Genomic DNA, 55,207 nt, shown 5'->3' with positions numbered 1-55,207 from the left:
TTTAGCGTTGGTAACCGTAGGCTTGGATGATGGCGGCGGCTTTCGGACCCTTGAGGTAATCCACCAGCGCGGCGGCGGCGGGGTTATCCCGGCCCTTGCTGAGGATTACGGCGTCCTGTTTGATCGGGTCGTGCAGCTCGGCCGGGACGATCCACGCCGAACCGCCGGTCACCTTGCCATCCTTGTAGATCTGCGACAAGGCCACGAAGCCGAGTTCGGCGTTGCCGGTGGAGACGAACTGATAGGCCTGGGTGATGTTCTGGCCTTCGACGATCTTGCCCTTGACCTGGGCGGTCAGCCCCAGCTTGTCCAGCACCTGGGTGGCAGCCAGCCCGTAGGGCGCGGCTTTCGGGTTGGCGATCGACAGGTGTTGGAACGCGTTGTCCTTGAGCACTTGCCCCTTGGCGTCGACGTAGCCGTCCTTGGCCGACCACAGCGCCAGGGTGCCGATGGCGTAGGTGAAGCGCGAGCCCTTGACGGTATCGCCTTCGCTCTCGAGTTTGGCCGGAGTGGTGTCGTCGGCGGCAAGAAAGACTTCGAACGGCGCACCGTTCTTGATCTGCGTGTAGAACTGGCCGGTTGCGCCATAGGCCGCCACCAGTTTGTGGCCGGTGTCTTTTTCGAAGTCGGCGGCCATGGCCTGGATCGGCGCGGTGAAGTTGGCGGCGACCGCCACTTGTACTTCATCGGCCTGGACGGTGCCGACGGCCAGGAAGGTGCTCAGCAACAACGGCAGTAAAGGGGTGGGACGCATTGAAGACTCCAAGGGGTGGGGTGAGTTCGCTGTATACGGAAATATATAGCGAATGCCCGACAAACGGAATGCGACTTTTTGCGACAGGTTCGCAAGCGGCGGCGCAGCTTTCGCGAGCAATCTCGCTCCCACAGGGAGGGTGTTGGATTCAACCGGTCCCTTGTGGGAGCGAGCTCGCTCGCGAAGCCGCTCTACCTGGCGGCGCTCATCCCAAGGCGCGACCCGGGCCGTGGAGCCGCGCCAGCGTCTCGTCGGCCAGCCGCCGGGTCAGTTCGCCCGCTGGCAATTCGCGGCCCAGGGGAAACGCCTGGCCGGCCCAGAGGTTGCTGAAATCGGCCTCATCCTTGGCGCGCAGCGGCATCAGTGCGCCACCGGCGAGGGGGAAGGCCGGGGCCAGCGGGCTCATCGAGCCCACTTCGCGCATCACCCGATTGACGATGCCCCGGGCCGGGCGGCCGGTGAACAGGTTGGTCACAGCGGTCTGGCTTTCCTTGGCCGTACGCAACGCGCGGTGATGGGACGGGCTGACCTTGGCTTCCGGCGTGAACAGGTAGGCGCTGCCCAGTTGCACCGCCGAGGCGCCCAGGGCAAACGCCGCGACGATCCCACGCGCATCGCCAATGCCACCGGTGGCGATCACCGGCACCTTGACCGCGTCCACCACCTGCGGCAGCAAGGCGAACAGGCCAACCTGGGTGTTGAGGTCATCGCTGAGGAACATGCCGCGATGGCCGCCGGCCTCGTAGCCCATGGCGATGATCGCGTCGCAACCTTGCTGTTCCAGCCAGACCGCCTCTTCGACGGTGGTGGCCGAAGAGAGGATTTTCGCGCCGGTGGCTTTGACCCGCGCCAACAGGGATTTTTCCGGCAGGCCGAAGTGAAAGCTGACCACCTTGGGCCGCATCTGCTCCAGCACGCGGCAGGCCGCGTCGTCGAATGGCGTGCGGTTGGACACCGGCGTCGGCGCGTCGAAATCGGCACCCAGTTCCTGGTAGTAAGGTTTGAGCCGCTGCTTCCAGGCCTCGGCGCGTTGTGCGTCGAACGCCGGCGGCTGGTGACAGAAGAAATTCACGTTGAACGGTTTGTCGGTCTGTTCGCCGATGCTCGTCAGCGCCTGGCGCAGTTGCTCGACGTCGAGCATCGCCGCCGGCATCGAGCCCAGGCCGCCGGCATTGCAGGTGGCGACCACCATGGCCGGCCCGGTGACCCCGGCCAGTGGGCCCTGGATGATCGGCAGCTCGATACCGAGCAGGTCAAGGATACGGGTGTCTGGCCACTGGCTCATGGTGCGGGTCTCCGACGGCAGAAGGAAACAGCGGTTTTAACAGGTGTGAGCGGGCCAGGGCCAGTCGAGTTTTTCAATCCGGCCCTGGTACTTGATCCCGATGGCGAGCGGGTTACCATGCAGGTCCACTTTCAAGGAGCCCGAGGCATGGACGTAAAACTCAAGACTGTCGAACCCTTCAGCGTCGCCGGCCTGCAGGTGCGCACCCGCAACGCCGACGAGCAGCAGCCCGACACCGCCAGGATCGGCCCGATGTGGCAGCGGTTCTTCACCGAAGGCTTGTTCGACGCGATCCCGGCCAGGCAGTCGGAGTCGTTCGTCTACGGCGTGTATTCCAATTACGAGTCCGACGCCACCGGACACTTCGATGTGACGGCGGGCGTGCAGGTCGATGCGACGAGCGCCGGCTACCCCGCCGTGGACATCGAGGGCGGGGATTACCTGGTGTTCTCGGCCAAGGGGCCGATGCCCGACTGCGTGATCCAGACCTGGGGCCTGATCTGGGCGTATTTCGCCGACAACCCGCAAGCGGTACGCCGTTTCACCACCGATTTCGAGGTCTACAGCGGTCCTGAATCGGTGGCGATCTACATCGGCGTTCAATCCCCCGACGAGCGTTCGCGCGCCAGCAACTGACGCTTGCGCTCCACGCCCCAGCGATAGCCCGACAGGTTGCCGTCGCTGCGCACCACCCGGTGGCAAGGGATCGCCACCGCCAGGCTGTTGGCACCGCAGGCCTGGGCCACCGCCCGCACGGCCTTGGGCAGGCCGATGCGCTGGGCGATCTCGGCGTAGCTGGCGGTGCTGCCGGGTGGAATGTCCCGCAGGGCTTGCCAGACCCGCTCCTGGAACGCCGTGCCGCGCAGATCCAGGGGCAGGTCCAGGCCCAGCGCCGGCGCTTCGACGAAGCCCACGACCTGGGCGATCAACTGCTCGAACGCCCGGTCGGCGCCGATGAGGTTGGCGCGGCGGAATTTGTCTTGCAGGTCCCGCACCAGGGCATCCGGGTCATCGCCCAGGAGGATCGCGCACACGCCACGCTCGCTCTGTGCCACCAGGATCGCGCCAAGGGAGCATTGGCCGACGGCAAAGCGAATGTCGGTGTTCTGGCCGGCGGCGCGGTAGTCGGTGGGTTTCATGCCGAGGAGTTTGTCGGCCGCCTCATAGAAGCGGCTGTTGGAATTGAACCCGGCGTCGTACAGCGCGTCGGTGACGCTGCTGCCGTCGGCCAGGCGTTCACGCAGCTTGCGTGAGCGGTGGGCGGCGGCATACGCCTTGGGTGTCAGGCCGGTGACCGCCTTGAAGACTCGATGAAAATGAAATGGGCTCAGGCCCGCGTGCTGCGCCAGTTCGCTCAGGCTCGGCAGCGTCTCGGCCGTCTCGATCTGCCGGCACGCGCCGGCGATGCGCGCGGCGTGCTGGGCGGCGACCTGGGTCTGGTCCCGGGCGGTGCGCTTGCTCGGACGGTAGCCCGCGGCCTCGGCCTGTTGCGCGGTGTCGAAGAACTCGACGTTGCGCGGGTTGGGCCGGCGCGACAGGCTGCTGGGGTGGCAATAGATCCCGGTGGTCTTCACGCCATAGACGAATTGCCCATCGGCGCGAGGGTCGCGGGCGAGCACGGCGGCCCAGCGTGGATCCTGTTCGGCGGCGAGGTGTTTCGAAGTGCTGTTCATGGTCGTTCTGTCCATTGGCCCGTTTTGCCTACAGTAGCGAGCCTGCGAGGCGACGACACTCCGGGTCTTGCGGTCGAATTCTGCAGCCTCAACCGGCGGTGCGGAAGGTCAGGTTGATCCGCTGGGCGCCCAGGGCCGGGTGCAGGCCTTCCTTGAGCGCCAGCACGCCGTGATAGCGCAACCGGTCGACGCCGCCCCAGACCACGATGTCGCCATGAAGCAGGGCGATGCGCTGACACTTGTCGCCACGCTCGAACCCGCCGAACTGAAACACCGCCGGCAAGCCCAGGGAGACCGAGACGATGGGGGCATCGAGGGCGCGTTCGTCCTTGTCCTGGTGCAAGGACATCCGCGCGCCGGGTACGTAGCGGTTGATCAGGCAGGCGTCCGGCTCGAAGCCTTCGAACCGGGCGTGGCGGGCGGCCGCTTGGGCCAGCTCGCGGAACACCCCCGGCATCTCGGGCCAGGGCTGGCCGCTCTGCGGGTCGTGGGCGGTGTAGCGATAGCCCCTGCGGTCGGTGGTCCAGCCCAAGGCACCGCAACTGGTCAAGGCCACCGACATGGTAAAGCCACCGGGAGTGACCATCTGCCGGAAGGGCGCAGCCTGCAATACCTTTTCCAGTGCGGGTAGCAGACGCTCCAGCCATGGCAGGGCGAACCCGCGCAACACGAACGATTGCTGGCCGATCGGCTCGATCCGCCCGGACGTGGTGGTGGCCTGGTCCGCGAACAGGTCCAGGGTGACCGGCGTGTCGTTACTGCGCATCATGAAAGATGATTCCCAAGGTGTGGCGGCGGCCGCTGTGCACGCGGCTGACGCCATGGCGCATGTTCACCCGATAATACCCGCGAACGCCCTGGACCGGTCGCTGGTGCACGGCAAACACCAGTGCATCGCCCTGTTTCAGATCGACGACCTGGGGCCGTGACTGTTGGCGCGGGCGCTGTTCGGTCAGGACGAACTCACCGCCGGTGAAGTCGCGGCCCGGTTCCGACAGCAGGATCGCCACTTGCAAAGGGAACACGTGCTCGCCGTACAGATCCTGGTGCAGGCAGTTGTAGTCCTGGGGGCCGTATTGCAATAACAGCGGTGTAGGGCGCTGCTGCCCGGCGGCATGGCAACGCTGGATGAAGTCGCCGTGGGCGATGGGGTAGCGCACCGTCAGGCCCATGTGTTCATTCCAGCGATTCGCCAGCGGCACCAGCAGCGGGTACAACGATTCGCGCAGTGGCTGGACGATGTCGGGCAGCGGGTAACGGAAATACTGGTACTCACCGCGGCCGAACCCGTGACGGGCCATGATCACCCGGGAGCGGAACAGCGCGGGCTGCGCGTACAAGTTGCTGAGTTGTCGACATTGCGTTACGGATAACAGATTGCGCACGACAGCGCTGCCGTCCTGATCGAGACTGTCTGTCAGGGTTGGCCAGTCGATTGCGGCGAGGGAGTGGGCGAGCGAGTGGGGGAGAGGGTGCATGATGACCAACTTGAACGCGTAGGATGGGCCAGTTTGCCGAGTGTTCCATCGCCCGCCACCCCGGATCTTGCGTTGACAATCCTCGCCACACCTCTCTCCCGGACCACTGAACTGCACAGGCGCCTACAGCGCCTTGCTGACCTTGACGTCGGTGATCACATCGTCGGTCTTGTCGTGCAGCGCCTGCAGGGCGGCCAGGGCTTCTTCTTGGGTGCCGGTTTCCAGTTGCGCGAATTCGAAACGACGTTCGTCGTTGAGCTTGTACTTGATGACGTATTTGGTCGTCTGGGCCACGGTTTTGCCTGTCATGAAGGTGGGGGATGCTTCAGCTCAGCTCAGCTTGGAGCTGGAGCGCCGGATGATCTTGATCTTGTGGGTCAGGTTCGGCTTGCGCGTGACGCTGATGGCCCGGCGGCTGACGGTGTCGATGGTAATGTTCCAGAAACCGGTGCTCGGGGCGGTAATCCGCGCCGGGAAGGTATCGAACGCGCCGCCGTGGTAGGTGTGCCGGCCGCCGTTCTTGAAGCTGCGGAAGTTGGCGTCGTTCATCAGCCGGATGTTGCACATTTGGGAGCATTCGATGACGACAATGTCGTCTTCGTTCAGGTGCTCGCGCTGGTGGATGAATTTCATGGGCGCCTCCAGAAGGGCTTTTTCTACAAAATCAAACGATAGCAAGGACAATGGTGTGCAGTTTATCAGCCTCAAGGGGTAATATCCGGCCCGCGTCCCAGGCTTTGGTCATTTATTGCAGGAAGCGCAAAAAAAGACGGTGGGCGCTGGAGAAAAACAGCGTTTGCACTGTCCGACGATCTTTATCGGAGGAAACATATGAAGCGCAGCGTGTGGGTGTTGGCATTGGCCTTGGGTGGATGTGCGTCCGTATCGGACATCAACCAGACGCCGCCCACCATGAGCGTCATCTCCGGCAAGAAACCCCACGAATACGCCAAGTGCGTTGCCGACCACCTGGCCAACAGCCGTGGCCCGTTGCAGATGGAACCGCACAAGAACGGCATGCGCCTGATCGTTCCTGGCAAGCTGTCGTCCCTGCCGGCCGCGGTGTTCGACATCGACGAGCGTTCCAGCGGCAGCAGCATCAAGTTGCACGAAAGCATGTCCAACGTGCCGGTGCGTCCTGGTGATGTGCAGGACGCCGCCAACGCCTGTATTTCCGGCTGAGTTACTTACACACCACCACGACACTGCGGCTGGTGTAGTTGCCGACGTCGACCCCCAGGGTCTTTTCGCTTTCCTTTGCCTGTGGTGTGCCATCGGTGCCGACGATGCGGTAACCGGTGCCCGCGCACGACGCATCGGCTTTTTCATAGCACGTGGCCCAGGAATTGGCTTCGCCCGAGCAGTCGATGCTCAGGCCTTGCTCGCCGTTGGCCAGGTAGGTTTTTTCCGCCGAGGCACAGCCCGCCAGGGCCAGGACTGTAAACAGCGCCAGAAGTGTTTTCATCGGGATCGTCATCGAGAGGGAAAGGGCAGTCGCGAGGTTATAGCGAATGGCCATTTCGGTACAGCTAAACCAGCCTCGTTCGATGCCCGGTAGGCATCTACTTGAGGCTGGGCTGCTTATTTCTTGCGGCGAGGGCGGGCCGGGGCGCTCTCACGCTCCTTGGCCGCGGGAGCAGGGCGCTCGTCCTGGAACACCGCGGCCACTTCCACGGCCATCGTCTTGGTCGGCAAGGGGCCGGCGACCTGTTCACCGTGGTAGTTGATAATCCACCACTGGCCGTCCTTGCCCTGGCTGACCGAATAACCGTTTGCGTTTCTTGTTGCCGACATCTAGCTGCCTCATTGGCGGGATCAAGGTCGCCATGATACTTCAAATGCTCGCAAACAGGGCTCATGAGCGTAGAGTGGAGCCCCGCAGCCATCGAAATGAAAGACGATTGAACTATCCGCCGTTTTTTATTTCTCTATGATGGCATCGGTTGGCCAGCGTGGGCATTGTAAGGTTCCCGCCGCCTGATTAGACTGCGCCGAAACTCGTACACACCGCCTTTTCAAGGACTTATATGATCAAGAAATGCTTGTTCCCAGCAGCCGGTTACGGTACTCGCTTCCTGCCAGCGACTAAAGCCATGCCTAAAGAAATGCTGCCGGTGGTGAACAAGCCACTGATCCAGTACGGCGTCGAAGAGGCCCTCGATGCGGGCCTGACGGAAATCTCCATCGTGACTGGCCGTGGCAAGCGTGCGCTGGAAGACCATTTCGACATCAGCTACGAGCTGGAAAACCAGATCAAGGGCACCGACAAGGAAAAGTACCTGGTCGGTATCCGCAAACTGTTGGACGAGTGCTCGTTCTCCTACACCCGCCAGACCGAAATGAAAGGCCTGGGCCACGCGATCCTGACCGGTCGCCCGCTGATCGGTGACGAACCGTTCGCCGTGGTCCTGGCGGACGACCTGTGCGTCAACCTCGAAGGCGACGGCGTGCTGACCCAGATGGTCAAGCTGTACAAGCAGTTCCGCTGCTCCATCGTTGCAATCCAGGAAGTCGACCCGCAGGAAACCAACAAGTACGGCGTCATCGCCGGCGAAATGATCCGCGACGACATCTACCGCGTACACAGCATGGTTGAAAAACCAAAGCCAGAAGACGCCCCGTCGAACCTGGCGATCATCGGCCGCTACATCCTGACCCCGGACATCTTCGACCTGATCGAACAGACCGAGCCAGGCAAGGGCGGCGAAATCCAGATCACCGACGCTCTGATGAAGCAGGCCCAGAACGGCTGCGTCATGGCCTACAAGTTCAAGGGCAAGCGTTTCGACTGCGGCGGCGCCGAAGGCTACATCGACGCGACCAACTTCTGCTTCGAGAACTTCTACAAGACGGGCAAGGCTTACTGATCGCCTGCACGCCTTGAAAAAACGCCCCGACTGGTTCGGGGCGTTTTTTTTGGGCGCCGATATTCGCTCTGGGATAAACCCGTGGCGAGGGAGCTTGCTCCCGCTTGGGTGCGCAGCGCCCACAAAGACAGGGCCGCTACGCAGCCCAGCGGGAGCAAGCTCCCTCGCCACGGTAAATCGCCGCTAACAGGGCTTTTTCATTTTCCGTTCCCGTTCCCGTTCCCGTTCCCGTTCCCAACGCAACGCAACGCAACGCTGACCTCTATGGAAACAGCAGGTATGCTGATGGCCTGCCGAAGGAGATAGAAAATGGCCTACGATTTTGACTTGTACGTGATTGGCGCCGGTTCCGGTGGGGTGCGAGCCGCGCGGTTCGCCGCCGGTTTTGGCGCCAAGGTGGCCGTGGCGGAGAGCCGTTACCTGGGCGGGACCTGTGTGAACGTCGGCTGTGTGCCGAAGAAGCTGCTGGTCTACGGCGCACACTTTGCCGAAGACTTCGAACAGGCTTCGGCCTACGGCTGGACCGCCGGCGAGGCAAGCTTCGATTGGGCCACGTTGATCGCCAACAAGAACCGCGAAATCAGCCGCCTGAACGGCATCTACCGCAATTTGCTGGTCAACAGCGGCGTGGTACTGCACGAAGGCCATGCACGGCTGACCGGGCCCAATGAAGTCGAGATCAATGGCCAGCGCTACACCGCCAGGCACATCCTGATTGCCACGGGCGGCTGGCCGATGATTCCGGACATTCCGGGGCGCGAGCATGCCATCAGTTCCAACGAGGCTTTCTTCCTCAAGGAACTGCCCAAGCGGGTCATCGTGGTCGGCGGTGGCTACATTGCGGTGGAGTTCGCCGGGATTTTCCATGGCATGGGCGCGCAGGCGTCGCTGCTCTATCGCGGCGAGCTGTTCTTGCGCGGCTTTGACGGCGCGGTGCGCAAGCACCTGGCCGAAGAGCTGACGCGCCGCGGCCTGGACCTGCAGTTCAACGCCGACATCGAGCGCATCGACAAGCTGGATGACGGCAGCCTCAAGGTCACGCTCAAGGACGGTCGTACCTTGCTCACCGATTGCGTGTTCTACGCCACCGGTCGACGTCCGATGCTCGACAACCTCGGCCTGGAACACACCGGCGTGACCCTCGACGACAAAGGCTTCGTGCAGGTGAACGAACAGTACGAAACCGCCGAGCCTTCGATTCTGGCCATTGGCGATGTGATCGGTCGCGTCCAGCTCACGCCGGTCGCCCTGGCCGAGGGCATGGCCGTGGCGCGGCGGCTGTTCAAGCCTGAGCAGTATCGCCGGGTGGACTACCGGATGATCCCCACGGCCGTGTTCAGCCTGCCGAACATCGGCACGGTGGGCCTGACCGAGGAGCAGGCCCGGGAGGCAGGCCACCCGGTGCAGATTTTCGAAAGCCGTTTCCGGCCGATGAAGCTGACCCTGACCGACTGCCAGGAACGCACCCTGATGAAACTGGTGGTCGATGCCCACACCGACAAGGTGCTGGGCTGCCACATGGTCGGCCCGGATGCTGGCGAGATCGTCCAGGGCCTGGCCATCGCGCTCAAGGCCGGCGCCACCAAGCGTGATTTTGACGAGACCATTGGCGTGCACCCCACGGCCGCCGAAGAGTTCGTCACCCTGCGTACGCCCACCGCCTGATGCGCCAATAAGGCTGCGATCCTTCGTGCAAGCACGTCGGATCGCAGCCTTCGCCTTCGCCCACAGATTTCTTCTATCTATAGCGTTTCCTGATAGCCAAAACCAATCATTCGCATGAGCTTTGCCAATGAGCCAGGTTGGGAATGAGTGGGTAAGATTCTCTCCATCAACTTTTCAACCCTGACGGAGAAACATCGATGCCTATCATCAACAGCCAAGTTAAACCGTTCAAAGCTACCGCCTTCAAAAACGGCGCATTCGTTGAAGTCTCGGACGCTGACCTGAAAGGCAAGTGGTCTGTCGTATTCTTCTACCCAGCCGACTTCACCTTCGTTTGCCCAACCGAACTGGAAGACCTGGCCGACAACTACGCCGAGTTCCAGAAACTGGGCGTCGAGATCTACAGCGTGTCCACCGACACTCACTTTGCCCACGCAGCCTGGCACAACACTTCGCCAGCCATCGGCAAGATCCAGTACACCATGATCGGCGACCCGACCCTGGCCATCTCCCGCAACTTCGACGTGCTGATCGAAGAAGCTGGCCTGGCTGACCGCGGTACTTTCGTGATCAACCCGGAAGGCCAGATCAAGATCGTTGAAATCAACGACGGCGGCGTAGGCCGTGACGCTTCCGAGCTGCTGCGCAAGATCAAGGCTGCCCAATACGTTGCCGCTCACCCGGGCGAAGTCTGCCCAGCCAAGTGGAAAGAAGGCGAGGCCACCCTGGCTCCTTCCCTGGACCTGGTCGGCAAGATCTAAGTCCATGCATCATCCGAGGGCGAACCAGCTCTTGATCTAAGTAAGCCGCTTCGCCCCCAAAAACGCCCGGGCGAGATTCGCTCGGGCGTTGTTTTTTCTGAATTCAAAACATGGAAATCGCCCGTATGTTGGACGCCAATCTTAAAGCTCAGTTGAAGTCATACCTGGAACGGGTCACCCAGCCGATCGAGATCGTTGCATCCCTCGACGACGGTGCGAAATCCCAGGAAATGCTCGCGTTACTCAAAGACGTTGCCAGTCTTTCCGACAAGATTACCTTGCTCGACAACGGCACCGATGCGCGCAAGCCATCGTTCTCGTTGAACCGCCCAGGGGCCGAGATCAGCCTGCGCTTTGCCGGTATCCCCATGGGCCATGAATTCACTTCGCTGGTACTGGCCTTGCTGCAAGTCGGCGGCCACCCGTCGAAGGCCAGTGTTGAAGTCATCGAACAGATTCGCGCACTCAAGGGCGAATTCAATTTCGAGACGTATTTCTCGCTTTCGTGCCAGAACTGCCCGGACGTGGTCCAGGCACTGAACCTGATGGCGGTGCTGAACCCGAATATCCGCCACGTTGCCATCGACGGTGCGCTGTTCCAGGCCGAGGTCGATGAGCGTCAGATCATGGCCGTGCCGAGCGTGTACCTCAATGGCGTGAACTTCGGCCAGGGCCGCATGGGCCTGGAGGAAATCCTGGCCAAGATCGACACCAGCGGCATCGAACGCCAGGCTGAGAAAATCAGCGCCAAGGACGCTTTCGATGTACTGGTGGTCGGCGGTGGGCCGGCTGGCGCTTCGGCGGCGATCTACGCGGCTCGCAAAGGCATCCGCACGGGTGTGGCGGCCGAGCGCTTCGGCGGCCAGGTGCTCGACACCATGGCGATCGAGAACTTCATCTCGGTCCAGGAAACCGAAGGGCCGAAACTGGCTGTCGCCCTGGAGGAGCACGTCAAGCAATACGACGTGGACATCATGAACCTGCAACGCGCCGAGGCGCTGGTGCCGGGCCAGGACGGTGCGCTGCACGAAGTCAGGTTCGCCAGTGGCGCGAGCCTCAAGGCCAAGACGGTGATTTTGGCGACCGGTGCTCGCTGGCGCGAAATGAACGTGCCGGGCGAGCAGCAGTACCGCAACAAGGGCGTGGCGTACTGCCCGCATTGCGACGGTCCGCTGTTCAAGGGCAAGCGCGTGGCGGTGATCGGCGGCGGTAACTCCGGTGTCGAAGCGGCCATCGACCTGGCCGGTATCGTCGCCCACGTCACCTTGCTGGAGTTCGATGTGCAATTGCGGGCCGACGCGGTGTTGCAGCGTAAACTGCACAGCCTGCCGAACGTGACCGTGATCACCAACGCCCAGACCACTGAAGTGACGGGCGATGGCCAGAAGGTCAACGGCCTGCGCTACAAAGATCGTCCAAGTGGTGAAGTGCTGGACGTGGCGCTGGAAGGGATCTTCGTGCAGATCGGCCTGTTGCCTAACACCGACTGGCTCAAAGGCACCGTGGAGCTGTCCCCGCGTGGCGAGATCATCGTCGATGCCCGAGGGGAAACCTCGATCCCGGGCGTGTTCGCCGCCGGTGACGTGACCACTGTGCCGTACAAGCAGATCGTGATCGCGGTGGGCGAGGGCGCCAAGGCCTCGCTGAGTGCCTTCGACCACCTGATCCGTACCTCTGCGCCGGCGTAGGTTGTCGCTGGAAAAAACAAAACCCCATGGGCCTGGCCCATGGGGTTTTGTTTTGGATCATGCATCACCCAGTGGGAGCGGTGGTGAGGTTCACAGCGGCGCCGGCTGGATGATTTCGACCCAGTAGCCATCCGGATCCTTGATGAACGCAAGGCTTTTCATGCGACCATCGCTCAGGCGCTTCTGGAAGTCGCAGCCCAGTGCTTCAAAACGCTCGCAAGCCGCGACGACGTCCGGCACCGAGATGCAGATATGGCCGAATCCGCGAGGGTCGGTGTTGCCATTGTGGTAGGCGAACGCCGGGTCGTTTTCGGTGCCATGGTTGTGGGTCAGTTCGAGGATACCAGGGATCGACTTCATCCATTCGGTGCGCGCCGCGGCATCTGCCGGGATCTGTTTCTTGTCCACCAGGGCCAGGAAGTACAGGCTGAATTCGGCCTCCGGGAAGTCGCGTTTTTCCACCAGGGAAAAACCCAGCACACGGGTGTAGAAGTCCAGGGACTTGGTGATGTCCTTGACCCGCAGCATGGTGTGGTTGAAGACGAATCGGGCCGTGGCGGCGTCCGGTTGGGCGGTGACGCCAGGGAAAGTATCGAGTTCGTGCAGGCTCATGGGCCCTCCGGAAAATAAGTGGGGCAAACGCCGTCGCAGCAGGGCGCGACGGTTCCTGGGCTTGCGTAAAACGGCTTCCTTGCAGGCGTGCCCATGATACGCAAGGGGCGCGGCATCGCCAAACCGTGGGTGGCTATTGCCTGGTCCGCCGACGGGCTTCAGACTTTACGCTTCGTCCTTGAGTGCCAACGCAATGATTCGACCGTTCCTTTCGCTGTTTGTCCTGCTCATTGCCACCGTTGCGGGCACCGGCGTCCAGGCGGACGAGCCGCAGGTGGCGTGGCCCCAGGGCTGGGTCGTCGAACCGCTGCCCGCCGCCACCGATGCTCCGGCAGCAGTGGGCACCCTGCGCCAGCGAGCCACTAAAAACGATTCGGCCGGCAATGCAGTGATGGTTATGGAACTGACCACGACCCCCGTCGAGCCTGATCATCAGGTCAACTTGCAAGGCGTGTTGCTGGAAATGCGCAAGTCCATCCAGAAGGATTTTTTCCAGGGCGGTTACCAAAGTGTCTGCAATAAGATCCATGCCGCCATGTTGGGTGGAGTAACAGCATTGGAAACCACTTGCACCATCACCCAGAACGGACGACACGTATTGTCCCAGGCTCTCGTTGCGGCACTAAATGGGGGTAAGGCTTATGTGCTGTCCTATGCGGGACAGGCACAGGTATTTGTTGAAAGCCAGGATGAAGTGCAGTCGGTACGAAACAGCCTGAAACTATAAGGCGTTCAGCGCAATGTGCCGGTGTTAAACAAAAGTGTGCTCCATAAAAAAGCCCTGAATGATTCAGGGCTTTCTTGCAGGCGGTTTGCTGTCAGCCACGCAACCAGGAATCGACAGTGGCCGCGCCATACTGTTCTTTCCAGGCTTTCAGGCCGCGGTGGTTGCCGCCCTTGGTCTCGATGAATTCGCCCGTGTGCGGGTTCTGGTAGACCTTCACCACTCGCGCACGGCGGGTCTTGGTGGGTTTGTTCGATTGCAGGCTGGCCTTGGACGGGTTCGGGTCGAGGATCGCGACGATGTCGCGCAGGCTCTTGCCGTAGGTTTTCATCAGTCCCTGGAGCTTTTCTTCGAATTCGATTTCTTTCTTGAGCCCGGCGTCGTTCTTCAGTGATTCCAGCTGCTTGAGCTGTTCTTGAAGGGCCTTTTCGGCTGCACGAAATTCAGCGAGTCTGGACAAAATCGTTACTCCAATCAGAATGTTTGGCTGATATCAACCGCAAACAAAGCCACAAGCCAAGCGCTTGAAGCGACTCGGTGATAAATGACTCTCCTGCTATCTAGCACAGGTAAAAAAATTGTAGTAGTTAATCCCGAAAGTGTAAATCGTAACTTTTTCTCCATGTAACAATAGCGTCGGTATTTATGAATGAAACGTTGGCGTCAATGTCTCGACGGTGGGGCAGTTAGCCTTATGTCGGGTGCTTCAAGTAGTCTTGATGGCTAATCAATTGCAAGTAGTTAAGGTTGTGGAAGTTACCCGCGCGGGCCGCGCAATGATTGCCTCGCCAGTTCGATGAACGCCAGGGTGGCCGGTGACGCCTGGCGACTGTCCAGGACCGCCAGGCCAACCTGGCGGGGGATCGGCGGTGCCAGGGGGCGAGCGACAAAACCCGGGTTTTCGCTCGCCGGCAACGAGCCTTCGGATACCACGCTCAGCGCTTCGCCCCGTCTTACCACGTCCAGGGTGCTGAGCAATTGCGAGCAGCGAAAGCGCACGTTCGGCGTGAGCCGGGCGGCATTGAACAGCCGCATGACCAGTTCCGACGAGCCGGCCTCGGTGAGCACGAACGGGTCGTTGCACAAATCCTTGAGGCTCAGGCTGGCACGGGCGGCCAAGGGATGCTGCGTGGGCAGCAGCGCGACCATCTGGTCTTCCAGCAATTGAACGGTGTCGAAGCGGTCTTCGGGAAGCACCACGAAGCCGACGTCGATCCGCCGCTCGTCCAGCCATTGGATGACCTGGCGGTCCGGGCCTTCGTCGATGTGTACTTCGATCCCCGGATGCAAGGCACGGTAGCGCTGCAGGAGGGCGGGCAGCAGTTTCATGGACGACGTCGGCCCGAACGAGCCGATGCGCAACGTGCCACGACGCATGCCCCGGGCATCGGCGGCTTCCTGGCGCAATGTGTTGGCCAACCCGAGCATGGCCCGCGCCCGCGCCAGTAGCTGCTGGCCGATGTCGCTGAGCTCCACCTGGGCCTGGTGACGTCGGAGCAGTTCCACCCCCAACTCCTGCTCCAGCGCCTTGATGGCGTGGGATACCGCCGACTGGCTGATGCCCAAGCGGGTAGCCGCAGCGGTGAACCCCCTCAGCTCGGCGACCACGGAGAAGATTTCCAGTTGGGTGAGGGTCATGAGTGAATGCTCATTTTACGATGATCAGGCATGAGGCAAACAATACGGCATCCCAGCCCCGTCCGATACCGTGGCGAGGACGCAAGCACCCTCGACACGGGGTCGATTGACCTCCAGGTGAACCATGAACGCTTTCGAACAAACCGTCTCAACTCCCTCCGACCTGTCGGTCTACCTCAAGCTCGCCATGGTCACCATAATCTGGGGCGGCACGTTCGTGGCTGGCCGGATCCTCTCTGATGCATTGGCACCGCTGTTCGCGGCCAGCTTGCGTTTCCTGCTCGCCAGCCTCGCGCTGCTGTCGTTTCTCGCCTTGGCGCGGATTCCCCTGGCCAGACCCAGCTTCAAGCAAGGGCTGCAATTGGCCGCGCTGGGCTTTTTTGGCATCTTCTTCTACAACCTGTGTTTCTTCTACGGCTTGCAGTCCATCAGCGCATCGCGGGCCTCGTTGATCGTCGCCCTGAACCCGGCGGTGATCGGGTTGGCGTCCTGGGGCCTGTTCAAGGAACGCCTTGGGGCGCTGAAAGTCGCGGGCATCGTGCTGTGCATCGGTGGGGCGGGGCTGGTGATCGTCAGCCGTGACCCCGCCCTGTTGCACGGGGCGACGCAAAGCTGGCTCGGCGACGGACTGATTTTTGGCTGCGTGCTGGGGTGGGGCATCTACTCGCTGTTTTCCAGGGGCTTGAATGAGCGCCTGGGGCCGTTGCAGACCGTGACCTGGTCGATTCTGCTGGGCACGTTGATGCTGTGGCTGGCCTGCGCCATCGGCGGGGAGATTCGCCTCGACACCCTGCGCGCTCTGGACCTGAAGCAGTGGCTGAGCCTGTTGTACCTGGGCGTGTTGGGCTCGGCCCTGGCCTACATTGCCTGGTACGACGGCATCCGGCGGATTGGTGCGACCCGTTCCGGGGTGTTCATCGCCCTCAATCCGCTGACGGCGGTGCTGCTCGGAGCACTGCTACTGGACGAACGGTTCACCGCCATGATGAGCCTGGGCGGCGGGTTGATCCTGGGCGGCATTTTCCTTTGCAACAAACCCCTTGCGCGGTCGAGGAAAAAGGCGATTTGATACGGAAGGCGGACAAATCTGGTTACGCTGTGTAGAATCGATTTACGCATATAAGAATAACGTCTTCTGGCAGCAGAAGCCTCGCCCGCAAAAGCCTTGGGTCGACAATGAAGATACTTGGGTTTCAACTGATCTACGGCGATTTCCTCGCCCGCAGCGTTCGCGGCATTTCCTGCGCGCCACCGCGTGCCCTCGCATGACTGGCAACTAACGTTTGTTAATTGATAAGCATGATGAGGCGCCGACATGGCAGATCTATACGAAAACCCAATGGGCCTGATGGGCTTTGAGTTCATCGAGTTCGCATCACCGACTCCCAACACCCTGGAGCCGATCTTCGAGATCATGGGCTTCACCAAGGTGGCGACCCACCGGTCCAAGGATGTGCACCTGTATCGCCAGGGCGCGATCAACCTGATCCTCAACAATGAGCCCCACAGCGTGGCCTCGTACTTCGCGGCCGAGCATGGCCCGTCGGTGTGCGGCATGGCGTTCCGGGTCAAGGATTCGCAGCAGGCGTACAAGCGAGCCCTGTCGCTCGGCGCCCAGCCGATCCACATCGAGACCGGTCCGATGGAGTTGAACCTGCCGGCGATCAAGGGCATTGGCGGTGCGCCGCTGTACCTGATCGACCGTTTCGGCGAAGGCAGCTCGATCTATGACATCGACTTCGTGTTTCTCGAAGGCGTCGACCGCAATCCGGTGGGCGCCGGCCTGAAGATCATCGATCACCTGACCCACAACGTGTATCGCGGGCGCATGGCTTATTGGGCCGGCTTCTACGAGAAGCTGTTCAACTTCCGCGAGATCCGTTACTTCGACATCAAGGGCGAGTACACCGGCCTGACCTCCAAGGCCATGACGGCCCCGGACGGCATGATCCGCATCCCGCTGAACGAAGAGTCGTCCAAGGGCGCCGGGCAGATCGAAGAGTTCCTGATGCAGTTCAACGGCGAAGGCATCCAGCACGTGGCGTTCCTGACCGATGACCTGGTCAAGACCTGGGACCGGCTCAAGGCCATCGGCATGCGCTTCATGACCGCGCCGCCAGACACCTACTACGAGATGCTCGAAGGCCGCCTGCCCAACCATGGTGAGCCGGTCGAGGCGCTGCAATCGCGGGGCATCCTGCTGGACGGCGCGTCCGAGCAGGGCGACAAGCGCCTGCTGCTGCAGATCTTCTCGGAAACCCTGATGGGGCCGGTGTTCTTCGAGTTCATCCAGCGCAAGGGCGATGATGGCTTCGGCGAGGGCAACTTCAAGGCGCTGTTCGAGTCCATCGAGCGTGACCAGGTGCGGCGTGGGGTGTTGGCCACGGAATAATCCGCGAGCCACACGGTTGTGGGCGCGAGCTTGCTCGCGATGGCGGCCCGTCATTCAATGCCTGTTGACTGACACACCGCTATCGCGAGCAAGCTCGCTCCCACAAGGTCCTGCTTGTACTTCAAGCTTTACGCCGATGATGTCGCATCAGGTGCTTGAAGCCTTCGAACACCAGCACTGCCACGGCCATCCAGATCGAGAGGTAGGTCAGCCATTCGCCGGCCTTGATGCTCTCGCCCAGCAACAGCGCGACGCCCAGCAACAGTACCGGCTCTACGTAGCTCAACAGCCCGAACAGGCTGAACGGCAGCAGCCGGCTGGCAATGATGTAGGACACCAGCGCCGAGGCGCTGATCACCCCAAGCACCGGGATCAGCAGCGACAACCAGGGGTGTTGGTCGAACACGTTGAAACCTTGCTCGCCGCTCTGCACGAACCAGAGCGCCACCGGCAGCATCAGTGTCATGTCCAGCCAGAGTCCACCCAGGTTGTCGGTCTTGATGCGCTTGCGCAGGATGAAGTAGATCGGATAGCCGATCACCACCAGCAAGGTCGCCCAGGAAAAACCACCGGCCTGGTACAGCTCGTTGAACACCCCGAGCGTGGCGAAGAACACGGCGATTTTCTGCAGGTACGACAGGCGTTCGCCATAGACGATGCGCCCAGTCAGGACCATCGACAGCGGCAGCAGGAAATACCCCAGCGACACATCCAGGCTGTAGCCGTTGAGCGGCGCCCACATGAACAGCCACAACTGCGCGCCCATCAGGGCCGAAGACGCGATCGACCCGATCAACAGCCGAGGGGTGTCGACCAGGCGCCGCAGCAGCGCCGTGACCAGTTTCCATTCCCGTGCCACCAGCATGAACACGGTCATGCAGGGCATGGTCAGCAACATGCGCCAACCAAAAATCTCCACGCCGGTCAGTGGCGTGAGCAGCGAGGTGTAGTAGTACATGACGGCGAACAGCGCGGACGCCGAGACCGATAGAGCGATACCTTTGGACACGGAGGCCTCTTGTTAGCGGGGTGGCGGCGTGTGTGACGGACCCTTGTCGTGGCGAGGGAGCGAACTCCCGCCCGGCCGCGCAGCGGTGGGATCCGTTGCGCGGCCGGGCGGGAGCACGCTCCCTCGCCGCAAGGGCTTGTTGCGTAGCAGGCCTATGACGTCAGCGGTACGCGCCCCGACACGAAATGCCCGACGTCGTTGAACCCCGGCGTCGAGGCATGCCCCGGCGTCACCAGCGAATCGATGAAAGCTTCGTCATCCGCCGTGATCCTGACCGCCTGCGCCTTGGCATAGGCGTCCCATTGGGCTTCGGTGCGAGGCCCGACGATGGCCGAGGTGACCGCGCGGTTGTTCAGCACCCAGGCGATGGCGAACTCGACGATGCCCACGCCCCGGCCCTGGGTGTACTGCTGGATCTGCTGGGCGATGCGCAGGGACTCGACCCGCCACTCGGTCTCCAGGATGCGTTTGTCCTGGCGACCGGCGCGGCTGTTGGCATCCGGCGCGGCGTCCGGCGCGTACTTGCCGCTGAGCACGCCACGGGCGAGGGGGCTGAAGGGCACCACGCCGAGGCCGTAGTTCTGCGCGGCGGTGATCTGCTCGGTTTCCGCCTGGCGGTTGACGATGTTGTACAGCGGTTGGCTGATCACCGGCCGGTCGATGCCCAGGCTGTCGGCAATCCGGATCACCTCGGCGATACGCCAGCCGCGGTAGTTCGACAGGCCCCAGTAACGGATCTTGCCCTGGCGAATCAGGTCGCCGATGGCCGACACGGTGACGTGCAACGGGGTGTTGTGGTCTTCACGGTGCAGGTAGTAGATGTCCAGGTAGTCGGTGCCCAGGCGGTTCAGGCTGGCCTCGATGCCGTTGAACAGATGCTTGCGGCTCAGGCCGCTGCGGTTGGGCACGCCGTCCGCCGGGCCGAAGCCGACCTTGGTGGCGAGCACCCACTCGTGGCGGTGGCGGGCGATCGCCTCGCCGACGATCTCTTCGGAGCGGCCGTTGGTGTAGACGTCCGCCGTGTCGATGAAGTTGATGCCCTGGTCCCAGGCCTTGTCGATGATCCGCAGCGAGTCTTCGGTGCTGGTCTGTTCGCCGAACATCATGGTGCCCAGGGTCAGCGTGGACACTTGCAACCCGGAATGGCCTAGCGTGCGGTAGCTCATGACAAGATCCTTCATCCATGGGAAAGGCCCAATCAAACCCCAGAACAGGCGCATGGATCAAACAGATTTATCGAACACCACCCATCCACTGCGGGAGCGGGCTTGCTCGCGAAGAGGGCGTGCCAGTTGACATAGCTGCCATTGATCCACCGCTTTCGCGATCAAGCCGGCTCCCACAGAGGCAATGCTCAGGCCCTGAGCGTACGCGTCATGCGCAACGCCAGCAGGCTGCCGGCCACGATCACCCCGGCCAACACGTACAGTGCGGCATCGGTGGAGCCGGTGGCATCCTTGACCCAACCCACCAGGTAAGGGCTCAGGAAACCGGCCATCTGGCCCATGGAGTTGATCAGCGCCAGGCCGCCCGCCGCCGCGCCGGCGCTGAGCAGGGCGGTAGGCACCGGCCAGAACATCGGCAGGCCGGTGAGGGCGCCCATGGTGGCGATGGACAGGCCGAGGATGGCGATGGCCGGCGTGGTAGCGAAGTTGACGGCGATCAGCAGCCCGGCCGCGCCCATCAGCATCGGCACCACCAGGTGCCAGCGACGTTCCTTGCGCAGGTCCGCCGAGCGGCCCACCAGCAGCATGAACACCGCCGCCAGCAGATAGGGGATCGCGCTCAACCAGCCGATCACCAGGTTATCGCTGAAACCCAGGCTCTTGATGATCGACGGCAGCCAGAAGTTGATCGCATACACACCGCTCTGGATGCAGAAGTACACCAGGCCAAAGGCCCAGATCGCCGGGTTCTTGAACACGGCCAGCAGGGAGTCGCTGCTGGTGTTCGGTTTGTTCGCCAGGTCCTGGGCATGGTCGGCGGTGAGCACGGCGCGCTCCTGGTCGGTCAGCCACTTGGCGTTGGCGAAGGTGTCGCTGAGCAAAAAGAACGCCAGTGCACCGAGGATCACCGTCGGGATGCCTTGCAAAAGGAACATCCACTGCCAGCCGGCCAGGCCGCCTTGGCCGGCGGCGAAGTGATTGAGGATCCAGCCGGAAAACGGGCTGCCCAACAGGCCGGACACCGGAATGGCGGACATGAACAACGCCATAATCCGGCCGCGTCGGAAGGTCGGGAACCACTGCGAGAGGTACAGCACCACACCTGGGAAGAACCCGGCTTCGGCCGCGCCGGTGAACAGCCGCAAGGTGTAGAAACCGGTGGGCGTGGTGACGAACAGCAGGCAGGTCGACAACGTGCCCCAGGTGATCATCATCAACGCGATCCAGCGCCTGGGGCCGAACTTGCTCAGGGCCAGGTTGCTGGGTACGCCGCACAGGACGTAGCCGATGAAGAAGATCCCGGCACCGAGGCCGTAGACGGTTTCGCTGAACTTCAGCGCATCGAGCATCTGCAACTTGGCGAAGCCAACGTTGACCCGGTCGAGGTAGTTGAACAGGTAGCAGATGAAAATGAAGGGGATCAAGCGCAGCGTGATGCGCTTGTAGACGCTGTTTTTCTCGTCGTGGGTAGCCAGGAGGGCCGTTGCGCTCTGGGACATGGCGGGTCTCTCTTTATTATGATTTGTACGAGCCAAGGGGTAACGTTGACTGCCCTTGAGTCTCGGCCAGCCCGGGGGGCCGTGTCTTTGTGCCTGAGCACAGGGTTTGGAGCAGGACCCTGTGCGCCTGACCAATCGCCCTGGCGCCCTGCGCTGCAAACCTTCACCCACGCCGCTTGCAAGGAACACCGTCCCATGTTCGAACTGGATCATGACCTGGCGCAGGACATCGTCGACCGGGCGATGGCGATCCTGCCATACAACGTCAATGTCATGGACAACCAGGGCCTGATCCTCGGCAGCGGTGAGCGCGAGCGCATCAATACCCGCCACGAGGGCGCGCAATTGGTCCTGGCCAATGGCCGGGTGGTGGAAATCGACGCACACACGGCGATGCACCTCAAAGGCGTGCAGCCAGGCATCAACCTGCCGCTGATGCTCGATCAGCGCTTGATCGGCGTGCTGGGCATCACCGGTGAGCCCGAGCAGTTGCGCACCTACGCCGAACTGGTGCGCATGACCGCCGAGATGCTGGTGGGCCAGCGCAACCAGCAGGCCGAACAGCAATGGCGCCGGCAACGGTGTGACGACTTGCTGGCCTTGCTGCTGGGGGACGCCGGGGATTCGCCGCGGTTGTTGGACGAAGCCCGCCAGATGGGCCTCAAGCCGCAACTGTCACGGGTGCCGTATCTGTTCGAGCTGGGTCCGGAGCACGGGCCAGGGCAGAGCGTCGAGACGTTGAGCGCCTGGTTGATGTCGCGCTACCCGGACAGCTGGTGCCTGACCTCGTCCAAGTCCTCGCTGCTCTGGTGCCGGCCGGTCACCGCGTCGGTGGAGAACGAGCGGCTGCTGGGCAAGCTCGACGGGCTGGGCTGGTGCATCTTGCGGGTGGCGGTGGGCGGCCAGGCCGAAGGGCTGGCGGGGCTGCGTCGGTGCTATCGGCGGGTCGCGGACCTGCTGGCCTACGGTCGCGATGTGTTGCCGCAATCGCGGCTGCTGAGCCTCGCCCGTTACCGCCTGCCGGTGATGCTCTGGCGTCATCGCAGCGACGATGCCCTCGACGAATTACTGGCACCGCTGCGCAAGGTGATCGCCAAGGACAGCAACGGCCAGTTGCTCATGACCTTGCGCAGCTGGTGCGAACACGACGGCCAGAGCCAGGCCTGCGCGGAGGCCCTGGGGATCCACCGCAACAGCTTGCGCTACCGCATGGAGCGCATCGCCGAGCTCAGCGGGGTCGATCCATTGCGGCTGGATGGCATGTTGGCGTTGTACCTGGGGGTGCAGTTGTTGCCGCAGGGCGAGGCGTCTTCCACATAACCCTGTGGGAGCGAGCTTGCTCGCGAGGGTGGTTGTACCGGGGGAATTATGTCGCCTGTGCCGCCGTCTTCGCGGGCAAGCCCGCTCCCACAGTTGATTTGCGGTGTACATGGATTCGGTATTCACACTGATTGACTTGTGGGAGCGGGCTTGCCCGCGAAGAGGCCCTCCCATCCAACAACCATCCCTGTACCAACCCCACCCTTTGTAAAATTGAACAATAATCCCCCCTGTCTTTTGTGCGGCAGACCGGCGTCACGGTTGCGGTCAGCTGGCAGCATGCTGGGCATCGGAACCGGAGAATAATATGAAAATAGTCATCGCCCCCGACTCGTTCAAGGACAGCCTCAGTGCCCAGGGCGTCGCCGACGCCATCGCCGCCGGGCTGGCCCAGGTCTGGCCGGCTGCACAGTTGATCAAGTGCCCGATGGCCGACGGCGGGGAAGGGACGGTGGCGTCGGTGCTGGCGGCCTGCAACGGACAATGGCGCCGCAGCCGGGTCCGGGGGCCGTTGGGCAGCGCGGTCGAGGCAAGCTGGGGCTGGTTGCCCGAGAGCCGCACCGCGATCATCGAAATGGCCGAGGCCAGCGGCCTGCAATTGGTCGCGCCGGGGCAGCGCGATGCCTGCTCCAGCAGCACCTATGGCACTGGCGAACTGATTCGCGCCGCCCTGGATGAAGGGGCCGGGCGGGTGATCCTGGCCATCGGCGGCAGTGCCACCAATGACGGCGGTGCCGGTGCGATGCAAGCCCTGGGCGTGGCGTTGCTGGATGAACACGGCCAGGCGCTTGCGCCGGGCGGCCTGGCCCTGGCGAACCTGTCGCGCATCGACCTCAGCGGGCTGGACCCGCGCCTGGTCCAAGTCGATTTCGAGATTGCCGCCGACGTCGACAACCCACTGTGCGGCCCCCAGGGGGCTTCCGCCATTTTCGGCCCGCAAAAAGGTGCGTCCGCCCAGCAAGTGCAGTGGCTGGACGCAGCCCTGGGACACTTCGCCGAACACTGTGCCCAGGCTCTGCGCAAGGATGTGCGCGACGAACCGGGCAGCGGTGCCGCCGGCGGCCTCGGGTTCGCCGCCAAGGCGTTCCTCGGCGCGCGGTTTCGCACGGGCGTGGAGGTGGTCGCCCAACTGGTGGGGCTGGCCGCTGCGGTACAGGGCGCTGACTTGGTGATCACTGGCGAAGGCCGTTTCGACGCGCAGACCCTGCGCGGCAAGACGCCCTTCGGCGTGGCCCGCATCGCCCGCCAGCACGGCGTGCCGGTGCTGGTTATCGCCGGTACGCTGGGGGAGGGCTATCCGGCGCTGTATGAGCACGGTGTCGATGCCGCCTTCGCCCTGGCCAGCGGCCCGATGACGCTGCAAGAGGCCTGTGCCGATGCGGCGCGGCTGCTGGGCGAGCGGGCCCGGGATATTGCCCGGCTGTGGCAGGTCGCCAGCCGATAAGTGTTCCTGAAATATTTTTTTACATCCCCCTGTAAAAAGCCTACAGCCCAGCCGATAAAGGGGTTAAGCGTACCCATCAGCACCCCACCCTACACTGACTGGCATGGATGCTCGACCCCATCGCCCCGAAGTCTTTACATGTCCCTTCGTAGCCTGAACATCGCGCCCCGAGCCTTCCTTGGCTTCGCTTTCATTGCTCTGCTTGTCATTGGCCTGGGCTTATTCGCCGCCAATCGCATGTCGGTGATCCGCCAGACCTCGGTGGACATGGAGCAAAACCAGGTGCCCAGCGTCGCGTACCTGGCCAACGTGCTGGAGAACGTGCTGCGCATGCGCATCCTGTCGTTCCGTATCCTGGTCAATCGCGAGCCGGCCAGCCTGGCAGAGGCCGAAACCCGCATCGGTGTGCTGGTGGAGAAACTGCACAAGGCCGACACCAGTTACGCGGCGTTGCCAGCCGAAGCCGAGGAAAAAGAGCTGTACAAGACTTTTTCCGTGACCCTTGGCAACTACCTGCAAGCCCAGAAAGAGATGCTCGACCTGTCGCGACAGAACAAGGTCGATGAGCTGCGCGCCCTGATCAATAGCCGAATCAAGGAAGGCACCGACCTGATGGGCGAGCAGCTCAACAAGCTTATCGCGATCAACGTGTCCGGCTCTGTAGAGGCGTCGGCCGAGGCGGGCGCGCACTTTGACAACGCGCTGGCGGCAATCATTATCGTGTCGGTCGTCGCTGCGTTGGCCACCGTGCTGCTCGCGCTGGCGCTGACTCGCAGCATTGTGTTGCCGCTCAACCGAGCGCTGGAGGCGGCGCGAGTCATTGCCGGCGGGAACCTGGTGCAGGTGATCACGGACGATGGCAAGGACGAACCCGCTCGGTTGCTCAAGGCCCTGGCCGACATGCAAGCCAGCCTGCGCAAGACCATCGAGCAGATCGCCGGCTCCGCCACCCAGTTGGGCGCCGCCGCCGAAGAGTTGAGCGCGGTGACCCAGGAATCTTCCCGTGGCCTGCAACAGCAACACAACGAAATCGAACAGGCCGCCACGGCGGTCAACGAAATGACCACCGCAGTGGAAGAGGTCGCGCGTAATGCGGTGTCCACGTCCGAGGCGTCGAACCAATCGACCCAGGCGGCCCGGGAAGGTCGCTCGCGGGTGGTGGAAACCGTCGAGGCGATCCAGACCATGACCCACGACGTGCAAAGCACCGCGGCGATGATCGAAGGCCTGGCGGTGCAGGGGCGCGATATCGGCAAGGTCCTGGACGTGATCCGCGCCATCGCCGAACAGACCAACTTGCTGGCCCTCAACGCCGCCATCGAAGCCGCCCGCGCCGGGGAGGCCGGACGCGGCTTCGCGGTGGTGGCCGACGAGGTCCGGGCCTTGGCCCACCGCACTGCGCAATCGACCCAGGAAATCGAGAAAATGGTCGCCGGTATCCAGAACGGCACCGGTGAGGCCGTGCAGTCGATGCAGCAAAGCAACCAGCGCACCCAGAGCACCCTGGAAATGGCCCGCGCCGCCGGCGTGGCCCTGGAACAGATCACCCAATCGATCCACCAGATCAACGAGCGCAACCTGGTCATCGCCAGCGCTTCGGAGGAACAGGCCCAGGTGTCCCGCGAAGTGGACCGCAACCTGGTCAACATTCGCGACCTCGCCACCCAGTCGGCCAGCGGTGCGAAACAGACCAGCGACGCGTCCCACGAACTGTCGCGCCTGGCGGTGACGTTGAACGCGATGGTGGCGCGGTTTGTGATTTGAGATAGGGTTGAGGCTGGACACCGCGCAATCAGGAGATATGCATGCGCTTTTCAGCCTTGACCCAACGCATCACCGGCGATGGCGCCGCCGCCTGGCACATTCACGATCGGGCGCTGGCCATGCGCGAACAGGGCATGGACGTGCTGCTGTTGTCGGTGGGCGATCCGGATTTCGACACACCGCGCGCCATCGTCGATGCCGCGGTGGGCAGCCTGCGGGCCGGGGATACGCATTACTCGGACATCCGTGGCCTGTACACCTTGCGCAGCCGCATTGCCCGGCGTCACCAGCGGCGCTGCGGCCAGCCGGTCGACGCCGGGCATGTCACCGTGTTGCCCGGCGCGCAGTGCGCGGTGTATGCAGTCGCGCAGTGCCTGCTCGACCCGGGCGACGAGGTGATCGTCGCCGAGCCGATGTATGTCACCTACGAGGCGGTGTTCGGTGCCTGCGGGGCGACAGTGGTGCCGGTGGCGGTACGTCCGGAGAACGGGTTCAGGGTCGAACCGGCCGACGTGGCCGGCCTGATTACCGGGCGGACCCGGGCGATGCTGCTCAACAGCCCCAACAACCCATCAGGCGCCAGCCTGCCGCTCGCGACCTGGCGAGGACTGGCGCAGTTGTGCATCGAGCATGACCTGTGGCTGATCAGCGACGAGGTCTACAGCGACCTGTTGTACGAAGGTGAGCACGTCAGCCCGGCCAGTCTGCCAGGCATGGCCGAACGCACGGCGACCATCAACAGCCTGTCCAAATCCCATGCCATGACCGGTTGGCGCATTGGCTGGGTACTTGGGCCCGAGCCCCTGGCCGAACACTTGGCGAACCTGTCGTTGTGCATGCTCTTCGGCCTGCCGGATTTCGTGCAGCGGGCGGCCCAGGTGGCCCTCGAAGAAGATTTGCCTGAAGTGGCGCACATGCGCGAAGAGTATCGCCAGCGCCGCGACCTGGTGTGCGCCATGCTTGGCGACTGTCCGGGCCTCAAGCCGGTGCGACCCGATGGCGGCATGTTCGTCATGGTCGACATCCGCCAGACCGGTCTCGACGCCCAAGGCTTTGCCGAACACCTGCTGGACGGCTATGGCGTCTCGGTGCTCGCCGGCGAGGCTTTCGGCCCCAGCGCGGCGGGGCATATCCGCATCGGGCTGGTGGTCGACCGGCTGAAACTGGCCCAGGCCTGCGAGCGCATCGCGGCCTGTGCGGCGGGGCTGCTGCTAGCACGGCGGGCCTGAGACTCGCCGTGCGTCGCGACCGCTTTCGCGAGCAAGCTCGCTCCCACAGGTTTCCCAAGTGTTCGAGGGGCCCTTTGTGGGAACGAGCTTGCTCGCGAAGGCGGCCGCCCATCCAGCCTCGTCATCCTAGGCAAGCCGCACCCCGGCCGATCAGTGGCTGTCAGGACGCTTGCGCACCAGATTCATCACCCCGACAAAGAACACCGGGACAAACACCACCGCCAGGGTCGCGGTGATCATCCCGCCGATCACCCCGGTCCCGATGGCTTGTTGGCTCGCCGAGCTAGCGCCGGTGGCGATGGCCAGGGGCACGACGCCGAGGATGAAGGCCAGGGACGTCATGATGATCGGTCGCAGGCGCAGGCGCGCCGCCTGGAGCGTGGCGTCGATCAGGTCATGGCCCTGGTCGTACAGGCTTTTGGCGAACTCGATGATCAGGATCGCATTCTTCGCCGACAACCCGATGATGGTCACCAGCCCGACCTTGAAGAACACATCGTTGGGCAGCCCGCGCATCGACACCGCGAGCACCGCGCCGAGCACCCCCAGTGGCACCACCAGCAGCACCGACGTCGGGATCGACCAACTCTCGTACAGCGCCGCCAGGCACAGGAACACCACCAGCAACGACAGCCCGAGCAACAGCGGCGCCTGGCTGCCGGACAAGCGTTCCTGCAGGGACAGCCCGGTCCATTCCTGCCCCAGGCCGCCCGGCCCCTGAGCCACCAGCCGCTCGATCTCGGCCATGGCTTCGCCGGTGCTGTGGCCGGGCGCCGGTTCGCCGGAAATGCTGATGGCCGGGTAGCCGTTGTAGCGGGTCAATTGTGTCGGGCCCTGGGTCCATTTGGCCTGGACGAACGCCGACAGCGGCACCATCTTCCCGGCGTTGTTGCGCACATGGATCTTCAGCAGGTCGGCCACCTGGCCGCGCTGTTCGCCTTGTGCCTGGACCACCACCCGCTGCATCCGCCCCTGGTTGGGGAAGTCATTGACGTAGGCCGAGCCCACCGCCGTGGACAGCACGTTGCCCACCTCGGCGAAGGAAACGCCCAGGGCATTGGCCTGCTTTCGATCGACCTCCAGTTGAACCTGCGGCGCTTCGGCCAGGGCGCTTTCACGCACGTTCATCAACACCGGGCTTTTCTCGGCCGCGGCGAGCAATTCGTCGCGGGCCTGCATCAGCGTGGCATGGCCGAGGCCGCCGCGATCCTGCAGGCGGAACTCGAAGCCACTGGAGGTGCCGAGGCCATCCACCGGTGGCGGCAACACGGCAAAGGCCATGGCGTCCTTGATTGCGCCGAACGCCTGGTTGGCTCGGTCGGCAATCGAGCTGGCCGAATCATCGCTTGCCCGCTGCGACCAGTCCTTCAGGGTGGTGAACGCCAGGGCCGCATTCTGCCCGCTGCCGGAAAAACTGAAACCGAGGATCACCGTGCTGTCGCTCACGCCCGGCTCGCCGGCGTTATGGGCTTCGATCTGCTCCACCACCTGCACCGTGCGGTTCTTGCTCGCGCCGGGCGGCAACTGGATGTCGGTGATGGTGTAGCCCTGGTCCTCCACGGGCAGGAACGAGGAGGGCAGGCGCGTGAACAGCAGGCCCATGCCCACCAGCAGCACCCCGTAGATCAGCAGGTAGCGGCCGGTGCGCTTGAGTGCGTAGGCGACCCAGCCCTGGTAGCGATCGCCCAATTGGTCGAAGCGGCGATTGAACCAACCGAAGAAACCGCCCTTGGCGTGATGCTCGCCCTGGTCGATGGGCTTGAGCAAGGTCGCGCACAGCGCCGGCGTGAGGCTCAGGGCCAGGAACGCCGAGAACAGGATCGAGGTCGCCATGGACAGCGAAAATTGCCGGTAGATCACGCCCACCGATCCGGGCATGAACGCCATGGGAATGAACACCGCCACCAGCACCAGGGTGATGCCGATGATCGCGCCGGTGATCTGCCGCATCGCCTTGCGCGTCGCTTCCTTGGGCGACAGCCCCTCGCTGGCCATGATCCGCTCGACGTTCTCCACCACGACGATGGCGTCGTCCACCAGAATGCCGATCGCCAGGACCATGCCGAACATGGTCAACACGTTGATGGAAAAACCCAGGGCGAGCATGGTCGCGAACGTGCCCATCAGCGCCACGGGCACCACCAGCGTCGGGATCAGGGTGTAGCGAATGTTCTGCAGGAACAGGAACATCACGGCGAACACCAGCAGCATGGCCTCGCCCAGGGTGTACACCACCTTGGTGATCGAGACCTTGACGAACGGCGAGGTGTCGTAGGGGATCTTGTACTCGACGCCCGCGGGGAAGTAGCGCGACAGCTCATCCATCTTCGTGCGCACCAGCGTCGCGGTGTTGAGGGCATTGGCCCCCGGCGACAGTTGTACGCCAACGGCGGTGGAAGGCTTGCCATTGAGCCGCGTGGAAAACTGGTATTCCTGGCTGCCGACTTCCACCCGCGCCACGTCGCCAATGCGCACGGTGGAGCCGTCGGGGTTGGCCTTGAGCACGATGTCGGCGAACTCTTCGGGCGTCGACAACTGCCCCTTGACCAGCACCGTCGCGGTCATCTCCTGCGTGGTGCGTGCCGGCAGGTCGCCGATGCTGCCCGCCGACACCTGGGCGTTCTGCGCCACGATGGCGGCATTGACGTCGGCCGGCGTCAGGTTGAAGGCGAGCAGTTTCTGCGGGTCGATCCAGATCCGCATCGCTCGCTCGGCGCCGTACAGTTGCGCCTTGCCGACGCCGTCCAGGCGCTTGATCTCGTTCATCACGTTGCGCGCCAGGTAGTCACTGAGCGCCACATCGTCGAGCTTGCCGTCGTTGGAGGTGAGCGTGATCAGCAGCAGGAAACCGGCCGACACCTTGTCCACCTGCAAGCCCTGCTGGGTGACGGCCTGGGGCAGGCGCGATTCCACGGCCTTGAGCCGGTTCTGCACATCGACCTGGGCCAGCTCCGGGTTGGTGCCCGGCTGGAACGTCGCGGTGATGGTGGCGCTGCCCAGGCTGCTCTGGGAGCCGAAGTACAGCAGATGATCGGCGCCGTTGAGCTCTTCCTCGATCAGGCTGACCACGCTCTGGTCCACGGTTTGCGCCGACGCACCGGGGTACACCGCGTAGATTTCGATTTGCGGCGGCGCGACGTCGGGGTACTGCGCCACCGGCAACTGCGGGATTGCCAGCACACCGGCCAGCAGAATGAACAACGCCACCACCCAGGCGAACACCGGGCGGTCGATAAAGAACTGCGGCATGGCAAACGTCCTGCTTACTGGCCAGGGACCTGGGCAAGTGGAAGAGGGGAGTCATCGACCCGGACTTTTTCACCGGGGCGCGCGTGTTGCAGGCCTTCGACGACAATGCGGTCGCCCGGCTTCAAGCCATGGGTGACGATCCAGCGGTCATCCTGCACGGCGCCCAGCGTCACCGGTTGCAGGCTGACGGTCTGCTGGGCATCGACCAGCAATACCTGGGCGATGCCGGCGCTGTCGCGCAGGATGGCCCGCTGCGGCACGCTGATGCCCTGGCGATCGACGGCCTGCTCCAGGCGCACGCGCACGAAGCTGCCCGGCAACAGGTCCAGGTCGGGGTTGGGGAACTCGCTGCGCAGGGTGATCTGGCCGGTGCCTGGGTCGACGCTGATGTCGGCGAACAACAGTTTGCCCGGCAGCGGGTACAGGCTGCCGTCGTCCTGAATCAGCGTGGCCTTGGCCTGGCCCGGCTCGACCTGCTGCAACTGGCCGGCGCGCAGGGCCCGGCGCAGCTCGTTGAGCTCGCGGGTCGATTGGGTGAGGTCGGCGTGGATCGGGTCCAACTGCTGGATGAGGGCCAGCGGCGTGGTTTCGTTCTGGCCGACCAGCGCACCCTCGGTTACCAGCGCCCGGCCGATGCGTCCGGCGATGGGCGCGGTGACCGTGGCATAACCGAGGTTCAGCCGGGCCCGTTCCACGGCGGCCTTACTGGCGGCGACATCGGCGGCGCTCTGGCGATCAGCGGCCCGGGCGTTGTCGTAGTCCTGGCCGCTGATGGCGTTGTCCTCGATCAGGCGCGCGTAGCGTTGCGCTTGCAGGCGTGCCTGGAAGGCGTTGGCCTCGGCTTTGCGCAACGCCGCTTCGGCGCTGTCGAGGTCGGCCTTGAACGGCGCCGGGTCGATGCGAAACAGCACGTCGCCTTTCTTCACATCGCTGCCTTCGCGATACACCCGCTGCAACACCACGCCGGGCACCCGCGCGCGCACTTCGGCGGTGCGTGGCGCGGCAATGCGTCCGCTCAATTCGCTACTGATGGACAGTGGCCGGGCTTCGATGGTTTCGACGGCCACGGTGGGCAGCGGCGCTTCGTCCGTGGGCGGCGCGGCGCTGTCGCAGGCGCTCAACGACAGCGCACCGAGCAGCAGACCCAGCGTGGCGAAAGAATTCTTTGGCATGGTGCATCCCCAATAATGAGCGGTGCCATGCTACGGCGGGCGAGCCTGGGCGTTGGTAAAGCTTTGTTGGGGGTGTGTGAAATTGTGTAAGGGTTTTGCGTCGGGTTGGGCGAGGGCGTATATCCTTGGCAACCTGAGATCATCGGTGTCTTGCCGGGCCTCATCGCGAGCAAGCTCGCTCCCACAATGATTATGCGAACCCCTGTGGGAGCTTGCTCGCGGTAGATAAAGGCCTGCCAGGCACCCCAGCACTTTCTGGAACACCCCATGCCCAACATCCTCCTGGTCGAAGACGACTGCGCGTTGTCCGAGCTGATCGCCAGTTACCTGGAACGCAACGGCTATCAAGTCAACGTGCTGGCCCGCGGCGACCACGTGCGAGAGCGGGCGCGGGTCAATCCGCCGGACCTGGTGATCCTCGACCTGATGCTGCCGGGCCTGGACGGCTTGCAGGTGTGTCGCCTGCTGCGGGCCGATTCGGCGACCTTGCCGATCCTGATGCTCACCGCCCGGGACGACAGTCACGACCAGGTCCTGGGCCTGGAAATGGGCGCCGACGACTACGTCACCAAACCGTGCGAGCCGCGGGTCTTGCTGGCGCGGGTGCGGACCTTGCTGCGGCGCAGCAGCCTCGCCGAACCGCAGACGGCCAACGACCGCATTCTGATGGGCAACCTGTGCATCGACCTGTCCGAACGCACCGTGACCTGGCGCGGCCAGCCGGTGGAACTGTCCAGCGGCGAGTACAACCTGCTGGTGGTGCTGGCCCGGCATTCCGGCGAAGTGCTGAGCCGTGACCAGATCCTGCAACGCCTGCGCGGCATCGAGTTCAACGGCACCGATCGCTCGGTGGACGTGGCGATTTCCAAGCTGCGGCGCAAATTCGACGACAACGCCGGCGAAGCCCGCAAGATCAAGACCGTCTGGGGCAAAGGCTACCTGTTCAGCCGTTCCGAGTGGGAATGCTGAGCCGATGTGGAAACTGCTGATTCGCCTGTACCTGGTCACCATCGTCTCCTACAGCGCGGCGATCTACCTGATGCCGGAACTGGTGGTCCGTCTGTTCCATGAGCGCTTCGTGAGCTACAACCTCGACCATTCCCGAGGCTTGCAGACCCTGATGGTCAAGCAGTTCCACGCCGTGCCCCGCGAGCAGTGGCCGGCGCTGGCGGCGCAGATGGACAAGGACTTCGAGCCGCTGCGCATCGAACTGGCGAGCCTCGATGACCCGGGCTTCAGCGAAGCCGAGCGGGCGCAGCTCAGCCGTGGCGAAAACATCGTGCGCCTCGGTGACTGGGCCTGGCGCACCCTGGCGGTGGCACCGCTGGGTGAGCGCATGGCGGTCAAGATGATCGTTCCGCCGGATCCGACCGACGTCAACTGGCTGTACTGGAGCATCAATGTGCTGATCGGCGCGACCATGCTCGCGTGCCTGTTGCTCTGGCTGCGGCCGCACTGGCGTGACCTGGAGCGCCTCAGGCGCACCGCCGAGCGTTTCGGCAAGGGCCACTTGGGCGAGCGTACGCAGATTGCCTCCAGTTCGAACATCGGCAGCCTGGCCCATGTGTTCGACACCATGGCCGGTGACATCGAGAAGCTGCTCAACCAGCAGCGCGACCTGCTCAACGCGGTGTCCCACGAACTGCGTACGCCGCTGACCCGGCTCGACTTCGGCCTGGCCCTGGCGCTGTCCGAGGATTTGCCGCCCGCCAGTCGCGAGCGCCTGCAAGGGTTGGTGGCGCACATTCGCGAGCTGGATGAACTGGTGCTGGAACTGCTGTCCTACAGCCGTCTTCAGAACCCCGAACGCTTGCCCGAGCGGGTCGAAGTGTCGCTGGACGAATTCATCGACAGCATCCTGGGCAGTGTCGACGAAGACCTGGCGGCCCCGGACGTGGTGATCGACGTGTTGCTGCACGGAGCGCTGGAGCGCTTCGAACTCGACCCGCGCCTGACCGCCAGGGCTTTGCAGAACCTGCTGCGCAATGCGATGCGTTACTGCGAGAAGCACATCCAGGTCGGGGTGTTGGTGGGCGATCACGGCTGTGAGATCTGGGTCGACGATGACGGCATCGGCATCCCGGATGACGAGCGTGAGCGGGTGTTCGAGCCGTTCTACCGCCTGGACCGCAGCCGTGACCGCGCCACCGGCGGGTTCGGCCTCGGCCTGGCCATCAGCCGCCGTGCCTTGCAAGCCCAGGGCGGCACCTTGACCGTCGAGACTTCACCGCTGGGCGGGGCTCGGTTCAGATTGTGGTTGCCCGCCCCATCGTCCTGATCCAGGTGGTTCCCTGGGCGAGGGAGCGTGTTCCTGTTGGGGCGCGCAGCGCTCCCTTCGGCCTCACCCGAACAACCCCGCCGCGATATTGATCGAAAACCCCAAGATTGCCGTGTTGAACACGAACCCGATCAGCGATTGCGCCAGCACGATCTTGCGCAACTGGCGGGTGGCGACGCCCACGTCCGACGTCTGCACCGCGACCCCGATGGTGAAGGAGAAATACAGGAAATCCCAATAATTGGGCGTAGTCAGGCCTTCGGCAAAGCGCAGCGCCGGCTCGGTGCCCTCCCAGGTGTAATACAGCCGCGCGTAGTGGACGCTGAAGATCACGCCGATCAGCAACCATGAGCCGATCACCGTCATGGCCGTGAAGCCGTAGTGCAGCAGCTTGCCGGCGGCGTGCAGGTCGCGGCTGCCGGCCAGTTCGACGGTGATGGTGGCCAGGCTGGCCAAGGCGGCGATGCAGACCATCAGCAAGACCAGCCCGGCGTTTTCGTCTTCGATCTCGGCAATGCGCCTGACGTCGGGGGCCTTGGCGCGTACGGTCAGCCACAACATCAGCACCAGGTAGGTCCAGACCCCGGCATTCCAGCCGATCAGGACCTTGCTGACGAGGCTGTCCGCAGGCGCCAGGACGCCCACCGCCAGGCCGACGGCCATGGCGCTGGACAGACGCGGGTGGGTACGGGCGAGGAAGGGCATGGGGACTCACTGTCCGGAAAAGAGACGCCTAGTATGCTCAGGCGATCCCAGGTAGCCAACCTGTGGAGCGAGCCCGCATTTCTTTTTGGGCGGGGCAAGATTTAGATTGACCGTCGCTTGTCCGGCAGCAGAATGTCTTTCGTCGCAAATCTCCAAGAGTGATGGCTTTTTGATACCTGCTTGCGCCGCGATTGAGTACAATCGCGGCGTACAATCGGGCATGGAGGCAGTCCGGCTCTTTCGTTACGAGAACACTCCATGTTGATCGGTACGTATTCCCCCGCGCTCGTTTCCATTTCTCTGTTCGTTGCTGTCCTGGCTTCCTACACCGCACTCGACCTGGCCGGGCGTATCGCCACCGCCCAGGGCCGCGCCGCGCACCTGTGGATGGCCGGCGGGGCATTGGCCATGGGCGTGGGCGTCTGGTCCATGCACTTCATCGGCATGTTGGCGTTCTCCTTGCCGGTGCGCCTTGGCTACGACACTTCCATCACCGCGCTGTCGTTGCTGATCTCCATTTTGTCCTGCGGCTTTGCCTTGTGGCTGGTCAGCCAGCCGCGCCTGCCGGCGTATCAACTGGCGTTCGGTGCGCTGGTCATGGGGGCTGGCATCAGTGCCATGCATTACACCGGCATGGCGGCGTTGCGGATGCAGCCGGGCATAGACTACGAGCCCACGCTGTTCGGCGCCTCGTTGGTGATTGCCGTAGGTGCTTCCGCGGCGGCCCTGTGGATTGCCTTCCGCCTGCGCCAGAACACCCCTCACGTGCGCCTGGCCCGGGCCGGCGCCGCGGTGATCATGGGCGTCGCCATTGTCGGCATGCACTACACCGGCATGGCCGGGGCGCAGTTTCGCGACGGCAGCTTTTGCGGCGCCCTGGACGGCCTGAGCGGCAAGGGCCTGGACAACGTGGTGCTGATCACCACCCTGGCGGTGCTGGCCATCGCCTTGCTGACCTCGATTCTCGATGCGCGCCTGGAGGCCCGCACCGCCGAACTGGCCCAATCCTTGACCGTGGCCAATCGCGAACTGACGCAACTGGCCCTGCACGACCCGCTCACCGGGTTGCCCAACCGGGTGCTGCTGGCCGATCGTATCGGCCAGGCCATGCACCGGGTGCAAGAGCAGGGCGGCTGCTTTGCCCTGATGTTCATCGACCTCGATGGCTTCAAGCCGGTCAACGATGCCTTCGGGCACCACATGGGCGATCTGTTGCTGCGCGACGTGGCCCTGCGCCTGCGCGAGGATTTGCGCAGCCAGGACACCCTGGCGCGGATCGGCGGCGATGAGTTCGTGCTGCTGGTGCAACTGGCCGAGCCGGACGACGCCTTGCGCCTGGCTGCCCGCCAGGTCGGGTTGGTGGGCCAGACGTTCCGGGTGGCCGAGCACGATTTGCAGATCTCCGCCAGCGTCGGCATCGCCGTGTACCCCGGCAACGGCACCAGCGCTGAAGAACTGTTGATGAATGCCGACGCGGCGATGTACCACGCCAAGGGGGCGGGGAAGAACGGCTACAGCTTTTTCGACGCGTCGATGAACAGCAACGCCCGCAAGCAATTGCAGTTGCTGCAGGATTTGCGCATCGCCGTCGAGCAGCGCCAGTTCAGCCTACATTACCAACCCAAGTTCGACGCCGCCAATGGGCGTCCGGTGGGGGCCGAGGCGTTGTTGCGCTGGACCCACCCGACCCAGGGCCTGCTGATGCCCGACACGTTCATCGACCTGGCGGAAAAGACCGGGCTGATCATCCCCATCGGCGAATGGGTGCTCAACGAAGCCTGTCGCCAGATGCGCGAATGGTACGTGCTCGGCTACACCGACTGGCGCATCGCGGTGAACCTCTCGGCCTTGCAGTTCTGCCACACCGGGTTGGTGCAGAGCGTCGCCAAGGCCTTGGAAACCCATTGCCTGGCGGCCAACAGCCTGACCCTGGAAATCACTGAAACCACTGCCATGAGTGATGCGGATGCGAGCATGACGGTACTGCAGCAGTTGTCCGACATGGGCGTGGACTTGTCCATCGATGACTTCGGCACCGGCTATTCGAGCCTGATGTACCTCAAGCGCCTGCCGGCCAATGAATTGAAGATCGACCGCGGCTTCGTGCGCGACCTGGAGCACGACAGCGATGACGCCGCCATCGTCTCCGCGATCGTCGCCCTTGGCCAGGCCCTGGGGCTGCGGATCGTTGCCGAAGGGGTCGAGACCGACCAGCAGCAAGACTTCCTGACCCGGTTGGGTTGTGATTCCCTGCAAGGTTACCTGCTGGGCCATCCACTCCCGGCCGAGCGCTTTTTGCATGACCTGCGCCAGGTGAACCGCGCCGCCATGGCCTGACGCACGGTCGTCATCCTGCGGGATGCGGGTTTACCCGTGAAGGCGTCGCGTCAAACGACAGTCATGTTGGCTGGCCTACCGCTTTCGCGGGCAAGCCCGCTCCCACAGTTGCCCGCTTGCACAATGGGCCCGCGGCAGGCACCTGTCTTCACAGTAAAAGGAATGATTCGCCGCCGTTGAAGTCCCAGTTTCAGTACCCCGAATAACTGGAGCTTTTCTATGCGCAAATCCCCCCTGATCGCCAGCCTGGTCCTGATCGCCGGTCTTGGAGCCCTCGGGCCCGTGGCACACGCGGCGCAAGCCACCGGAGATGCAGTGGAGCACTCGCCCAACAATGGGCGCCGACTGGTGGAGGCCGACCGGACGCCGGCGGAGTACCAGCGCCCGGAAAAAGCCATCAAGAACTGGAAAGAGAAGGGCCTCGAAGCCCCCGACGAGGGTTCGCAATGGGTGCAGATCAATGACAAGTACGTGATGGTGGTGATCGCGTCTGGCCGGATCCTCAAGATCACCCCCGCCACGCGCTAGGCCATCATAGCAATTCGCCTTTGTCCCACAGATGAACCAGCTCGCCGGGTGCCTGATCCTCGGGCACCTTGAGCACCATTTCATCGTCCTGGTCGTTGGTGCGGTAACGCACCTCGATCTGGAAGAAGCGCTGGTCGCCGCGCCCAGGTGCGGGCGAGGCCAGCGGCAGGCAGCCCTCCAGGACCGAACAGATGCGGCTGCGCTGGTCGATGTCGCATTGGGCGAATTCGATTTCCCGTGGCCGGGTCAGGGCATGGATGGCCGCCACGCCACCCTGGCGTGACAGCCGTACCACGGCGTTGTCGTCGAGCTCTGGAAGGGTTTTCATCAACGCTCCTGTGTCAGGTCGACGCCGACCTGGCGCCAGCCGTCTTGCACCGCTTGCACTTCCCGCGTACCGAAGCGCTGGCGGGCATGCTCGACGGTCAGGCGGGCGAAGTCGCTGAAGGACGCGTCGTTGGCCAGTTTTCTGTCGCACAAGGTGTCATACCAGATCCGGCCGGCTTTTTCCCAGGCAAATCCGCCCAGCGTGGTCGCCACCAGATAAAAGGCGCGGTTGGGGATGCCGGAGTTGATGTGCACGCCGCCGTTGTCCTCGCGGGTAATGACGAATTCGCGCATGTGCGACGGTTGCGGGTCCTTGCCCAGCAGCGGGTCGTTGTAGGCGGTGCCGGGGTTGGACATGCTGCGCAGGCCATCGCCGTTGATCTTGTCGGTGAGAAGGTCGGCACCGATCAGCCAATCGGCCTGGTCGGCGGTCTGTTCCAGTACGTACTGCTTGACCAGTACGCCGAACACATCGGAGATGGACTCGTTCAGAGCACCGGACTGGTTGGCGTAGACCAGCCCGGCTTCGCTTTCGGTGACGCCGTGGGCCAGCTCGTGGGCCACCACGTCGAGGGAGCGGGTGAAGCGCTGGAAAATCTCCCCGTCACCGTCGCCGAACACCATTTGCGCGCCGTTCCAGAAGGCGTTTTCGTAGCCTTGTCCATAATGCACGCTGCCTACCAGGGCGAAGCCCTTGTTGTCGATGGAGTCGCGGCCGAGGATCTTCCAGAAAAAATCGTAGGTGGCGCCGAGGGCATCGTAGGCCTCGTCTACGGCTGGGTCGCCGCTGGCCGGCTGGCCTTCCAGGCGTATCGGCTGGCCAGGCAGTTCCATGGTGTTCTGTGCGTCGTGCACGCTGCGCTGCGGGTGGCCGGCCTTGCCCGGCTTGGGCAGTTTCGCCGCGGCGGGCGGCTGGTCAGGCGGGCCGGGGTTGTGCCGCAGGCTGCGCACGTGGGTCAGGGTGCCAAGGGCGCTGGAACGTTGCTGTTCGGAGCCGTGGGCAATGATGCGATTGAGGATGTACGGAGGAATGAAACCGTAGAGCGGGCGAGAGTCGAACATCAGAAAATCCTTATCTGAAATGCAGGGCGATACCCATGTGAACCGAAGTGGCTTGAGCGGTTCCCTACTGCTGACCCGCTCGATGCGCCACAGTTGCATATGGATACGGACACGGACCTGTGGCCAGGGGATAATCCCTGCGCCACAAAAACACAACACGGACAGACTCCATGAACGAAGAACTGCACATCACCGACCTGCAACAGGGCGACGGCAAAAGCGTAGTCAAAGGCGCGCTGATCACCACCCAATACCGTGGCACGCTCGAAGACGGCACTGAATTCGATTCGTCCTATAGCCGTGGCAAGCCGTTCCAGTGCGTGATCGGCACTGGTCGCGTCATCAAGGGCTGGGACGTGGGGCTGATGGGCATGAAGGTGGGCGGCAAGCGCAAGCTGTGGGTACCGGCCCACCTGGCCTACGGTGAGCGCTCCATGGGCGCGCACATCAAGCCCAACGCCAACCTCATTTTCGAGATCGAGCTGCTGGAAGTGCTGACCCGGGACGATTGAGCGGCGTCGACTGCGAGCCGGCAACCTCCAGTTGAAAGTGTTGCTACTCTTTGCAGATGATGCATGGCTTTATTCGTCAGGGAGCGAAATATGGAAGCGGAACTGCATGACCTGGGAGTCTCCCAGGTGGCTGCGGCCATTGCCGAGCCGGCCCGGACCCGTATGTTGTGCGCGTTGATGGACGGCCACGCCCGGACCAGCACCGAGCTGGCCAGCATTGCCGACGTCAGTGCTTCCACCGCCAGTGCCCACTTGGCGAAGCTCAAGGACCTGGCCTTGGTGCGCGTGCATGTGCAGGGGCGTCATCGTTACTACAGCCTGGCGGACAAGCGCGTCGCCCAAGCCCTTGAAGCGTTGATGGTGATCGGCCAGAGCGCCGCGCCGACCTTTACCCCGCGCACCCCGGATCGCCTGCAGTTTGCCCGCACCTGCTACGACCACATGGCCGGCACCTTGGCGGTGCGGCTGCATGATCGCTTACTTGAGGCCGGGTGGCTGGTGGAGGCAGGGCAGGGCTATGGGCTGAGCGAGTCGGGCGAGCAAATATTTGCGGAGATGGGCATTGATGTTCAGGTGCTCGCCGCGCAACGACGTCGGTTCGCCTGCCCCTGCCTGGACTGGAGCATGCGCCGTCCGCACCTGGGCGGCGCCTTGGGAGCGGCGTTGTTGCAAGTGGCGATCAAGCGCAAATGGGTGCTCCAGGACCTGGACAGCCGGGCACTGGGGCTGACAGCCAGCGGGCGCAAGGAAATGGCCGCGCGGTTTGGCGTGGATGTCGAGCAAGCGGTTGCACCGGCCGATGCCGTCGCGAGCAGGCTCGCGCCCACCGTGGAACTGCGCTGAAGCAAGGCTTGGGCTTGTGGCGAGGGAGCTTGCTCCCTCGCCACAAGTGGATCAGACCTTGACGATCCAACCCGCTGGCGCTTCGACGTCACCGGTCTGCACGCCGGTCAGCTCTTTGTAGAGCTTCTGGGTGATCGGGCCGACTTCGGTTTCGCTGTGGAACACGTGCAGCTTGTCCTTGTAGTGGATGCCGCCGATCGGCGTGATCACCGCCGCGGTACCGCAGGCACCGGCTTCCTTGAAGTCCGACAGCTTGTCGATCAGCACGTCGCCTTCGATCACTTCCAGCCCCAAGCGCGATTTGGCCAGTTCGATCAGCGACAGGCGAGTGATGCCTGGCAGGACCGAAGGGGAGTTGGGGGTGACGAATTTGCCGTCGTGGGTGATGCCGAAGAAGTTGGCCGAACCGACTTCCTCGATCTTGGTGTGAGTCAGCGGATCGAGGTAGATGCAGTCGGCGAAGCTGGCCTTCTTGGCCTGGGAACCCGGCATCAGGCTGGCGGCGTAGTTGCCACCGACCTTGGCCGCGCCGGTGCCTTGTGGGGCGGCGCGGTCGAAGGTGGAGATCAGGAAGTTGTGCGGGGTCAGGCCGCCCTTGAAGTAGGCGCCGACCGGGATGCAGAAGATCGAGAAGATGAATTCGGGCGCGGTGCGCACACCGATGTTGTCACCCACGCCGATCACGAACGGACGCAGGTACAGCGCGCCGCCGGTGCCGTAGGGCGGGATGAAGCGTTCGTTGGCGCGGACCACTTGCTTGCAGGCTTCGACGAACTGTTCGGTGTCGACCTGCGGCATCAGCAGGCGGGCGCAACTGCGCTGCATGCGGGCGGCGTTCTGGTCCGGGCGGAACAGGTTGATCGAGCCGTCCTTGCAACGATAGGCCTTCAGGCCCTCGAAGCATTGCTGGCCGTAGTGCAGGGCGGTGGAGCCTTCGCTGATGTGCAGCACACTGTCGTCGGTCAGGGTGCCGGCGTCCCAGGCGCCATCGCGCCAGTGCGACAGGTAGCGCTTGTCGGTCTTGATGTAGTCAAAGCCCAGTTTGTCCCAATTGATGCTCTCGTTACCCATGACACCCTCTATTGCTTAACAACCGTCGAAACGGTTCAAGGCTTCTGACGTTTTTTGGATGGGGACAACAATACTTCATTCCGGGGCTGTTTCGCAGCCTGCTCGATTGGGGTAGGCAGATAAATGGTGGTGTTTTTGAAAATTCGCGAGCAAGCCCGCTCCCACATTGGATTGCGTTCGCATGAGCGACCGGGATCACCTGTGGGAGCGGGCTTGCTCGCGAAGAGGCCACCACTCACACCCTCAAATCCCCTGAGTCACACATGCAACGCATGCCCCAACGCCCGCAGCGCCGCTTCCTGTACCGCCTCACCCAGCGTCGGGTGGGCGTGGATGGTGCCGGCGATGTCTTCCAGGCGCGCGCCCATTTCCAGTGACTGGCCGAACGCGGTGGCCAGTTCCGAGACGCCCACGCCGACGGCCTGCCAGCCGACGATCAGGTGATTGTCCCGTCGCGCCACGACCCGAACGAAGCCGCTTTTCGATTCCAGGGTCATGGCGCGGCCGTTGGCGGCGAACGGGAAGCTGGAAACGATGCAGTCCAGGCCGGCCGCCTTGGCCTCGTCCGGTGTCTTGCCCACCACCACCAGCTCCGGGTCGGTGAAGCACACCGCGGCGATGGCCGCCGGGTTGAATTCCCGCTGCCGACCGGCGATCAGTTCGGCGACCATTTCGCCCTGGGCCATGGCCCGGTGGGCGAGCATCGGTTCGCCGCTCAGGTCCCCGATGGCCCAGACATTGCGCATGCTGGTCTGGCAACGCTGGTCGATTTTTACCGCCGCGCCGTTCATCGCCAAGTCCAGTGCTTCGAGGTTCCAGCCCTGGGTGTTGGGCCGGCGCCCCACGGCGACCAGGACCCGGTCGGTCTCAAGGTTCAGGCTGTCGCCAGCCGGGTCACGGACTTGCAACGTGCTGGCCTGTGCATCGAACCCTTCGACGCTGTGCTTGAGGTACAGCTTCACACCCAGTTGCTTGAGCGCTTCGTGCACCGGCTGGGTCAGCTCGCCGTCGTAGGCCGGCAGGATCCGCTCCTGGGCTTCGACCACACTGACCTCGGCGCCGAGCTTGCGGTAGGCGATGCCCAGCTCCAGGCCGATGTAGCCGCCGCCGACCACCACCAGGTGCCTGGGCACCGAGGTCGGCGCGAGGGCTTCGGTGGAGGACACGATCGGCCCGCCCAGCGGCAGCATCGGCAGGTTGACGCTGGTCGAGCCGGTGGCCAGCAGCAGGTGTTCGCACTGGATGCGGGTGTCGCCGACTTCGACGGTCTTGCCGTCGACAACCTTGGCCCAGCCCTGGATGACCTGGACCTTGTGCTTCTTGAGCAGCGCTGCGACGCCGGTGGTCAGGCGATCGACGATGCCGTCTTTCCATTCGACGCTCTTGCCGATGTCCAGGCTCGGCGCCGCGACCGTGATGCCCAATGCCGACCCCTGACTGTGGTGCCGCGTCTGGTGAAACTGCTCGGCCACATGGATGAGCGCCTTGGACGGGATGCAGCCGATGTTCAGGCAGGTTCCGCCCAGCGCCTGGCCTTCCACCAGGATGGTCGGGATGCCCAGTTGCCCGGCACGGATCGCCGCCACATAACCGCCAGGGCCGCCGCCGATGATCAGCAAGGTGGTGTTCAAAGTCTGTTGCATGCCAGCTCCCATGATTAATCGACGAACAAGGTGGCGGGTTGTTCGAGCAGACCGCGCAGGGCCTGAATGAATTGCGCCGCGTCCATGCCATCGACCACCCGGTGATCGAAGGAACTGGAGAGGTTCATCATTTTGCGGACGACGATCTGGCCCTTGATGACCATGGGTCGCTCGACGATCTTGTTCACGCCGACGATGGCCACTTCCGGCAGGTTCAGCACCGGCGTGCTGACGATGCCGCCGAGGGCGCCCAGGCTGGTCAGGGTGATGGTCGAGCCGGACAGTTCATCGCGGCTGGCCTTGCCGTTGCGGGCGGCCGTGGCGAGGCGGCTGATCTCGGCCGCGCTGTCCCACAGGCTGCGGGCCTCGGCATGGCGCACCACCGGCACCATCAGGCCGACGTCGCTCTGGGTGGCCACGCCGACGTGCACCGCGCCAGAACGATGGATGACCTGGGCTTCGTCGTCGTAGCGCGCGTTCATCTGCGGGAAGTCTCGCAGGGCCACCACCAGCGCTCGCAACAGGAATGGCAACAGGGTCAGCTTGCCGCGGTTGGCACCATGTTTTTCATTCAAGTGGAGCCGCAGCTCTTCCAGGGCGGTGACGTCGATTTCCTCGACGTAGCTGAAATGGGCGGCGCGCTGGGTCGCTTCCTGCATGCGCTGGGCGATCTTGCGACGCATGCCGATCACCGGGATCTGCTGCTCGTCGTGGCGTTCGGCGTAGCCGGAACCGCCCTTGGCCTGCGTCGAAGGACCTTGGGCCAGGTACGCTTCCAGGTCTTCGTGCAGCACCCGGCCGGCGGGGCCGCTGCCCTGGACCAGGCGCAACTGGATACCCAGGTCCAAGGCGTGCTTGCGCACCGCGGGGGATGCCAGCGGACGCTCATTGGGTTCGCGGGCCACCGGGGCCTGGGCGGCCGGACGCGGGGCGGTGGGCTTTTGTGTCGCCGGTTGTGCGGCTGCCACCGGCACAGGGGGCGGCGCCGGCGCCGGTTTCGCGGCCTGCACCTCAGGGGCCGCTTGTGCCGATTCCTTGAGGTTGCCGGCGCCTTCCACTTCAATGCGGATCAGTTCGCTGCCTACCGCCATGACTTCGCCCGGCTCGCCGCCCAGGGCAATGACCCGGCCGTGTACCGGCGAGGGGATGTCCACCATGGCCTTGTCGGTCATGACATCGGCCAGCACCTGGTCCTCGACCACCAGGTCGCCGACCTTGACGTGCCACACCGACAGTTCCACTTCGGCGATGCCTTCGCCAATGTCCGGCATCTTGATAACGTGCGTGCCCATTCAGACCTCCATGACCCGTTTCAACGCCGCACCCACACGGGACGGCCCTGGGAAATACGCCCACTCCTGCGCATGCGGGTAGGGGGTGTCCCAACCGGTGACGCGCTCGATGGGCGCTTCCAGGTAGTGGAAGCAATGTTCCTGGACCAGCGACACCAGCTCGGCGCCGAAGCCGCAGGTGCGGGTGGCTTCGTGGACGATCACGCAGCGGCCGGTCTTTTTCACTGACTTGACGATGGTTTCCAGGTCCAGCGGCCACAGGCTGCGCAGGTCGATGACCTCGGCGTCGACGCCACTTTCCTCGGCGGCCACCTGGGACACGTAGACGGTGGTGCCGTAGGTGAGGATGGTCACCTCATTGCCGGGACGGGTGATGGCGGCCACGTCCAGCGGCACGGTGTAGTAACCGTCCGGGACTTGCGCGTTGGGGTGTTTCGACCACGGCGTTACCGGGCGGTCGTGGTGCCCGTCGAACGGGCCGTTATACAGGCGCTTGGGTTCGAGGAAGATCACCGGGTCATCGTTCTCGATGGAGGCGATCAACAGGCCCTTGGCGTCGTAGGGGTTCGATGGCATCACCGTGCGCAGGCCACAGACCTGGGTGAACATCGCCTCGATGCTCTGGCTGTGGGTCTGGCCGCCATAGATCCCGCCGCCGCAGGGCATGCGCAGGGTCATCGGCGCGGTGAACTCGCCGGCCGAGCGATAGCGCAGGCGCGCCGCTTCGGAAATGATCTGGTCCGAGGCCGGGTAGACGTAGTCGGCGAACTGGATTTCAGCCACGGGCCGCAAGCCGTAGGCGCCCATGCCCACCGCCACGCCGACGATGCCGCTTTCGGAAATCGGCGCGTCGAACACCCGCGAGGTGCCGTACTTGTTCTGCAGGCCTTCGGTGCAGCGGAACACGCCGCCGAAGTAGCCCACGTCCTGGCCGAACACCACGACGTTGTCGTCGCGTTCGAGCATCACGTCCATGGCCGAGCGCAAAGCCTGGATCATGGTCATGGTGGTAGTGGTCATGGCGGTATCCAGCGCAATAGTGTTGTTGTGATCGTTCATGTCAGATCCCCAACTGCTGACGCTGGCGCTTCAAGTGCTCCGGCATCTCTTTGTAGACGTCTTCGAACATCGTCGCGGCGCTCGGCACCTGGCCGCCGGCGAGCGTGCCGTACTGCTCGGCTTCTTTCTGGGCGGCGATGATCTGCGCTTCCAGCTCGGCGCTGACGGCGGCGTGTTCCTCTTCCGACCAGACGCCCTCGCGGATCATGTGTTGCTTGAGGCGGGCAATCGGGTCGCCCAGCGGGAAGTGGCTCCAGTCGTCGGCGGGGCGGTACTTGGAAGGATCGTCGGAGGTGGAGTGCGGGCCGGCGCGGTAGGTGACCCATTCGATCAGCGCCGGGCCGAGGTTGCGGCGGGCGCGTTCGGCGGCCCAGCGCGAGGCGGCGTAGACGGCCATGAAGTCGTTGCCATCGACCCGCAGCGAAGCGATGCCGCAACCGACGCCGCGTCCGGCGAAGGTCGTGGCTTCACCGCCGGCGATGGCCTGGAAGGTGGAGATCGCCCATTGGTTGTTGACCACGTTGAGGATCACCGGTGCGCGGTAGACGTGGGCGAAGGTGAGGGCGGTGTGGAAGTCCGATTCGGCGGTGGCACCGTCACCGATCCAGGCCGAGGCGATCTTGGTGTCGCCCTTGATCGCCGAGGCCATGCCCCAGCCCACGCCTTGGATGAATTGCGTGGCCAGGTTACCGGAAATGGTGAAGAAACCAGCGTCCTTGACCGAGTACATGATCGGCAACTGCCGGCCCTTGAGCGGATCGCGCTCGTTGGACAGCAGTTGGCAGATCAGGTCGACCAGCGGCACGTCGCGGGCCATCAGGATGCTTTGCTGACGATAGGTGGGGAAGCACATGTCGTCGATGTTCAACGCCAGGGCCTGGGCGCTGCCGATGGCTTCCTCGCCAAGGCTCTGCATGTAGAACGACATCTTTTTCTGACGCTGGGCGACCACCATGCGGTTGTCGTAGATCCGCGTCTTGAGCATGGCACGCATGCCTTTGCGCAGGATGTCGACGGGGATGTCCTTGGCCCATTCACCCAAGGCGTTGCCCTGGTCGTCGAGCACGCGAATCAGGCTGCGGGCCAGGTCGATGGTGTCGGCCGGCTCCACGTCGATGGGCGGTTTGCGCACCGTGCCGGCGTCGCTCAGATGCAGGTAGGAGAAGTCGGTCTTGCAGCCGGGACGGCCCGAGGGTTCGGGAACGTGCAGGCGTAGCGGTTCGTACGCTGGGTTCATGGCTTTCTACGCTCGATCTTGTGAATTTCTTGTAGTGGGCGCGCTAGCTGACGAATTCCCCGTGGTACGGGGAAATTGTCCTACAACAATCATAGGCTCGACGAGGAAGAATATTTTTCTCTGTTGGCTTGCTGTTCAGATCATTTGCAGATAAAAAATCTGCACAACGATAAAAAACAGGATTATTTGTCTCATGCGTAAATTGGATCGCACCGACATCGGCATTCTGAACAGCCTTCAGGAGAACGCCCGCATCACCAACGCCGATCTCGCCCGCTCGGTCAATCTTTCGCCCACGCCGTGCTTCAACCGGGTACGGGCCATGGAAGAGCTGGGGGTGATCCGCGAGCAGGTCACCTTGCTGGACGCCGACCTGCTGGGCCTGCACGTGAACGTGTTCATCCACGTCAGCCTGGAGAAACAGGTGGAAGAGGCGCTGCAGCACTTCGAGGAGGCGATCTCCGACCGGCCGGAGGTGATGGAGTGCTACCTGATGGCGGGCGACCCGGACTACCTGATCCGCGTGCTGGTGCCGACGATCCAGTCGCTGGAGCGTTTCATGATGGACTTTTTGACCAAGGTCCCGGGCGTGGCGAACATCCGCTCCAGCTTCGCCCTCAAGCAGGTGCGCTACAAGACGGCGTTGCCGTTGCCGGCCAATGGGTTGACGTTGGGTACCTGAAGATTGGGGCCGCTTCGCGCCCCAGCGGGAGCAAGCTCCCTCGCCACGGGGAAGGTAACTGGCGGGCCGGTACCGGATCGAACATCGTCCTGTGGCGAGGGAGCTTGCTCCCGCTGGGCTGCGCAGCAGCCCCATACTGCTACAGCTGATTGATCGGAATCTTCAGGTACGCCACGCCATTGTCTTCGGCCGGCGGCAGATGCCCGGCCCGCACGTTCACCTGCACCGCAGGCAACAACAGCGTCGGCATGCCCAGCGTACCGTCGCGCTGGGTACGCATGGCCACGAACGTGGCTTCGTCGATGCCGTCGTGAATGTGAATGTTGTGCTGACGCTGCTCGCCCACAGTGCTCATGCATTGGGGTTCGCGGTGCTCTGGCGGGTAGTCGTGGCACACGTAGAGCCGCACGCCGGCGGGAAATGCCAGCAGTTTGCGGATCGACGCGTAGAGCTGGTGGGCGTCGCCGCCGGGGAAGTCGCAGCGGGCGGTGCCGACGTCGGGCATGAACAGCGTGTCCCCCACCAGGATCACGTCCCCATCGATCAGGTAAGCCATGTCCGCCGGGGTATGACCGGGCACATGCAGGGCGGTGGCCTTGAGGTTGCCAATGGCGAAGGATTCGTCGGCGGCGAACAGGTGGTCGAACTGCGAGCCGTCCACGGCAAATTGCGGTTCTAGGTTGAACAGCGTCTTGAACACCCGCTGGACCCGGTCGATGGCGTGGCCGATGGCGATCCGGCCACCCAGTACTCGGCGCAGATAGGGCGCGGCGGACAGGTGATCGGCATGGGCGTGGGTTTCCAGCAGCCATTGCACGGTCAAGCGGTGTTCGGCCACGAACGCGACGATACGGTCGGCCTGTGTCGTCGCACTGCGCCCCGAGGCCGGGTCGTAGTCGAGTACCGGATCGACCACTGCGCATTGCCCGCCGTCGTGCTCATACACGACATAGGTGTAGGTCTTGGAAGCGGGGTCGAGAAAGCCTTGGATCTGCGCGGGCATGACAGCGAGCCTGTAGGGGAAGAACCGGTTGCAACCCGTAAGGTTTACAACATATGGTCCGCAGCTTAGTGAGGGCCACGGCGTCCTGCAAATGCGATCGCACCTGCCAACAGGTGTGCGCGGCGTGAGAGAGACTTATGTTACTGGCGAGTTTTTTCGGCGTGGTCATGGGCCTGATCCTGGGCTTGACGGGGGCGGGCGGTGGGATTCTCGCGGTTCCGGCGTTGGTGCTGGGGCTGGGCTTGAGCATGACCCAGGCCGCGCCCGTGGCGCTGTTCGCCGTGGGCAGCGCGGCGGCGGTGGGCGCCATCGATGGCCTGCGTCATGGTCTGGTGCGCTATCGCGCGGCGTTGCTGATCGCGCTGCTGGGGGCGGTGTTTTCGCCGTTGGGCATCTTCCTGGCCCATCAGCTCTCGGAAAAGATTCTGATGATCCTGTTCAGCCTGCTGATGGTGCTGGTAGCGGCGCGCATGTTGCGCCGGGAAACCCCGCAGTCCGGGCCAAGCGACCACGGCGCGGCCAGTTGGGGCCAGAAGAATTGCATGCTCGACCGCCAGACCGGGCGCCTGGCCTGGACCCCGCGCTGCACCGCCACGCTGGCGGCGCTTGGCGCGGTGACCGGCGTGGTCTCCGGCCTGTTGGGCGTGGGCGGCGGTTTCCTGATCGTGCCGGCGTTCAAGCAACTGACCGACGTGCAGATGCGCGGGATCGTTGCCACCTCGCTGATGGTCATCAGCCTGATTTCGCTGATCGGCGTGGCGGGGGCCTTTCATGCCGGGGTGCGTATCGACCAGGTCGGCGCGGTGTTCATCGTGGCCAGCATCGTTGGAATGGTGCTGGGCCGGCGCCTGGCGGCTCGCGTCCCGGCCCGGGTGCTGCAAGTGGGGTTTGCCGCGATCTGCCTGGGGGTGGCGGTGTACATGTGGGTTCGGGCGTAGCTGCATGTGCTTTTTTGTGAGAACCCAGTCCAGGCGAGGAGGGGTTATAGCGGCCTGCACTGCATCGAAAAACCCAGCGCCACCGACTGCCCTTGCTCCAGCAAGCGCAACCCCGGCCGTCCAGGCAGGTGGTGGGCGTTGACCGGGTGGCTGACCGGTTCGATGCAAAAGAACCCCAGGTCCACCGGGCAGTAGAGCAGGAAGTAGTCGCCGCCGCTCGCCCGGCATTCCAGTTCATAGCCCAAGTCCGGTTGCTGGATCAGGCAGTGCCCGTCCCAACCCCCGAAGCCATTGTCAACCAGGGTGTCCGGCAGCGGGCGGGGTTGCTGGAAGTTCCAATCGGCCGGCACGTCTGTGCGTTCGGTCGGCATTTTCGTGCTGTCGCACAACCACACTTCGCTGGCGCGGGTTTGCAGGCGTGTACCGGCCGTGCGCGGAAAGTACGGGTGCAGGCCCAACCCATGCCACGCCGACTGTTCGGCCAGGTGAGTGACGTGCAAAGCGATTTGCAACTGGCCGTTGTCCAAGCGAATTCGCAGGCTGGCGCAGTAGGCGAATGGGGTGCGGCTGTCCAGTTGCAGCAACGCTTCCTGTTCGCTGTGTTCGGTCACTTGCCAGGGTTGTTGCCAGGCACTGCCATGGATCGGAAACGGGTCGTTGGCACTGTTGGCGTCCAGGGCCAGCCAGCCGGACGGGCAGTCGAAACCGCCTTGGGCAATGCGGTTCGACCACGGGATCAGCGGGAAGCCGCCAAGCTTGCCGGGCAGGCCGTTGTCCACCGCGCCGGGCGCACTCGGGCGTAGCAGCGGGGCGCCGTTGCCCAGCAAGGTCCAGTCCACGAGGCTGGCGCCCAGGTGCGGGGCCAGGGTGAGGTGGGTGAGTTGGTCTTTGAGGTGCAATAGGGGGGGCGTCATGATGATCTTGCCTACTGAGCAGAAATTCTGATGCGAACGCTGTTGTGGCGAGGGGATTTATCCCCGTAGGGCTGCACAGCAGCCCCAAGACCTGCCGACTCGCTGTGTCAGGCAGATTGAGTCTGCTGTGATGGGGCTGCTGCGCAGCCCAACGGGGATGAATCCCCTCGCCACAAGGGGATTTTTTGTTGACTGTGGTTACAACACCAAATGCGGCAACCAGAGTGAAATGGCGGGGACATAAGTCACCAGCATCAGCACCAGGAACAGCATGGCGTAGAACGGCAGCAGGGCCTTGACCGTGCTTTCGATGCTGACCTTGCCGATGGCAGAACCCACGAACAACACCGCACCCACCGGTGGCGTGATCAGGCCGATACCCAGGTTCACCAGCATGATCATGCCGAACTGCACCGGATCCACGCCGATACCCATGATCACCGGCATCAGGATCGGTGTCAGGATCAGGATCAGCGGCGCCATGTCCATCACGGTGCCCAGCAGCAGCAACATCACGTTGATGCACATCAGGATCACGTAGCGGTTATCCGATAGCGTCAGGAATGCGGTGGTGATCTTCGCCGGAATTTCCATCAGCGTCATGATGTAGCCGAAACTGGCGGCGAAGCCGATCAGGATCATCACGATGGAGATGGTGCGTACCGTACGGTGCATCAGTTTCGGCAACTCACTCCACTTGTAGTCGCGATAGATGCACATGGTCACGAAGAAAGCCCACACCACGGCAATGGCGGCCGATTCGGTGGCCGTGAAAACACCCGAGAGGATGCCGCCAAGGATGATGAACAGCGTCATCATGCCCCACATGGCTTCCTTGCAGATCTTCAACGCTTGTTTGAGCGGAATGACCTCGCCCTTGGGGTAATTGCGCTTTCTCGCAAAGACCAGGCACAGCGCCATCAGGCAGAGGTTCATCATGATGCCGGGGACGATGCCGGCCATGAACAGCGAACCGATGGAAACGGTGCCGCCAGCGGCGAGGGAGTACAGCACCGCGTTGTGGCTGGGAGGTGTCAGCAACGCTTGCACCGAACCACTGACGGTGACGGCGGTGGCGAACTCACGCGGATAGCCGCGGCGCTCCATTTCCGGAATCAGCACCGACCCGACCGAGGCGGTATCGGCTACGGAGGAGCCGGAGATCGCGCCAAAAAAACTTGAAGCCACCAGGTTGACCAATGACAGGCCACCGCGCACGAAGCCTACCAACACGCTGGCAAATGCCACCAGTCGGCGGGACATGCCGCCCTCGGCCATGATCGCGCCCGCCAGGACGAAGAAGGGAATGGCCAACAACGAGAACTTGTTCACGCCGCCGGTTATCTGAATCATCATGGCCTGGAACGGAATATCGATCCACCACGCCCCGATCAGGGCGGCGGCGCCCAGCGCATAGGCGACCGGCATGCCGATCATGATCAACAACAAAAAACTGCCCAGCAGAATCAGAGCGTCCATTAAGCGGCACCTTCGTTTTCTTCGACCAGGTCGAACTGCACGACCCGACGCTTGCTTTGATCACCCAGCAAGAGTTTTTCCAGGACAAAAATCAGTGTCAGGAAACCCCCGATCGGGATCGGCATGTAGGTGATGCCGACGCGCAAGGTGGGGATTGCGCTCATGAATTGATTCCAGGTGGTCATGCACAGCTTGGTGCCCCAGATAGTCATGAAAATGCACACCGCCGCCATCAGGAGCTGGGTGAATACCGAAGCCAGGGTTTGCCAGTGCGGGGGCAGGCGGCTGGTGACCATGTCCACGGCCATGTGCGAGCCGGAGCGGTAGCTGGCGGCGGCACCGATGAACGTAAATACGATCATCAGCAAGATGGCGGTGGGCTCCGGCCAGCTTGAGCCGGTACCGAGTACGTAGCGGGCAAACACCCCCCACGGAATCATCAGCGCAACGGCGAGGACAGAAAGGCCGGCCACCCAGATGCACGTCATGTAAATCGTGTCGTTGATACGCAGCAGTAAATTCTTCATCGGGTTCCACCGTAACCGGGCGCGCCTTTTAACCACGGCGCGCCCAGCCTTGTCGTGAGTTCAGATCCAGAGGGGGTTACTGGACCGCTTCGATACGCTTGATCAGATCGGCATACGGCGCGCCGTATTTGGCCCGGATCGGTGCGGTGGCGTCGTAGAAAGGTTTCTTGTCGACGGTGATGAACTCGACGCCGGCGGCCTTGAGTTTTTCTTCACTGGCGGCGGACTTCTTGTCCCACAGCACGCGCTCTTCTGCCTGGGCCGCCTTGGCCGCCTTTTTCACCATGTCTTGCTGCTCTGAGGTGAGCTTGTTCCAGGTGATCTTCGACATCACGATCGGCTCGGGCAGGATCAGGTGGCCGGTCAGGCTGTAGAACTTGGCGTTCTGGTAGTGGTTGTGTTCAAGCATGGTCGGTGGGTTGTTTTCCGCGCCGTCGATCACGCCGGTCTGCAAGGCGCTGAAGATTTCGCCGGTGTCCATGGCGATGCCGTTGCCGCCCATGGCGTTGATGGTCTCGATGAACATCGGGTTGCCTTGCACGCGAATCTTCATGCCTTTTAGGTCTTCGAGCTTGCGCACTGGCTTCTTGGTGTAGAGGTTGCGCGTGCCGCCATCCATCCAGGCCAGGGCCACCAGGCCGAACTCGGAGTTGGTGATCCGGTCGAGGATCGCATCGCCCACTTCACCGTCGATGACAGCGCGCATGTGCGCCTGGTCACGGAAGATGAATGGCATGTTGAAGACATTCACGTCCGGGACCACAGGGCCGACGATCCCCAGGCTGACGCGAGACATCTGGATCGCGCCGGCTTGCATCTGCTCGATGACTTCTTTCTCAGAGCCCAGGACGCCACCTGGGAAATACTTGAACTTCAGCTCGCCGTTGCTCTCTTTCTCCAGAGTTTTACCCATGGATTCCTCGGCGACCACGGTCGGGTAGCCCTTGGGGTGGATGTCGGCGATCTTGATATCGAGGGCGTGAGCCGCCTGCGCCAGAAAGGCCAGGGGCAATGCTGCGATCAGAAGCGTGCGTTTGAAATTCATGGTCAATCTCCAGTCTTGTTTTTTTTATGGGGCTCATCCAGTGAAGCGGCACTGCAGGTCAGCTCGCGGAGTGGTTCAACCCTCCGAAAGCCGGTTCAGCCAGGCCCTTGACGCCGGGGTTGAGGGCGAACACACCCCCGGCCAGGGACTGTGGGTCGGTGTCGTCACCGGGGCGGATCGAGGTGACGAACAAGGTGTCCAGGCGACTGCCGCCAAAGGCGCACATCGTCGGTTTCTTCACCGGCACGGACAGCGAGCGGTCGAGCCGGCCGTCCGGAGTGAAGCGATGGATCAGGCCGGCATCGTTGGCGCAGATCCAGTAGCAACCGTCTGCATCCACTGCCGCGCCATCCGGGCGGCCGGGCAACGGTTGCATGTCGACGAACAGCCGTCGGTTCGAGGGGGTGCCGCTGTCGATGTCATAGTCGAAGGCCCAGATGCGCTGGACCAGGGGGTGTGAATCCGAGAGGTACATCGTGCGGCCGTCCGGGCTGAACCCCAGGCCGTTGGGCACGATGAAGCCGCTCAACTGCGCTTGCACCGGGCTGCGTTGCCCGGCCTCGAAGCGATACATCCGGCCCTCGTCTACGTTGGCGCCCATGTTCAGCACCATGCTGCCGGCCCAGAAGCGTCCCTGGCGATCGCAGCGACCATCGTTCAGGCGCATGTCGGGGCGGCTGTGCTCGACGCTGGCGCACAGTTCGCTGTCCAGGCTGCCGTCGTCATGGGGGTGCAGGCGGAAGAATCCGCTTTCCATGCCCGCGACCCAACCACCGTCCTGATGCCGGGCGAGGCAGGCGAGCATTTCCGGGGCCTGCCAGCCCTTGAACTGGCCGGTTCCGGCGTTCCAGCACTGCAGGCCGCCGCTGGGAATATCGACCCAGTACAGGGCGTTTTCCTCGGCCACCCACACCGGGCTTTCCCCGACGGCGTTGCGTGCATCGACAATCAATTCGGCTTGCATGGTGCTTCCCTTGTGCATTCGTATCCCATGAAAACAGTCGGATCAGTCGTCGAACGGGCCGGCCGCGACGAAGGCCCCGCCCTGGTAGACCATGGCCGGGTCATCGGCGGCCGGCATGGGCTGTGCCTCGATCTTGGCGCGGAAGATTTCCGAACTGTCCTTGGGCTGGTAGCCCAGGTGCGCGGCGTGGCTGTTGTCCCACCACACGTCGCGGTTGGCCGACACGCCATAGACCACGGTGTGGCCGACGTCGGGGGTGTAGAGCGAGCATTCGATCAGTTGGGTCAGGTCGTCGAAGCTCAGCCAGGTGCTCATCATCCGGCGGTTCTGTGGCTCGGCGAACGAGGAGCCGATACGGATGCTTACGGTCTCGATGCCGTAGCGATCGAAGTAGAAATTCGCCACGTCTTCACCATAGGACTTGGACAGACCGTAGTAGCCATCCGGGCGCCGCGGGGAGAGGGCGTCGAGGGTTTCGTCCTGCTTGTAGAAGCCGATGACGTGGTTGGAACTGGCGAAGATCACCCGCTTGACGCCGTGCTTGCGGGCGGCTTCGTAGAGGTGGAAGACACCGCTGATGTTCGGGCCGAGGATTTCCTCGAACGGACGCTCCACTGAAACACCGCCGAAATGCAGGATGGCATCGACGCCTTCCACCAACCGGTGCACGGCCTGTTTGTCGGACAGGTCGCACAGCACCACCTCTTCGCTTTCATCGATGGCCGGGGCCATGGTGGCGATGTCCGACAGGCGAATATGTCGGGCGAAGGGCTTGAGGCGTTCACGCAGGACTTTGCCGAGGCCGCCGGCGGCACCGGTCAGCAGCAGGCGATTGAGAGGATGGCGGAGAGGTGTCGTAGTCATGAAGTTACCTGAGCGAACAGTGAGGAGATATCAGTTATAGGTTGCCGTTTTGACCGCTGGAAAAAATCCTTGCCGTGGTAACGACCGAATCCATCTACGCCGCCATTTCCCTGTGGGAGCGAGCTTGCTCGCGAAAGCGTTGGGTCAGCTTGCATCGATGTTGAATGTGATAACGCCTTCGCGAGCAAGCCCGCTCCCACAGGGATGTTCAGCGGCCACAGGGATTTGCGTACAGCACAAATCCCTTGTGGGAGCGGGCTTGCCCGCGAAGACGGTGGCACCGTCACCACCTGAATCAGCAGACCCACCGCAACCGCCTTACAACAAGCTGATTGGGTAGCTGATGAAAATGCGGTTCTCATCGAACTCATTGGTGCTGAAATCCCGCCGCATCGTCGAGTTGCGCCATTTCACGTTAAGGCTTTTCAGCGCGCCGCTCTGCACGGTGTAGGCCAGTTCGGTTTCGCGGCCCCATTCCTTGCCATCGTCGACGGTGGCGGTGTGCACA

The 55,207-nt window shown here is 63.4% G+C and carries 55 protein-coding genes and 1 pseudogene (1 of these 56 cut by a window edge); 22 read left to right on the top strand and 34 right to left on the bottom strand.

The genetic code is table 11. The annotated features are described in order from the left end of the window. From modB to AD664_RS00640, 3 genes are all read right to left on the bottom strand, one after another. Position 1, bottom strand: partial view of a molybdate ABC transporter permease subunit gene (modB, locus tag AD664_RS00650; RefSeq protein ID WP_053143696.1) — a 1-nt sliver only. Its footprint begins 680 nt before the window's first position; just 1 of its 681 coding nucleotides falls inside the window; the start codon is cut by the window's left edge — 1 of its three bases falls inside, at position 1; its stop codon lies off the left edge, out of view. After that, positions 2–754 (bottom strand): molybdate ABC transporter substrate-binding protein, encoded by a 753-nt coding sequence (modA, locus tag AD664_RS00645; RefSeq protein WP_047738903.1) that lies wholly within the window; start codon positions 752–754, stop codon positions 2–4. 205 nt (positions 755–959) lie between these two features. Continuing rightward, on the bottom strand, positions 960–2,039 hold the full coding sequence (locus AD664_RS00640; protein ID WP_053143694.1) for a nitronate monooxygenase family protein: 1,080 nt from the start codon (positions 2,037–2,039) through the stop codon (positions 960–962). A 147-nt stretch (positions 2,040–2,186) separates the two neighbouring features. Here AD664_RS00640 and AD664_RS00635 point away from each other — a divergent pair, with 147 nt between their 5' ends. After that, positions 2,187–2,675: a GyrI-like domain-containing protein gene (locus AD664_RS00635; protein ID WP_042732069.1), complete on the top strand. Its 489-nt coding sequence runs from the start codon at positions 2,187–2,189 to the stop codon at positions 2,673–2,675. Here the strand turns inward: AD664_RS00635 and ada are convergent. From ada to AD664_RS00610, 5 genes are all read right to left on the bottom strand, one after another. Continuing rightward, positions 2,639–3,712 (bottom strand): bifunctional DNA-binding transcriptional regulator/O6-methylguanine-DNA methyltransferase Ada, encoded by a 1,074-nt coding sequence (gene ada / locus AD664_RS00630; RefSeq protein ID WP_042732068.1) that lies wholly within the window; start codon positions 3,710–3,712, stop codon positions 2,639–2,641. The two genes, AD664_RS00635 and ada, sit on opposite strands and share 37 nt — an antisense overlap. Positions 3,713–3,800: 88 nt before the next feature. Beyond that, positions 3,801–4,481, bottom strand: a complete 681-nt coding sequence (alkB, locus tag AD664_RS00625) for a DNA oxidative demethylase AlkB (RefSeq protein ID WP_053143692.1) — start codon at positions 4,479–4,481, stop codon at positions 3,801–3,803. Next, the gene (locus AD664_RS00620) at positions 4,468–5,190 is read right to left on the bottom strand and encodes a 2OG-Fe(II) oxygenase (protein ID WP_053143918.1); all 723 of its coding nucleotides are present in this window, start codon (positions 5,188–5,190) and stop codon (positions 4,468–4,470) included. Before AD664_RS00620 ends, alkB begins: the two co-directional genes overlap by 14 nt. 123 nt (positions 5,191–5,313) lie before the next feature. Beyond that, positions 5,314–5,499, bottom strand: a complete 186-nt coding sequence (locus AD664_RS00615; RefSeq protein WP_053143690.1) for a hypothetical protein — start codon at positions 5,497–5,499, stop codon at positions 5,314–5,316. Positions 5,500–5,520: 21 nt separating this feature from the next. Beyond that, positions 5,521–5,823, bottom strand: coding sequence for a DUF1883 domain-containing protein (locus AD664_RS00610; protein ID WP_053143688.1), 303 nt, complete (start codon positions 5,821–5,823; stop codon positions 5,521–5,523). A gap of 198 nt (positions 5,824–6,021) precedes the next feature. Between AD664_RS00610 and AD664_RS00605 the strand changes: the two genes are divergently transcribed. Continuing rightward, the gene (locus AD664_RS00605) at positions 6,022–6,372 is read left to right on the top strand and encodes a hypothetical protein (protein ID WP_047738900.1); all 351 of its coding nucleotides are present in this window, start codon (positions 6,022–6,024) and stop codon (positions 6,370–6,372) included. Between the two features lies 1 nt (position 6,373). Here AD664_RS00605 and AD664_RS00600 read toward each other — a convergent pair whose 3' ends face one another. Then, on the bottom strand, positions 6,374–6,655 hold the full coding sequence (locus AD664_RS00600; RefSeq protein WP_042732071.1) for a hypothetical protein: 282 nt from the start codon (positions 6,653–6,655) through the stop codon (positions 6,374–6,376). A gap of 116 nt (positions 6,656–6,771) precedes the next feature. Continuing rightward, positions 6,772–6,984 carry a hypothetical protein gene (locus AD664_RS00595; protein WP_042732064.1) on the bottom strand — a complete coding sequence of 71 codons (213 nt, stop codon included), beginning with the start codon at positions 6,982–6,984 and terminating at the stop codon, positions 6,772–6,774. A gap of 233 nt (positions 6,985–7,217) precedes the next feature. Here AD664_RS00595 and galU point away from each other — a divergent pair, with 233 nt between their 5' ends. The 4 genes from galU to ahpF all read left to right on the top strand — a co-directional run bounded on the left by galU (position 7,218) and on the right by ahpF (position 12,171). Beyond that, positions 7,218–8,057 carry a UTP--glucose-1-phosphate uridylyltransferase GalU gene (gene galU / locus AD664_RS00590; RefSeq protein WP_003182953.1) on the top strand — a complete coding sequence of 280 codons (840 nt, stop codon included), beginning with the start codon at positions 7,218–7,220 and terminating at the stop codon, positions 8,055–8,057. 309 nt (positions 8,058–8,366) lie between these two features. Beyond that, on the top strand, positions 8,367–9,722 hold the full coding sequence (gorA, locus tag AD664_RS00585; protein ID WP_053143686.1) for a glutathione-disulfide reductase: 1,356 nt from the start codon (positions 8,367–8,369) through the stop codon (positions 9,720–9,722). A 197-nt stretch (positions 9,723–9,919) separates the two neighbouring features. Continuing rightward, complete coding sequence (ahpC, locus tag AD664_RS00580) at positions 9,920–10,483, top strand: alkyl hydroperoxide reductase subunit C (protein ID WP_011061677.1); 564 nt, start codon at positions 9,920–9,922, stop codon at positions 10,481–10,483. A gap of 125 nt (positions 10,484–10,608) precedes the next feature. Beyond that, positions 10,609–12,171, top strand: coding sequence for an alkyl hydroperoxide reductase subunit F (gene ahpF / locus AD664_RS00575; RefSeq protein ID WP_053143684.1), 1,563 nt, complete (start codon positions 10,609–10,611; stop codon positions 12,169–12,171). Between the two features lie 90 nt (positions 12,172–12,261). Here ahpF and gloA read toward each other — a convergent pair whose 3' ends face one another. Further along, complete coding sequence (gene gloA, locus AD664_RS00570) at positions 12,262–12,783, bottom strand: lactoylglutathione lyase (RefSeq protein WP_053143681.1); 522 nt, start codon at positions 12,781–12,783, stop codon at positions 12,262–12,264. Positions 12,784–12,976: 193 nt separating this feature from the next. On the opposite strand from gloA, the gene AD664_RS00565 reads away from it, so the two are divergent. Then, on the top strand, positions 12,977–13,510 hold the full coding sequence (locus tag AD664_RS00565) for a DUF4946 domain-containing protein (RefSeq protein WP_042731979.1): 534 nt from the start codon (positions 12,977–12,979) through the stop codon (positions 13,508–13,510). 91 nt (positions 13,511–13,601) lie between these two features. Here AD664_RS00565 and AD664_RS00560 read toward each other — a convergent pair whose 3' ends face one another. Both AD664_RS00560 and AD664_RS00555 read right to left on the bottom strand, forming a co-directional pair. Next, a complete protein-coding gene (locus AD664_RS00560) occupies positions 13,602–13,967 on the bottom strand; it encodes a histone-like nucleoid-structuring protein, MvaT/MvaU family (protein WP_053143679.1) in 366 nt (121 codons plus the stop codon). A gap of 296 nt (positions 13,968–14,263) precedes the next feature. Further along, a complete protein-coding gene (locus tag AD664_RS00555; protein WP_053143677.1) occupies positions 14,264–15,145 on the bottom strand; it encodes a LysR family transcriptional regulator in 882 nt (293 codons plus the stop codon). 124 nt (positions 15,146–15,269) lie between these two features. Between AD664_RS00555 and AD664_RS00550 the strand changes: the two genes are divergently transcribed. Both AD664_RS00550 and hppD read left to right on the top strand, forming a co-directional pair. Continuing rightward, a complete protein-coding gene (locus AD664_RS00550) occupies positions 15,270–16,214 on the top strand; it encodes a DMT family transporter (RefSeq protein ID WP_053143675.1) in 945 nt (314 codons plus the stop codon). A gap of 246 nt (positions 16,215–16,460) precedes the next feature. Beyond that, complete coding sequence (gene hppD, locus AD664_RS00545; protein ID WP_042729397.1) at positions 16,461–17,537, top strand: 4-hydroxyphenylpyruvate dioxygenase; 1,077 nt, start codon at positions 16,461–16,463, stop codon at positions 17,535–17,537. Positions 17,538–17,658: 121 nt separating this feature from the next. Here the strand turns inward: hppD and rarD are convergent, their stop codons facing one another. The 3 genes from rarD to AD664_RS00530 all read right to left on the bottom strand — a co-directional run bounded on the left by rarD (position 17,659) and on the right by AD664_RS00530 (position 21,211). After that, complete coding sequence (rarD, locus tag AD664_RS00540; RefSeq protein ID WP_053143673.1) at positions 17,659–18,546, bottom strand: EamA family transporter RarD; 888 nt, start codon at positions 18,544–18,546, stop codon at positions 17,659–17,661. Positions 18,547–18,698: 152 nt separating this feature from the next. Further along, the gene (locus AD664_RS00535) at positions 18,699–19,712 is read right to left on the bottom strand and encodes an aldo/keto reductase (protein WP_042729399.1); all 1,014 of its coding nucleotides are present in this window, start codon (positions 19,710–19,712) and stop codon (positions 18,699–18,701) included. Between the two features lie 188 nt (positions 19,713–19,900). Continuing rightward, on the bottom strand, positions 19,901–21,211 hold the full coding sequence (locus AD664_RS00530) for an MFS transporter (RefSeq protein ID WP_053143671.1): 1,311 nt from the start codon (positions 21,209–21,211) through the stop codon (positions 19,901–19,903). 195 nt (positions 21,212–21,406) lie between these two features. Here AD664_RS00530 and AD664_RS00525 point away from each other — a divergent pair, with 195 nt between their 5' ends. The 5 genes and pseudogenes from AD664_RS00525 to AD664_RS00510 all read left to right on the top strand — a co-directional run bounded on the left by AD664_RS00525 (position 21,407) and on the right by AD664_RS00510 (position 26,968). Beyond that, a complete protein-coding gene (locus tag AD664_RS00525; protein ID WP_053143669.1) occupies positions 21,407–22,531 on the top strand; it encodes a sugar diacid recognition domain-containing protein in 1,125 nt (374 codons plus the stop codon). Positions 22,532–22,838: 307 nt separating this feature from the next. Then, positions 22,839–23,975, top strand: a complete 1,137-nt coding sequence (locus AD664_RS00520) for a glycerate kinase (RefSeq protein ID WP_053143667.1) — start codon at positions 22,839–22,841, stop codon at positions 23,973–23,975. 138 nt (positions 23,976–24,113) lie between these two features. Then, positions 24,114–24,602 (top strand): annotated as a pseudogene (locus AD664_RS28060) (MCP four helix bundle domain-containing protein); the annotation flags it as partial. A gap of 75 nt (positions 24,603–24,677) precedes the next feature. Continuing rightward, positions 24,678–25,739: a methyl-accepting chemotaxis protein gene (locus AD664_RS00515; RefSeq protein ID WP_371260932.1), complete on the top strand. Its 1,062-nt coding sequence runs from the start codon at positions 24,678–24,680 to the stop codon at positions 25,737–25,739. 41 nt (positions 25,740–25,780) lie between these two features. Beyond that, positions 25,781–26,968: a pyridoxal phosphate-dependent aminotransferase gene (locus AD664_RS00510; protein ID WP_053143663.1), complete on the top strand. Its 1,188-nt coding sequence runs from the start codon at positions 25,781–25,783 to the stop codon at positions 26,966–26,968. 150 nt (positions 26,969–27,118) lie between these two features. On the opposite strand, the gene AD664_RS00505 is transcribed toward AD664_RS00510, so the two are convergent. Together AD664_RS00505 and AD664_RS00500 are read right to left on the bottom strand one after the other, a co-directional pair. After that, positions 27,119–30,217, bottom strand: a complete 3,099-nt coding sequence (locus AD664_RS00505) for an efflux RND transporter permease subunit (RefSeq protein WP_053143661.1) — start codon at positions 30,215–30,217, stop codon at positions 27,119–27,121. A gap of 14 nt (positions 30,218–30,231) precedes the next feature. Then, on the bottom strand, positions 30,232–31,389 hold the full coding sequence (locus AD664_RS00500) for an efflux RND transporter periplasmic adaptor subunit (protein WP_053143660.1): 1,158 nt from the start codon (positions 31,387–31,389) through the stop codon (positions 30,232–30,234). Positions 31,390–31,656: 267 nt separating this feature from the next. Between AD664_RS00500 and AD664_RS00495 the strand changes: the two genes are divergently transcribed. Together AD664_RS00495 and AD664_RS00490 are read left to right on the top strand one after the other, a co-directional pair. Further along, a complete protein-coding gene (locus AD664_RS00495; protein WP_042729407.1) occupies positions 31,657–32,358 on the top strand; it encodes a response regulator transcription factor in 702 nt (233 codons plus the stop codon). A gap of 4 nt (positions 32,359–32,362) precedes the next feature. Continuing rightward, positions 32,363–33,667, top strand: a complete 1,305-nt coding sequence (locus tag AD664_RS00490) for an ATP-binding protein (protein ID WP_053143657.1) — start codon at positions 32,363–32,365, stop codon at positions 33,665–33,667. 63 nt (positions 33,668–33,730) lie between these two features. Here AD664_RS00490 and AD664_RS00485 read toward each other — a convergent pair whose 3' ends face one another. After that, positions 33,731–34,372: a DUF1345 domain-containing protein gene (locus tag AD664_RS00485; protein ID WP_053143655.1), complete on the bottom strand. Its 642-nt coding sequence runs from the start codon at positions 34,370–34,372 to the stop codon at positions 33,731–33,733. A 258-nt stretch (positions 34,373–34,630) separates the two neighbouring features. Here AD664_RS00485 and AD664_RS00480 point away from each other — a divergent pair, with 258 nt between their 5' ends. Together AD664_RS00480 and AD664_RS00475 are read left to right on the top strand one after the other, a co-directional pair. Further along, complete coding sequence (locus AD664_RS00480) at positions 34,631–36,709, top strand: bifunctional diguanylate cyclase/phosphodiesterase (RefSeq protein WP_053143654.1); 2,079 nt, start codon at positions 34,631–34,633, stop codon at positions 36,707–36,709. A 219-nt stretch (positions 36,710–36,928) separates the two neighbouring features. Further along, the gene (locus AD664_RS00475) at positions 36,929–37,237 is read left to right on the top strand and encodes an RcnB family protein (protein ID WP_053143652.1); all 309 of its coding nucleotides are present in this window, start codon (positions 36,929–36,931) and stop codon (positions 37,235–37,237) included. A 4-nt stretch (positions 37,238–37,241) separates the two neighbouring features. Here the strand turns inward: AD664_RS00475 and AD664_RS00470 are convergent, their stop codons facing one another. After that, positions 37,242–37,565 carry a protealysin inhibitor emfourin gene (locus tag AD664_RS00470; RefSeq protein WP_047738894.1) on the bottom strand — a complete coding sequence of 108 codons (324 nt, stop codon included), beginning with the start codon at positions 37,563–37,565 and terminating at the stop codon, positions 37,242–37,244. Further along, positions 37,565–38,626, bottom strand: a complete 1,062-nt coding sequence (locus tag AD664_RS00465) for a M4 family metallopeptidase (protein WP_053143650.1) — start codon at positions 38,624–38,626, stop codon at positions 37,565–37,567. The genes AD664_RS00470 and AD664_RS00465 overlap by 1 nt, the downstream gene beginning before the upstream one ends. A 170-nt stretch (positions 38,627–38,796) precedes the next feature. Between AD664_RS00465 and AD664_RS00460 the strand changes: the two genes are divergently transcribed. Next, entirely contained in the window at positions 38,797–39,138 is a 342-nt protein-coding gene (locus AD664_RS00460; protein WP_053143649.1) for an FKBP-type peptidyl-prolyl cis-trans isomerase, read from the top strand. A gap of 90 nt (positions 39,139–39,228) precedes the next feature. Continuing rightward, entirely contained in the window at positions 39,229–39,981 is a 753-nt protein-coding gene (locus tag AD664_RS00455; RefSeq protein ID WP_053143648.1) for a helix-turn-helix transcriptional regulator, read from the top strand. Positions 39,982–40,032: 51 nt separating this feature from the next. Here the strand turns inward: AD664_RS00455 and AD664_RS00450 are convergent, their stop codons facing one another. The 5 genes from AD664_RS00450 to AD664_RS00430 form a co-directional block, all read right to left on the bottom strand. Next, positions 40,033–41,052 carry a branched-chain amino acid aminotransferase gene (locus AD664_RS00450; protein WP_053143647.1) on the bottom strand — a complete coding sequence of 340 codons (1,020 nt, stop codon included), beginning with the start codon at positions 41,050–41,052 and terminating at the stop codon, positions 40,033–40,035. Between the two features lie 257 nt (positions 41,053–41,309). After that, positions 41,310–42,695: a dihydrolipoyl dehydrogenase gene (gene lpdA / locus AD664_RS00445; protein ID WP_053143645.1), complete on the bottom strand. Its 1,386-nt coding sequence runs from the start codon at positions 42,693–42,695 to the stop codon at positions 41,310–41,312. Positions 42,696–42,709: 14 nt separating this feature from the next. Continuing rightward, positions 42,710–43,987 carry a dihydrolipoamide acetyltransferase family protein gene (locus AD664_RS00440; protein WP_053143643.1) on the bottom strand — a complete coding sequence of 426 codons (1,278 nt, stop codon included), beginning with the start codon at positions 43,985–43,987 and terminating at the stop codon, positions 42,710–42,712. Beyond that, positions 43,988–45,046, bottom strand: coding sequence for an alpha-ketoacid dehydrogenase subunit beta (locus tag AD664_RS00435; protein WP_053143641.1), 1,059 nt, complete (start codon positions 45,044–45,046; stop codon positions 43,988–43,990). Between the two features lies 1 nt (position 45,047). After that, the gene (locus tag AD664_RS00430; protein WP_042730814.1) at positions 45,048–46,283 is read right to left on the bottom strand and encodes a 3-methyl-2-oxobutanoate dehydrogenase (2-methylpropanoyl-transferring) subunit alpha; all 1,236 of its coding nucleotides are present in this window, start codon (positions 46,281–46,283) and stop codon (positions 45,048–45,050) included. 193 nt (positions 46,284–46,476) lie between these two features. Between AD664_RS00430 and bkdR the strand changes: the two genes are divergently transcribed. Beyond that, positions 46,477–46,965: a Bkd operon transcriptional regulator BkdR gene (gene bkdR, locus AD664_RS00425; protein WP_003202929.1), complete on the top strand. Its 489-nt coding sequence runs from the start codon at positions 46,477–46,479 to the stop codon at positions 46,963–46,965. A 139-nt stretch (positions 46,966–47,104) separates the two neighbouring features. Here the strand turns inward: bkdR and AD664_RS00420 are convergent, their stop codons facing one another. Beyond that, entirely contained in the window at positions 47,105–47,968 is an 864-nt protein-coding gene (locus tag AD664_RS00420; protein ID WP_053143639.1) for an MBL fold metallo-hydrolase, read from the bottom strand. A 137-nt stretch (positions 47,969–48,105) separates the two neighbouring features. On the opposite strand from AD664_RS00420, the gene AD664_RS00415 reads away from it, so the two are divergent. Further along, positions 48,106–48,906 carry a sulfite exporter TauE/SafE family protein gene (locus AD664_RS00415; RefSeq protein ID WP_053143637.1) on the top strand — a complete coding sequence of 267 codons (801 nt, stop codon included), beginning with the start codon at positions 48,106–48,108 and terminating at the stop codon, positions 48,904–48,906. Positions 48,907–48,950: 44 nt separating this feature from the next. Here the strand turns inward: AD664_RS00415 and AD664_RS00410 are convergent, their stop codons facing one another. From AD664_RS00410 to AD664_RS00380, 7 genes are all read right to left on the bottom strand, one after another. Beyond that, positions 48,951–49,820 (bottom strand): aldose 1-epimerase, encoded by an 870-nt coding sequence (locus AD664_RS00410; RefSeq protein WP_053143635.1) that lies wholly within the window; start codon positions 49,818–49,820, stop codon positions 48,951–48,953. Positions 49,821–50,018: 198 nt separating this feature from the next. Next, entirely contained in the window at positions 50,019–51,299 is a 1,281-nt protein-coding gene (locus AD664_RS00405; protein ID WP_042730809.1) for a TRAP transporter large permease, read from the bottom strand. Then, on the bottom strand, positions 51,299–51,826 hold the full coding sequence (locus AD664_RS00400) for a TRAP transporter small permease (RefSeq protein WP_042730808.1): 528 nt from the start codon (positions 51,824–51,826) through the stop codon (positions 51,299–51,301). The genes AD664_RS00405 and AD664_RS00400 overlap by 1 nt, the downstream gene beginning before the upstream one ends. A gap of 76 nt (positions 51,827–51,902) precedes the next feature. Beyond that, positions 51,903–52,871: a TRAP transporter substrate-binding protein gene (locus tag AD664_RS00395; protein ID WP_053143634.1), complete on the bottom strand. Its 969-nt coding sequence runs from the start codon at positions 52,869–52,871 to the stop codon at positions 51,903–51,905. A 58-nt stretch (positions 52,872–52,929) separates the two neighbouring features. Further along, positions 52,930–53,835 carry an SMP-30/gluconolactonase/LRE family protein gene (locus tag AD664_RS00390; RefSeq protein WP_053143632.1) on the bottom strand — a complete coding sequence of 302 codons (906 nt, stop codon included), beginning with the start codon at positions 53,833–53,835 and terminating at the stop codon, positions 52,930–52,932. A gap of 42 nt (positions 53,836–53,877) precedes the next feature. Then, positions 53,878–54,699, bottom strand: coding sequence for an NAD(P)-dependent oxidoreductase (locus tag AD664_RS00385; RefSeq protein WP_053143631.1), 822 nt, complete (start codon positions 54,697–54,699; stop codon positions 53,878–53,880). A gap of 318 nt (positions 54,700–55,017) precedes the next feature. Beyond that, positions 55,018–55,207: OprD family outer membrane porin (locus AD664_RS00380; protein WP_157061523.1), on the bottom strand; the 190-nt coding region annotated here is incomplete at its 5' end.

The organism is Pseudomonas sp. P97.38 (genome assembly GCF_001269745.1).
In the GTDB taxonomy this organism is placed as follows: Bacteria; Pseudomonadota; Gammaproteobacteria; order Pseudomonadales; family Pseudomonadaceae; genus Aquipseudomonas; species Aquipseudomonas chlororaphis_E.
This window is presented reverse-complemented; position numbering and strand designations above follow the sequence as displayed.

What these genes read in the sequence shown, in the direction of transcription:
- AD664_RS00435 (WP_053143641.1), bottom strand. Translation starts at nt 45,046, where the DNA reads ATGAACGATCACAACAACACTATTGCGCTGGATACCGCCATGACCACT.
- AD664_RS00530 (WP_053143671.1), bottom strand. Translation starts at nt 21,211, where the DNA reads ATGTCCCAGAGCGCAACGGCCCTCCTGGCTACCCACGACGAGAAAAAC.
- AD664_RS00470 (WP_047738894.1), bottom strand. Translation starts at nt 37,565, where the DNA reads ATGAAAACCCTTCCAGAGCTCGACGACAACGCCGTGGTACGGCTGTCA.
- AD664_RS00485 (WP_053143655.1), bottom strand. Translation starts at nt 34,372, where the DNA reads ATGCCCTTCCTCGCCCGTACCCACCCGCGTCTGTCCAGCGCCATGGCC.
- bkdR (WP_003202929.1), top strand. Translation starts at nt 46,477, where the DNA reads ATGCGTAAATTGGATCGCACCGACATCGGCATTCTGAACAGCCTTCAG.
- AD664_RS00385 (WP_053143631.1), bottom strand. Translation starts at nt 54,699, where the DNA reads ATGACTACGACACCTCTCCGCCATCCTCTCAATCGCCTGCTGCTGACC.
- AD664_RS00415 (WP_053143637.1), top strand. Translation starts at nt 48,106, where the DNA reads ATGTTACTGGCGAGTTTTTTCGGCGTGGTCATGGGCCTGATCCTGGGC.
- AD664_RS00405 (WP_042730809.1), bottom strand. Translation starts at nt 51,299, where the DNA reads ATGGACGCTCTGATTCTGCTGGGCAGTTTTTTGTTGTTGATCATGATC.
- gorA (WP_053143686.1), top strand. Translation starts at nt 8,367, where the DNA reads ATGGCCTACGATTTTGACTTGTACGTGATTGGCGCCGGTTCCGGTGGG.
- AD664_RS00430 (WP_042730814.1), bottom strand. Translation starts at nt 46,283, where the DNA reads ATGAACCCAGCGTACGAACCGCTACGCCTGCACGTTCCCGAACCCTCG.
- AD664_RS00420 (WP_053143639.1), bottom strand. Translation starts at nt 47,968, where the DNA reads ATGCCCGCGCAGATCCAAGGCTTTCTCGACCCCGCTTCCAAGACCTAC.
- AD664_RS00535 (WP_042729399.1), bottom strand. Translation starts at nt 19,712, where the DNA reads ATGAGCTACCGCACGCTAGGCCATTCCGGGTTGCAAGTGTCCACGCTG.
- AD664_RS00640 (WP_053143694.1), bottom strand. Translation starts at nt 2,039, where the DNA reads ATGAGCCAGTGGCCAGACACCCGTATCCTTGACCTGCTCGGTATCGAG.
- AD664_RS00600 (WP_042732071.1), bottom strand. Translation starts at nt 6,655, where the DNA reads ATGAAAACACTTCTGGCGCTGTTTACAGTCCTGGCCCTGGCGGGCTGT.
- AD664_RS00510 (WP_053143663.1), top strand. Translation starts at nt 25,781, where the DNA reads ATGCGCTTTTCAGCCTTGACCCAACGCATCACCGGCGATGGCGCCGCC.
- AD664_RS00500 (WP_053143660.1), bottom strand. Translation starts at nt 31,389, where the DNA reads ATGCCAAAGAATTCTTTCGCCACGCTGGGTCTGCTGCTCGGTGCGCTG.
- ahpC (WP_011061677.1), top strand. Translation starts at nt 9,920, where the DNA reads ATGCCTATCATCAACAGCCAAGTTAAACCGTTCAAAGCTACCGCCTTC.
- AD664_RS00525 (WP_053143669.1), top strand. Translation starts at nt 21,407, where the DNA reads ATGTTCGAACTGGATCATGACCTGGCGCAGGACATCGTCGACCGGGCG.
- AD664_RS00635 (WP_042732069.1), top strand. Translation starts at nt 2,187, where the DNA reads ATGGACGTAAAACTCAAGACTGTCGAACCCTTCAGCGTCGCCGGCCTG.
- hppD (WP_042729397.1), top strand. Translation starts at nt 16,461, where the DNA reads ATGGCAGATCTATACGAAAACCCAATGGGCCTGATGGGCTTTGAGTTC.
- ahpF (WP_053143684.1), top strand. Translation starts at nt 10,609, where the DNA reads ATGTTGGACGCCAATCTTAAAGCTCAGTTGAAGTCATACCTGGAACGG.
- AD664_RS00495 (WP_042729407.1), top strand. Translation starts at nt 31,657, where the DNA reads ATGCCCAACATCCTCCTGGTCGAAGACGACTGCGCGTTGTCCGAGCTG.
- AD664_RS00605 (WP_047738900.1), top strand. Translation starts at nt 6,022, where the DNA reads ATGAAGCGCAGCGTGTGGGTGTTGGCATTGGCCTTGGGTGGATGTGCG.
- AD664_RS00610 (WP_053143688.1), bottom strand. Translation starts at nt 5,823, where the DNA reads ATGAAATTCATCCACCAGCGCGAGCACCTGAACGAAGACGACATTGTC.
- AD664_RS00565 (WP_042731979.1), top strand. Translation starts at nt 12,977, where the DNA reads ATGATTCGACCGTTCCTTTCGCTGTTTGTCCTGCTCATTGCCACCGTT.
- lpdA (WP_053143645.1), bottom strand. Translation starts at nt 42,695, where the DNA reads ATGCAACAGACTTTGAACACCACCTTGCTGATCATCGGCGGCGGCCCT.
- AD664_RS00475 (WP_053143652.1), top strand. Translation starts at nt 36,929, where the DNA reads ATGCGCAAATCCCCCCTGATCGCCAGCCTGGTCCTGATCGCCGGTCTT.
- AD664_RS00455 (WP_053143648.1), top strand. Translation starts at nt 39,229, where the DNA reads ATGGAAGCGGAACTGCATGACCTGGGAGTCTCCCAGGTGGCTGCGGCC.
- alkB (WP_053143692.1), bottom strand. Translation starts at nt 4,481, where the DNA reads ATGATGCGCAGTAACGACACGCCGGTCACCCTGGACCTGTTCGCGGAC.
- AD664_RS00550 (WP_053143675.1), top strand. Translation starts at nt 15,270, where the DNA reads ATGAACGCTTTCGAACAAACCGTCTCAACTCCCTCCGACCTGTCGGTC.
- AD664_RS00440 (WP_053143643.1), bottom strand. Translation starts at nt 43,987, where the DNA reads ATGGGCACGCACGTTATCAAGATGCCGGACATTGGCGAAGGCATCGCC.
- AD664_RS00395 (WP_053143634.1), bottom strand. Translation starts at nt 52,871, where the DNA reads ATGAATTTCAAACGCACGCTTCTGATCGCAGCATTGCCCCTGGCCTTT.
- AD664_RS00490 (WP_053143657.1), top strand. Translation starts at nt 32,363, where the DNA reads ATGTGGAAACTGCTGATTCGCCTGTACCTGGTCACCATCGTCTCCTAC.
- ada (WP_042732068.1), bottom strand. Translation starts at nt 3,712, where the DNA reads ATGAACAGCACTTCGAAACACCTCGCCGCCGAACAGGATCCACGCTGG.
- AD664_RS00505 (WP_053143661.1), bottom strand. Translation starts at nt 30,217, where the DNA reads ATGCCGCAGTTCTTTATCGACCGCCCGGTGTTCGCCTGGGTGGTGGCG.
- AD664_RS00555 (WP_053143677.1), bottom strand. Translation starts at nt 15,145, where the DNA reads ATGACCCTCACCCAACTGGAAATCTTCTCCGTGGTCGCCGAGCTGAGG.
- AD664_RS00450 (WP_053143647.1), bottom strand. Translation starts at nt 41,052, where the DNA reads ATGGGTAACGAGAGCATCAATTGGGACAAACTGGGCTTTGACTACATC.
- AD664_RS00595 (WP_042732064.1), bottom strand. Translation starts at nt 6,984, where the DNA reads ATGTCGGCAACAAGAAACGCAAACGGTTATTCGGTCAGCCAGGGCAAG.
- gloA (WP_053143681.1), bottom strand. Translation starts at nt 12,783, where the DNA reads ATGAGCCTGCACGAACTCGATACTTTCCCTGGCGTCACCGCCCAACCG.
- AD664_RS00460 (WP_053143649.1), top strand. Translation starts at nt 38,797, where the DNA reads ATGAACGAAGAACTGCACATCACCGACCTGCAACAGGGCGACGGCAAA.
- AD664_RS00465 (WP_053143650.1), bottom strand. Translation starts at nt 38,626, where the DNA reads ATGTTCGACTCTCGCCCGCTCTACGGTTTCATTCCTCCGTACATCCTC.
- AD664_RS00390 (WP_053143632.1), bottom strand. Translation starts at nt 53,835, where the DNA reads ATGCAAGCCGAATTGATTGTCGATGCACGCAACGCCGTCGGGGAAAGC.
- AD664_RS00615 (WP_053143690.1), bottom strand. Translation starts at nt 5,499, where the DNA reads ATGACAGGCAAAACCGTGGCCCAGACGACCAAATACGTCATCAAGTAC.
- AD664_RS00410 (WP_053143635.1), bottom strand. Translation starts at nt 49,820, where the DNA reads ATGACGCCCCCCCTATTGCACCTCAAAGACCAACTCACCCACCTCACC.
- AD664_RS00400 (WP_042730808.1), bottom strand. Translation starts at nt 51,826, where the DNA reads ATGAAGAATTTACTGCTGCGTATCAACGACACGATTTACATGACGTGC.
- modA (WP_047738903.1), bottom strand. Translation starts at nt 754, where the DNA reads ATGCGTCCCACCCCTTTACTGCCGTTGTTGCTGAGCACCTTCCTGGCC.
- AD664_RS00520 (WP_053143667.1), top strand. Translation starts at nt 22,839, where the DNA reads ATGAAAATAGTCATCGCCCCCGACTCGTTCAAGGACAGCCTCAGTGCC.
- AD664_RS00620 (WP_053143918.1), bottom strand. Translation starts at nt 5,190, where the DNA reads ATGCACCCTCTCCCCCACTCGCTCGCCCACTCCCTCGCCGCAATCGAC.
- galU (WP_003182953.1), top strand. Translation starts at nt 7,218, where the DNA reads ATGATCAAGAAATGCTTGTTCCCAGCAGCCGGTTACGGTACTCGCTTC.
- AD664_RS00480 (WP_053143654.1), top strand. Translation starts at nt 34,631, where the DNA reads ATGTTGATCGGTACGTATTCCCCCGCGCTCGTTTCCATTTCTCTGTTC.